Source organism: Plebeiibacterium marinum (genome assembly GCF_026013615.1).
Classification (GTDB): Bacteria; Bacteroidota; Bacteroidia; order Bacteroidales; family Marinilabiliaceae; genus Saccharicrinis; species Saccharicrinis marinus_A.
This window is the reverse complement of record NZ_JAPDPI010000004.1, coordinates 1-57,671: the sequence shown is the minus strand read 5'-3', so window position 1 is coordinate 57,671 and position 57,671 is coordinate 1. Positions and strand designations below refer to the sequence as shown.

Here is a 57,671-nt window from a genome sequence, read left to right as displayed (position 1 = left end):
GCTCAGGTTATCAATAACTTTGCCTGATTGACTGTAACAATATGACGAAAAAAGTAAGACAGATAGTATTAAATTAAGCTTTTTCATAAATTAAGATTTTTTGTTCATAAAGAAATATAATGTCAACAATTGAATGCCAGGTTATTGTATTAATGGTGTTGCATCTAATCCCATAAATCATAAAAATGTTTTACAGGGCCATGACCTTTCCCAATTTTATAGTCTGCACCAGCTAAAATCGCTTTTTGCATATACTTTTTTGCCAAAGAAGCAGCCTCTTCTAAAATCAACCCCTTTGCTAAAAACGAGGCCAGTGCTGAGGATAATGTGCAACCTGTTCCGTGAGTGTTCTTGCTTTTTATCCGGTTTGATTTTAAGTAAGTAAATTCGCCCTTATCAAAATTGTATAGAATGTCGGTCAGCTCGTCTCCAATTGCATGTCCTGCTTTGAGCAACACCGATATGTGATATTGATCACCCAATTCTTTAGCAAGTTTAGGCAGGTCGTTCTGAGAGCTTGCTTTTTTGTTTAATAATAGCTCAACTTCGGGAATATTAGGTGTAATAACCTTGACTGCAGGAATCAGTGTTTCTTTTAACGTTATGATGGCATCCTGCTTTAATAAAGTCTTTCCCGAGGTGGAAACCATAACCGGATCCAGTACAATATTACTGATTTGAAATTGTGTTAATATTTGATGCACCGATACAATTGTTTCACTATTATGGAGCATTCCAATCTTAACGATATCGGTACCAATATCCTCTAATACTGCAGTCATTTGGTTTTTAACAGTTGGGGCAGGAATAGGAAATACTTCCGTAACACCAATTGTATTTTGTGCAGTTATGGCAGTAATTACTGATGTGGCGTAACATCCACACGCCGAAATAGTTTTTATGTCAGCCTGTACGCCTGCTCCACCTCCGGAATCACTGCCTGCTATGGTAAGTACCCTATTGTATGTTTTCAACTTTAAGTGTTTTGTATTCAATGGTTATTTTATTGAATGGTGTGGTGTTTGTATTTTCAAAAAGTGCTTAGCAGCCTCTTCTCATCTTTCACTTTTCACTGTTCTGCATTGCAGCATTCTCTATTATCCGCTCCAGTACCCAGTTTGTTCTGGCAGCCGAAATCCCAGTGCTCACACATTCTGTACCCTTTAAAATTGCTTCGTTAACTTGTTTAATCAAGTTGTATTGTATGTTTTCCGGATTAAGATAAGGGAACTCAATCAAACCGTTGTCGGTAATAAGCTTTATGGGGTGGTGGTTAAATCCACTAAATAATATGCTTCCTTTGGTGCCGGTTATTTCCATAACATCCTGCGTGGCTTCCCTGTGCGTATTAAAACACCACAGGCCGGTTCCAATTACGCCATTTTTAAACTGGAATGAAGCTGTAATGGTATCCTCAACTTCATACCAATTATTATTGTTGGTGGCAAAACCATTGGCCTTAATAACTGGTCCAAAAATAAAATCAAGAAAATCAAACTGGTGTGAAGCCAGGTCGTGGAAAATGCCCCCGCCGGCAATGCTTTTCTGAACCCTCCATGAATTGGCTTTTTCATCGTCGTTAGCCGGGCGGCTTAACCTAATTTGAACAGTTAAAGGACTCCCTATTACGCCTTCGTCCAATAGTTCTTTCACTTTTAAAAAACCAGGGAGCGTTCTTCGGTAGTAAGCAACAAATAGTGGGATCTTTGTCTCTTCCGATACCTTAATCATTTTAAGACAATCAGAATAGTTTGTGGCCATCGGTTTTTCCACATAAACGGGTTTGCCTGCCTTCATGCACATTATGGCGTATTCGGCATGGGTAGAAGGGGGAGTGGCAACATATATGGCATCCACGTTAGGCGATTCAATAAGCTCCTGGGCATTTTTATATACGTGCTCCACATGGTGACGCATTGCATAATCTTTTGCCTTGTTGAAATCCCTTCTGGTTACAGAAGTAAGTATGGCATTTTCAACTTTATTAAATGCGGGGCCGCTTTTACGCTCGGTTACATCGCCGCATCCAATTATTCCCCATTTTATTATTTTGCTCATCCCGTAAGTAATTTTATTTTTCGACAAAAGAATTTTACTTGTATATCAGTATTTTAATAAAAACTGAGCTTTGTAATTTTAATCGAATTCAGGTTATTACTTTAAAAATTTATATTTTTGACCACTCAGCAATCAATAATATCAATAATTTATGAATTGCTGAAATCAAATATATCGAATTTTGTTACTCAATGTAATAACGTGGAACGAAAAACAATTCAGGAAAACTGCCATTACGATATAATTGGTGATATACATGGGTATGCCCGGGTGCTGGAAGAATTGCTAAAGAAACTGGGGTATACTAAGGTATTGGGCGTGTGGAAGCATCAGCAACGAAAAGCAGTGTTTGTAGGAGATTTTGTAGATAGAGGGCCTAATTCCAGGAAGGTGCTGGAAATTGTCCGTTCTATGGTAGAGTGCGGCTCTGCACATGCAATTTTAGGTAATCATGAATTAAATATGGTTATGTACCTTACCAAAGAAGGGGGGAAACCAATCCGGCGCCCGTCTGAGTCCAGTCGTAAATTAATAGAAAAGGTCAGGGGCGAATTTATAGATGATCCTGAAGAGTTAAAAGGATACGTGAAGTGGCTAAGGACCTTGCCGGTTAGTTTGGATTTTGGATTGTTCAGGGTAGTACATGCCTATTGGAACGATGAGTTTATTCAATTGATTGAAGAACACCGAAAAGATGGGAAGTTTAGAAAGAGTGCCTTAAAATTAATGGCAAACCCCTACCATCCATTGTGTGATGCAATTAACCGGATTACCAAAGGAATTGAAATCAGGTTGCCGGATGATTTAATCATTAAGGATTCAAAGAATATTCGGAGGAGCAATTTCCGGATCAGATGGTGGGACTGCCCAAAAGGGAAAACATTTCAAGAGTTAAGCTACGGAAATAAATTTAAACTGCCTGATTATACTGTCCCTGAACAGATTCTTTCGAAGTTTGAAATATATAATAACCACGAACCTCTGGTTTTCTTTGGTCACTATTGCATGGGGAACGGACAAATGACTCCAAAAGACAATATATGTTGTATTGATGCCTGTGTGGCTAACGGAGGTGCGTTGGCTGCCTACAGGTGGAATGGCGAAGAAACCATTTCTCCATCAAACTTTGTGTTTGTAGGGCAAAAGTAAGGGGGATATGATTTTGATTTATTTTAGTTCTTAACTTTTGGCATGGTATTTATATCAAAAGCATAAACTTGTTATATTTGTTTGCAAATTTTTAAAGGGTATCATCTGCCAATATATTTTATGGGAACATTCTTAAAAAAAATAATAATAATTCTCTGTCTTTTTACGGCAGTACATGCTTCAGCACAAATAAATACAGATAAGGTTATTGAGGCCGGAAGGTTTGCCTTGTATCAGCAGGAATACGTATTGGCTATTTCCTTTTTTAATAAAGCAATTGAAAGTAAACCCTATTGGGGTCTCCCATATTACTTCAGGGCAAGGGCAAAATACAGTCTTGATGATGTTAAAGGAGCAGAAAATGACATGAATAAAGCCATAGAAATCATTCCGTTTTATTATGAGTTCTATAGTTTTCGGGGGAATATCAGAGCACAGTTAGGGGATTATGAGGGGTCGCTGGCAGACTATGCTAAAGGGCTAGAGATGGAACCCCAGGATATAAGTATTTTATTTAACAGGGGGCTGGCCCATATGCAAAAAGAAGAATGGGAACAGGGGGTTGATGACTTTTCTTCAGTGTTAAAAATTTCTCCGGGACAATATGGCGCCTATATAAACAGGGCTATCTCAAAATTAAATTTGAAAGATACCATAGGAGCTGTAACAGACATGGATGAGGCCATTTTGGTAAACCCTTTGGTTGCAGAAGCCTATCGTTTTAGTGCAGCAATATACTATGATATTAATGAATTTGATAAGGCTTTAGAAAGGATTGGTGATGCCATAAACATTGATCCGAGGGAGCCGATGTATTATTATTTGCGTGGAGCTATCCGTTATCAGGTTGATGACCTGGAGGGTACCATGAGTGATTTTAATAAAGTTATTGAGCTGCAGCCCAAAAATATAATGGCATATGCCAATAGGGGCTTGCTTAGGGCCGAAGTTGGTGATGTAAACAATGCTATTAGCGACTTTTCGAGAGTGCTGGCTTTAAATCCCAATGATTTACTAACTCTTTTCAACCGTTCCTTATTATTTTTGAGAGTAGGGGAGTATAGGGAAGCTCTTTCGGATCTTAACTTAATAATTAAGCACTATCCAAATTATGCACAGGCATATATGGCAAGGAGTGAAGCTTTTGCAGGATTAAATATGAAAGCAGAGCAAACTAAAGATATGAACATGGCCATGAAGCTGGAGCATGACAAGAGACGAAATGCCACCCAGGATGGTGAAAATCAAAAGTCGGGAAAGAAAAAGCCTAAAGAAACAAGGAGTGAAGATGACCAGGATATTAGTAATCATGATAAGATTGCTGTACTGGATGACTTTACAACAGAGGATAATGAGGTGGATGAAATTACTGATCTAAAAGGAAAAATACAGTTTCGCGATATTGTAATAGACCTTGAAAAAGTATTCAGTTTAACTTTCTTTTCTGAAGATGCTGAAACAAACCGTTCAAGATATTATAAACCTGAACTAACCAGGTTTAACAGCCGGAATGTATTTAACCATACATTGGTATTTTCTAATAATGAGGTAGTTAATGAGGGAGATGATGCTTTTAGGTATTACAGAACTATTGAAGAAGCAACTTTGAAGCTGAATAAATATCCTGATAATAATGATCTAAGGTTCATTAGGGCCATATTATATGGTGTAGTGCTTAATTATAGTAATGCAATTAAGGATTATGATTACTTAATTGAGCACACCCCAAAGAATCATCCGGAACTGATTCTTTATCATATGAATAGAGCAGCTGTTCGTTTTAAGATGGTAGAAGTGATGAAATCATTTGAAGAAGAAGATTTGCCTGAAAAACTGATTACAGGAATGAATACCTCAAAAGCCAAAGCAAATGAAGAAGATAAAGTGGTAAAAAGGATGCTTGATTATGACCTGGTGGAGCGTGACTTGAAACAGGTAATTGAGTTGAATCCTGGATATGAGTTTGCTTATTTTAATTTAGGTGTTCTATATTGTGTTAAAAAAGACTATAAAGGAGCTGTTAATCAGTTTACAAATGCTATAAAACTAAATCCACAGTTTGCAGAAGCATACTTTAACAGGGGATTAACACGTATCTATTTGAAAATGGATAAGGAAGGAACCGGGGATTTAAGCAGAGCTGGTGAATTGGGGCTTTACAAGGCGTATAATATCATTAAACGATACGGAAAGCAAAAAGAAGCAGAGGTAGAAGCAGAGGAGAGTGAAGAATAAATGGAAGAATGGCTTCAACATATTGATACAGATAATGCAGAGTTTCAGGATGCACTGAAACTGGTTCAGTATACCAACAGATCTGTTTTTTTAACAGGAAAGGCAGGTACCGGTAAAAGTACATTTTTAAAATACATCTGTGCCCACACCCATAAAAAATATGTTGTTGTGGCTCCAACTGGTATTGCAGCTATCAATGCCGGAGGCCAAACTTTGCATTCTTTTTTTAAGATTCCTTTTCGCCCTATTTTGCCCGATGATCCGGATTTGAGTACTAAAGATGGTCGTATATATGACTTTCTGAAATATCGGAAAAATCACCAGAAACTAATTAAAGAGTTTGATTTATTAATTATTGATGAGGTGTCGATGTTGCGTGTAGATATCCTTGATTTTATTGATAGGGTTTTACGGGTTTATTCAGGCAACATGCAGGTTCCTTTTGGAGGGAAACAATTGTTAATGGTTGGGGATGTGTTTCAGCTTGAGCCTGTAGTAAAAAGGGAAGAGTGGGGGATCCTTCGGCGTTTTTATCAAACCCCGTTTTTCTTTTCAGCAAGGGTATTCCGGAATTTGCCAATGGTGCAAATTGAACTGAAAAAAGTATACCGTCAAAATAACCCGGAGTTTGTTAACTTATTGGATCGTGTAAGGATTAATGCTGTAAAAGCAGACGATATTAAGGTGGTTAACCAAAGGTTTGATCCTCAGTTTAATGCTCCTATCGATGAACTTTTTATAACCCTTGCCACAAGGAGGGATACTGTAGATTATATTAACGACCATAAACTGGCAGAACTGGAAGGTGAGGAAATACACTTTGAAGGTTCTGTAATGGGCGAATTCCCTGAGTCGGCCTTGCCTACTCCGCGAGACCTGATATTAAAGGAGAATGCTCAGGTAATGTTTATTAAAAACGATGCCGAACGCCGATGGTATAATGGTAGTCTTGGCAGGATAGATGAGATTGATGAGTCAGGTATTCATGTGAGGATGGAGAATGATGAGGTGCATCTTGTTGAAAAGGAAATATGGCGCAATGTAAGGTATAAATACGATGAAAAGAACAATAGGGTTATAGAAGAAGAAATTGGATCATACCAGCAATATCCATTAAAACTGGCCTGGGCTATAACTGTCCATAAAAGTCAGGGCTTAACCTTTGATAAGGTGATGATTGATTTTTCGGGAGGGGCTTTTGCCGGAGGACAGCTATATGTAGCGCTGAGCCGTTGTCGTTCCCTCGAAGGAATTATCATGAAATCAAACATTTCGCCTCGTGATGTCATTGTTAAAAGGGAATGTGTCGATTTTTCCAGAAAGTCGAATAATAAGTTGCAGATTAAGGAAAGCCTGGATTCGGCTCAGGCTGACGATAGCTATATTAACGCTTTAAAGGCGTTTAAAAAGAATGACTTTATTTTGGCAACCGCAGAGCTGGGGAAGGCCATTGCAAAAAGAAACGACCTTACAAAAACTCATGTGCTTAGGTTTATTGCCAGACAGTTAAATGTAATCAATAAGCTTAAAAAGAAGATTAGTGAACTTGAGCGAAAAGATAAAAAACGGAGTAAACTGCTAGAGGAATTTTCGAGAGAGTATTTTTTAATGGCCAATGAATGCCTGCTGAAAGCAAGGGATAAAAATGCAGCTATAGCCAATTTGAATAAGGCCATACAGCTGAGTCCTGATTTTTTTGATGCTATATTTAAAAGGGCAGGATTGAAAGTGGAATCAAATGATTTGGAAGGAGCCGAGAAAGATTACTCCCTTGCGCGAAAATTAAAACCCCGGAAATTTAAAGTGTACTATAACCGCGGACGAACACGCATCTTGTTAAAAAATTACAATGGGGCCTATAATGATTTAAAACAGGCCACCCGTTTAAAAGATGATCATGCTGATTCATATTATTATTTAGCCAAAGTGTGTGAAAGGTTGGGTGAAGATGATGAGGCTGAAATGTACCGTAATATTTCAGGAAATCTGGGTTTTGAAGATGATGAATAGAGCTAGATTTGTTTGAGTCAAAACCAAACAGGTTTTGCTTTAATTATAGAATCATCCCCCAAATGATAACGAAGCTTTATGGGGAAGAAGTTTGTACAATGTACTCTATCCCTGCTCCTGGCCCTAAAGGTATTCCTATTGTCAGCCAAATGACCAGTAGTATTGTCCATGCTAGTAAAAAGCCTATTGAATAAGGCAGCATAGTGGCAATGATTGTCCCAATACCGGCTTTAGTATCATACTTTTGAACAAAGGCAATAATCAGGGCATAAAAACTCATCATAGGCGAAATTACATTGGTTACGCTATCTCCAATCCGGTATACAACTTGCGATAACTCGGGGGAATACCCCATTATCATAAACATGGGAATAAAGATGGGGGCAAGGATTGCCCATTTGGCACTGGCACTGCCCATAAGCATATTAATGGAAGCTGATAGCAAGATAAACAGAATCATCAGGGGGATAAGCCCAATGTTAAGAGTCATAAGTAAGTTGGCGCCTTTAACAGCCATAATGATTCCCAGGTTGCTCCACTTAAAGTAGGACACAAACTGAGCTGCAAAAAATACCAGCACAAGATACGAGGCTAGTGTTTTCATGGATTTGGCCATTCCATTCATCACATCGCTATCGTTAATAAAGGCTTTTGTGGTAAATCCATACACGAATCCCATAGCCCCGGCCGTTATTAAAAGCATGCTTACAACTCCTTTGATCAAAGGAGAGCTTAATAAGCCTCCGTCACTTCCTCTTAAAAAGCCCTGTTCGGGTATTACCCCCCATAATGAGATTGCTGTTATGCCTATTAAAACAAAGGTTGCATATGTCAAGCCTTTTCTTTCGAGTTTATTTAATGGAGATAAGTCTTGTTCTTCAAGTTCCTCCCTGGTAGTGTACTTTCCTAAACGGGGTTCAATTAGTTTATTGGTAATGAAAGTTCCGGCAATGGCAATTATAAGGGTTGAAACAGCCATAAAATAATAGTTGGCTGTTGGGTTAACCGTATAGCTTTTGTCTATGATTTGTGCGGCTTCCTGCGAGAGTCCGGCCAATAACGGGTCTACAGTTCCCAAAAACAGGTTGGCACTAAAGCCGCCCGATACACCAGCAAAAGCAGCTGCCATTCCTGCTATAGGATGCCGGCCTACTGCTATAAAGATTACTCCGGCTAAAGGGATAAGCAATACATATCCTACATCGGAGGCTATATTTGATAGGATGCCTGTAAAAACTATGATAAAAGTGAGTAGTTTGGGATTGGCATTTAAAACCAGTATTTTGATAACAGCACTTATTAATCCGCTTTGTTCGGCAATGCCGATTCCTAACATGGCCACCAAAACAATCCCCAGGGGAGCAAAGCCCGTAAAATTATCTACCATCTCCAGAATAATCCGGTGTAAGCCTTCTCGTGATAGTAAGTTGACTGTTTGTACTATTTCTTTAGTGCCAGGGTGTTCGGCTTCCCAATGTAAAAAGCTTCCAATCGAGGATAATAGCAGGGCAGTTAAAGCAAACAGGGCAAAAAGTGTGGCTGGGTGAGGAAGTGCATTGCCAATACGCTCTGTTGCATTTAGTATGTGCTGAAATAGACCTGTTTTTTCATTGTTTTTCATTGTCAAAAATTATTTTCTCCGAATATGGTAGAAAGGTCATACGGAAATATTTGATTAATGTAATATAATCATAGACCAAAAGCAACCCTTATTAATAATTGCATCAAGTGATTGAGTTATTTTTGTGCAGGGAAAAATAGAACTACAACTGCATAAAAAATGAATGAATTATTGGTGTTTTTTACGGTAACAACCTTGCTGTTGCCTATAGGATATTGGATTCTGAAAAAGTTATTAAAAAAGTCTACTGTCTTTACAATTTCTTGGTATAACCTCTTGTTGATTTATTTGAGTTCTGTTCTGAGTTATTTGTTAGGTGTTTATGGAATTAAGTACATGTTTTGGACTTTGCCTGTTTTTGGCCTTGCAGCCTTATTTACTTATTTGTTTATCTACCGAAAAATTCAGATACCTTTACTTTCAGCATTACAACAATTGAACGATATAGCAGAGGGTGACCTGAATATTAAAAAAGTTCAAGGTTTGAAGGAGGGCCACGGTGAAATTGGTGTTTTGGTAAGCAGTGTTCAGAAACTTGCATTTGTTTTAAAGCAGCTTATTAAAGAAATTAGGCGGGGCTCAAAGAAATTATCAGAATCCAGCCTGTATTTAAATGAAAAAACAAGTGATTTAACAAATGGGAGTTATATGCAGGCCGCTTCTTGTCAGGAGCTGTCGGCCACCATGGAGCAAATTGCTGCAATGGTTAAGGAAAACGCTTCCAATGCAGGACGAAGCAAGGATTTGGCTGGTAGTAACCTGGATAGTATCCAGGAATTGTTTTCCTTATCCGAAAAAATTATGCAGGGGGTGCAAAGTATTACCGAAAATGCCGGCGTTATCAATGATATTGCAGAGCAAACCAATATACTTGCCTTAAATGCAGCTGTAGAAGCTGCCAGGGCTGGTCAGGCAGGAAAGGGATTTAGTATTGTGGCCAAAGAAATCAGAGCGCTTGCAGAAAGAAGTCGGAGTGCTGCTGATCAGATCAATAAGTTTTCAAAAGAGAGTATGGATCTGGTTAAAGATTCATCTGGTTTGTTTTCGGATATGTTGCCTAAGGTTCAAACTTCGTCTGATATGGTTTCTGAGATATTTGCTGCCAGTACGGAACAGGATTCAGGTATTGAACAGGTGAATAAATCAATTCAGGAGCTCAATAAAGTGATACAGAACAATGCCACAGAATCACAGGGTATGGCAGGTAATGTGGTATTGCTTAAAGAATTGTCAGAAAATTTATCTGAATCTTTAAAATTCTTCAACCTTAGCTCAAATGCGAAAATCAATGTGAAAAGTAAAAAGCCATCAAGTAATTCGGTGCAAGTTAAAAAGGAGGAACTTGCAGAATTGGAAGTGGCATAGAGGAGTTTCCATTTGAAGTATGTGATCTTATTCAGTTGAATCAGTTAGCATTGAAAAATAATAAAATAAAATTACTGCCGGATTGTAATATAAAATTATAATTAAGAGATATGATCCATTAAAAAAAAGAAAGGTCGTCATTCCGACGACCTTTCTTTTTTTTAATGGCTTGCTTCTTCACCAGGAAGCTTTTTCATCTTTAGCCTATCACCTGTTTCATCAGCAATCTTTTTGTAAAAGTTTTGGTCGTAGCCCGGAAATTCAGCGTGGGCCGGGTTTCCGTGTTCGTTACGTAAGAATTTTCCACCCTCCTCAGGATGGAGGTTTCCATCTAAATATTTTATCATTAAAAACTCACCAAGTTTTTTCCAGCGAGTAACAGTTAAGCTACTTTGATTTAAAGTGTAATCAGTTAAAAAATCTTTGGCTAGTTTTGGATCTAAATCATATAGGTTTCTGGCAGCCTGCTCAATAGCCTGTTGGTTTATAGCAAATTTATCTTCAAGTTCTTTCTGAACTTTTTTAATGTCTTCAACCATATAATTGTAACGGGCATAAGCCTGGTTCGAAACCCAGTTGAAAACCCAAAATGCTGATGTCCATGAGAATTCCAATAGGTTTCCGTTTCCTACAGCAAATTCTTCCGGAATAGAATTGATTCCGCAATACATGGGTACATAAACAGAAGTTGCAGCATCGTCAACCCCAAACCATAAAACGCCACCAACAGGGTTTGGCAACCAGTTACGCATTTGGGCCACAAAAGAAAAACCGGTTTGTTGTGTGGCAATGGCTCTTTCGTTAAAATAAGTCTCATCATCAACCTTCCATGTTAACGGACGGAATCTGTAGGGTCTTTTAAAAGGTCCTGCGCCTGGATCTTTTGTCATGTCCATTGATGAGCCTTCAAAATGGTCGCGCATGATGTTTTGTATATCCTGGTATGATAATTTTTTGGCGGGTTTAATCCATAAAGGCATTCTTTCTGTAGATTCACCTGTTACGAATCCTTCGTATTTTTCCATTTCCGGGTTCATAATTCTAAAGCCCGACCAAACACGTGCCTCGCAAAAACGAAGAGCGCCGTAATCAAGGGGGGCATAGGCATCGGCAAAACTAAAGTCCTTATTTTTTCCCTTGAAATATCCTTTTTCTTTGGCAAATGAAATTACATCCTTCGAAAACAGGCAGTTTTCTTCATCATTAAGGGGGAATTGTGTTATGCGAGCCTGGTTGGCATGACCAGAAACCATTCCGTCAGGAATTTTTTGGGCTACCCATACAGCACCCTTGTTTCCAACTCCTTTTCCAATCATTTCCATAATCCAAACCTCGTTTGGGTCAGCGATAGAAAATGATTCACCGGAGCTATAATAGCCGTACTCAGCAACCAGGTCAGTCATTATTTTAATGGCTTCACGAGCTGTTCTGGATCTCTGAAGAGCAATGTATATCAGACTGCCATAATCAATAACTCCGGTAGAGTCTTTTAATTCCGACCTTCCTCCATAGGTTGTTTCTCCAATGGACACCTGGTTTTCGTTCATGTTGCCAATAACAGTATACGTTTTGGGGGCTTGTTTGATTTGTCCAAGATATTTACCTGTATCCCATTCATGAATATCTAACATGGCATCGTCAGGCCATTCTTGTCCTGGCCAGTAATATAATTCTCCAAATAAATCATGAGAATCGGCAGCGTACGATATCATGGTAGAGCCGTCAGCAGATGCTTTTTTTGTAATTAAGAAGTTTGTACAGGCATTAGTTGCATTTGGTGCAAAAATGCTCAAAGCAACACTTAAAATAAGGGCAATTTTAATTTTGCTCATATTAATTTAATATTTAGTTGATTGAATAAACAGTGTTTACCGCAAAAATAATCTTTTTTGTAAGATGGCAATATGATAAAAGTCGTTAACCTAACACCAAGCCATACTCGTTTTTGGCTGGATTTTATGATACGAAAGGTCTTTGAGAAGAACTTGATGAGGATTTGGTTAAAATTATAAAGAGAGCTTAAAGCAAGCTCTCTTTATATATAGTGATCTGATTTTTTATTTATTGTATCCTAAAATATGAAACATTTCGTCTACAGACTGTTCCTCCCGGTAAACATAGTCTACAATATTCCCTTTTTCATCCCTGTCTATAATAACATGTTTGGGTGCTGGAATTAAACAGTGTTTTATCCCCCCGTAGCCACTGATTGAATCCTGATAGGCTCCAGTGTGGAAAAATCCAAGGTACAAAGGTTCTTTTTTCTCTTCTTCTGCATCGTATCTTGGGAGCAAAATTTCCTGATTTAAATCTTCGGAGTTGTAATAGTCCGAGTGGTCGCAACTAATACCTCCAATATTCACCCTTCCATATTCATTGTTCCATTTGTTAACCGGAAGCAGAATGAATTTTTCATGGATGGACCATGCATCAGGAATAGTGTTCATCAGGCTATTGTTAATCAAGTACCAGGTTTCGGTGTCGTTTTGTTGTTTTTGTTCTAATACTTCAAATATAATAGCGCCCGCTTCTCCCACAGTATATTTACCAAATTCTGTATAGATGTTAGGATCCGGGATGTCTTCCTTGGTACAAGCATCTTTAATGTTGGTAATGATTTCATTAATCATGTACTCATAATTGTATTCAAATCCTAAGTGGTTCCTGATAGGAAAACCTCCACCTAAGTTTAACGAGTCGAGCGTTTCACTTTCTTTTTTGAGCTCAGTATATAATTTTACTGCTTTTTGGAATTCGGTCCAATAGTATATGGCATCTTTAATTCCGGAGTCAACAAAAAAGTGAAGCATTTTTAGTTCCACTTTATCATTGTCTTTAATGTATTCCTTAAAAAAGTTGATGATTTCATTTGGTGGAATGCCCAGACGTGAAGTATGGTATGCCGATTGTGGCTCTTCGGTAATAGCCATCCGGATGCCTACTTTTATCTTTTCTTTTGTATTGACCTTTATAAGCCTCCTTAGTTCATTCACACTATCCAAAACAACAATGGAGTTTTCAAAACCCATTTCTTGTAGACGTACAATTTTTTCAAGGTATCCGTCTGTTTTATAACCATTATGAATAATGATCCTTGATTTATCAATAAGTTTTTTCTTATATAAATTTAGAATTAAATCAATATCAAAAGATGATGATGTCTCAAGGTTAACATTGTGTTTTAAAGCTTCTTGTATAACGTGGAAAAAGTGGTTGCATTTTGTACAATAACAAAAATGGTATTTGCCATTGTATGCATTATTATTTATAGCTCTGTTAAACAGGTTTCTGGTCTTTTTTATTTGATCACCTATTTTTGGAAGGTAAATAAACCTAAAGGGAGTACCATGCTTTTCAATCAGGTATTTCAAAGAAACACCATGAAAAGTTAAATAGTTATCTCTAAGATCAAATCCTTCCTGTGGGAAGTAATAACTCTGTTCAATCAGATCAAAATATGTATTTTTCATTTACAAAATAATAAACCATTAAGTAATAATGTATGTTGCTAGTTTATAGTTTGTTATGAATAGAAGACGTTCTTCAGCTATAACTTTGCAAAGAAATATTATTTTTTGAATAATATTATACAATTTGCAAAAAAAATCTTTATTTAGGTAATTTAATTTGCCTATTAATTATTCTGACTTAAAATAAAATCTCCTTCAAATATACTAGAGTTCCCACAGTTGTCATCAATGACCAGTTTAAGTTCAATCTTTTCGCTATTGAATTTTGGAGCTTTAGATAGCTGGCAGATTAAAGTATTTGATTTTGCATCATATTCAAATAATGTCCATTTGCCATTCAGGTAACCATTGTATGATTGTATTCCGGAAAAACTGTCACTGATTTTAAAAATTAAGGTTGAGGTTCTTTTGTACACCATTTTGTTGCGGAAATTAACAGGCCCTATTTTAGGCGCAATGGTATCAATAGCAAACTTGTAATTTCCAAAAGATCTTGTTTTTAATACCATTTTATCATTCTCAATGCTTCCTCCTGCATAATGATTTTTACCTGAACCGTTTGTTGATGCCAGGCAAAGCCCTTTGTGAGTAGGCCTTAAAGTGTCTGGAATCGCTATTTTAAGGGTAATGTGTTTGTGTAAAGGGATGCTTTTGTCTCCAATTATATAAATGGACTGCTTGTTTGAACTTGATGTTTCTTTAATTACAATATTATCATTTTCGTATAAAGCTCCTTTCGGAATAAAACATTGTATGTTCTCTGATTCCAGAAAATTATCAGCGTTGAAAAGCGAATTTTTAATTTCATGATCTTCCGGAGCTTGGTTTAAAGAGGAGGAATTGCTTTTAAGAAGCTTAAAGCTAAGTTCTGAAATGTTGTTAGCAGCATCTTTGGCCACAAGAGTAATGTTTTTTACTGTATCCATGGAAATGATGCCGTCGTCAATGATTTGGTTATATATACTTAATTTGTTGTTGGGTTGCCTGAAACACCTTTGAAACCGTTTCCCGTTTTTGCTTTTGTATGAGTAATCGATATGACTGTTGATATATCTTGATTCGTAAAAAGAAAAACGGTCTAAGTCCCAGCCAAATGTTTTTTTGTTATTTACCGTCATATCTAAACTATATACCCCACATTTTTTCCACGAATCAGAAAGGTAATCCAGCATTTCAATACCGATCCCTATTTTGCCCAAGGTATATATTTTAGGGTTACCCTTTAGGTGATATTTTCCATCGTAGAAAACAACTGGGTAATTTCTGGCTTTGTTTTCTCCATTAACCAAACTGTTTGTATCCATTGGATATATTCTGATATTCATAAGTTTGGGGCGAACATTGTCTTTTATTTTTGATTGGAAAAAAGATGGATTTACTGGTTCTTCTGTTTTTGTATCTCTTATTTCATAATGTAAATGAGGACCACCACTGCTTCCTGAGTTTCCTGAAAAACCAATTGTTTCTCCTTTCTTGAAACTTATTTCTTCTTGGGGAAAGTAGTCGATTGAAAAACTTTCAGCTTTGTATTGTTCTTTAGTAATAACCGAATCTATTTTTGGAGCATATTTCTTTAAATGTCCATACACCGTAGTATAACCGTTGGGGTGTTTAACGTAAACCGCATTTCCATAACCAACGGGAGAAACTTTTATCCTTGAAACGATGCCATCCATCATGCATTTTACAGGTAAGCCTGTTTTTCCATTTGTGCTTAAATCTATTCCTGAGTGAAAATGGTTGGTTCTTAATTCAGCAAATGATCCGCTTACGCTCGGCGTAATGTCTAAAGGGAAACTAAAGTCGTTATTGATTAGTTTCTGCCCTTGGATGTTATCTGGTAATAGAATTGTTAAAATACTTATATATAATAATAGTCTCATCTTATTCATATTTTGCTTTCTGCACAAAAGTAAACAAACGCATCTTCTAAATGTTTTTCTGTTAAACAATCTTTTTTTATTATGTAAATGCTTGATATTTATTGTTTACATTGGCTTATTTAAACTGATTGTAAAAAGAAAGTTACAGTTTGTTTTTATTTCTTAAATGCAATATTAACTTTGTAAGGCATTTTTGTTTAATATGGCAGACGAAAATATAGAAATAGTAAATAATTTACAACATAAAATAATGCGGTTGGTTGACCGTTATCAAAGGGTTAAGTCAGAGAATGATATGCTGAAAGCCCAAAACGATCAGCTCACCACGCAATTAGAGGGATCTGCCCGTGAAATGGCAGATTTAAAAGAAAAATACAATACATTAAAATTTTCTAAAACGATTGAGAAAAGTAGTGGAGACGTACACTATGCAAAAATAAGGATCAATCAAATAGTGCGGGAAATTGATAAATGCATTGCTCTTTTAAACAGATAAGATTAGTTGTTAATGGATAATAAGCTTTCAATACGCGTGAATGTGGCCGATAGGTTTTATCCCTTGAGGATAAACAGGGAGGATGAAGAGCGGATCCGAAAAGCAGCTAAAATGATCAATGATAAAGTATTACAATATAAACAACACTATTCTGATAAAGATCATCAGGATTTTTTAGGAATGGCTGCCTTGCAGTTTGTAATTAAACTTCTTGAGTTAGAAGAGAAGCAGGATGATAGTCCGATAGTTGAGATGGCCAGAGAACTGGATCAGCAACTTACGGAGATTCTTGAAAGAGAATAATTTTAATCAATATATGTCAATAATATCCGCATTGTTTATACATTCAGGCATTTAGGTGTTTGATTTGTATGGAACGATAGCGGTTTTGTTTTATTTAATAAGGAGTGAAATGGAGATAACAATTGGAATTGTCGCTCTGGTCGTAGGGATTTTGGGCACATGGATAGTATACGGAAAAATTTTGAAGTCGCATAGCCACAAAATCATTCGGGAAGCAGAGAACGAAGGAGAAGTGATTAAGAAGGAGAAGATTCTACAGGCTAAAGAAAAGTTTTTACAGCTGAAATCGGATCATGAAAAGGAAATTAATGCGCGAAACAACAAAATTTTAAGTGCAGAAAATAAATTAAAACAAAGAGAGGTTGGTTTTTCACAAAAACAAGAAGAGTTAACGCGTAAGCGAAAAGAAACTGATGCTATTCGTGATAACTTAGACAATCAGCTGGATATTGTAGAAAAGAAATCATCTGATTTGGATCGTTTACACAAACAACAGGTCGAACAATTGGAAGCTATTTCTGGTCTTACTGCCGAGGAGGCTAAAAGCCAGTTGGTTGAATCTTTAAAAGCAGAGGCCAAAACTGAGGCTATGTCGTATGTAAACGATATTATGGATGAGGCAAAGATTAATGCCAACAAGGAAGCTAAGAGGGTGGTGTTGCAAACAATTCAACGTGTAGCAACAGAAAATGCCATTGAAAATTCAGTAACCATATTCCATATTGATTCTGATGAAATTAAAGGAAGGATTATTGGTCGTGAAGGTAGGAATATCAGGGCTATTGAAGCTGCTACAGGAGTTGAGATTATTGTAGATGATACACCAGAGGCTATTGTGTTAAGTGCTTTTGATCCTATGCGTAGGGAGATTGCTCGTTTGGCCTTGCACCAACTGGTTACTGATGGACGGATTCACCCTGCAAGAATTGAAGAAGTAGTTAATAAAGTACGTAAGCAAGTTGAAGAAGAAATTATTGAAACTGGTAAGCGTACTGCTATTGATCTTGGAATTCATGGCCTGCACCCGGAATTGATTAAGTTGGTTGGTAAAATGAAATACCGTTCCTCATACGGGCAGAACCTGCTGCAACACTCTCGTGAAACAGCTAATCTGTGTGCTGTTATGGCGAGCGAATTGGGATTGAATCCTAAAAAAGCTAAAAGAGCCGGTCTGTTGCATGATATAGGTAAGGTATCTGATGAAGAGCCGGAATTGCCTCACGCAATACTTGGTATGAAGCTGGCTGAAAAGTATAAAGAGAAGCCGGATATCTGTAATGCAATCGGAGCCCACCATGATGAGATTGAGATGACTACTATGATGGCTCCTGTTGTTCAGGTTTGTGATGCTATTTCTGGTGCCCGTCCGGGTGCTCGTAGGGAAGTTGTAGATGCCTATATCAAACGTTTAAAAGATCTTGAAAATCTGGCATTGTCATATCCTGGAGTATTAAAAACTTATGCAATACAGGCAGGTAGGGAGTTACGTGTAATTGTAGGTAGCGAAAAAGTAACTGATAAGGATGCAGAAACTCTTTCGTACGAAATTGCTAAGAAAATTCAAACAGAAATGACGTATCCGGGTCAGGTGAAAATTACTGTGATCAGGGAGACAAGGGCTATTAATTATGCCAAATAATTAAAATAGTTCATCATATATTATTGCAGGTTAAGCTGAAAGTTCTTTAATTTGAGTTTTTATTGGCATTATACCTTGCAATAAGATATGGAAAATATACTTCAGGATAAAAAAGTTTTAGTTACAGGAGGAGCCGGTTTTATCGGCTCCAACCTTGTAGAGAGGTTGCTAAACCAAAATAATAAAGTGGTTTGTCTCGATAATTTTGCAACCGGAAAACGAAAAAATATAGAACCCTTTTTAGATAATCCTTCCTTTGTTTTGGTTGAAGGAGATATTCGCAACCGTGAGGATTGCGATAAGGCAGTCGCCGGGTGTGAGGTGGTTTTGCATCAGGCTGCTTTGGGTTCAGTTCCCAGGTCGATAAATGACCCTAAAACCTCAAATGATGTAAATATTAGTGGGTTTGTTAATGTTGTGTTAGCAGCCAGGGATGCAGGCATTAAACGTATCGTTTATGCGGCAAGTTCATCTACTTATGGCGACCATGAAGCTCTGCCAAAAGTGGAGGATGTGATAGGTAAACCCTTATCGCCTTATGCTGTTACAAAGTACGTAAACGAGTTATATGCAGATGTGTTTTCAAGATTGTATGATCTTGAGATTATTGGGTTGCGCTATTTTAATGTGTTTGGTATGAGACAGGATCCCGATGGGGCCTATGCTGCAGTAATTCCAAAGTTTGTAAAATCTTTGGTAAACAAGGAAGCGCCTACAATTAATGGTGATGGTTCCTTTTCGAGAGATTTTACCTTTATTGAGAACGTTGTTCAGGCCAATCAGCTTGCAGCAATAGTTGATAACCCTAAAGCTGTTAATACTGTTTACAATGTGGCCTATGGGGAAAGGACTTCTTTAAATGAGTTGATCTCCTATTTAAAAGAGTTTCTTTCAGAATATGATGAATCCATTGGTGATGTAAGTGTAAATTATGGCCCGGAAAGGATCGGCGATGTTCCGCACTCGTTGGCATCTATTGATAAAGCCAAAGCCTTGTTAGGGTATGATCCTGAGTATAGTGTGAAAGAAGGATTAAGGAAAGCTATTGATTGGTATTGGAATAGTCTGTGATGTTGAGTTGTAGGTTTAATGTCTTTGTTAAGGTAAAAAGATAATTATTTTGGTAGTGTCAAATTCTGTGTTGAACGGGAAATAAAATTTAATATATTTGTTTGTTAATTTTTTATAATCTTAAAAAAAACGAAAAATGAAAATCTATTTCCCAAAGATGATTTCTCTTTTTTTTGTTGGTACTTTGCTTCTAACAGCCTGTGGGGGTGGAAGTGGAGATAAAGAGGATGATCCACAAGACACAACAAAGCCAACAATTTCAGTTACGGTTCCGCAAACTGACCATTCCTATGCATTAGGGGGTTCCTTTGCTTATCAGGGAACATTTACGGATGATATAGCCTTGAAAGAGGTTGTGTTTTCTTTAACAAAAATTGATCCCCCCTCAGCTTTGGGGTTTGATGATCCGGCTTGGAGTGACCAAACTCAAACAATTACTTTATCAGGAACTACAGCTAGTGTTAATGAGGCAATTTTTGATGCTATACCGGATGATGTTAATGATGGGGTATACCAATTAACTATTAAGTGTTATGATACCTCAGATAATGTTGCTGAGAAAAGTGTTGTTGTAAATTTTGGTAGAACTGACTATTAAAATACAATGAAAATTATAGGTGAGCCCGTTGTTTATGCAGCGGGCTTTTTTTTGCCTATTATTCAACTATGATATATGATTATAATCATGATGGAAATTCAAATCAAAATAATTTCTTTTGTATATAGATAAATATAGAGAATATGAAGTACGATTTTGATGAGATAATTGCAAGGGAAGGAACGGATGCCTTTAAACTGGAGCTGAGGGAGTTTTTCTTTGGAACAAGTGATGTGTTGCCTTTGTGGGTGGCAGATATGGATTTTAAGGCGCCTCCTGCTGTTATAAAAGCTATCCGGGACAGGGCGGCTCATGAAATATATGGATATACAATAAGGGATGATAAATTTACCGGGGCTATTCAAAATTGGGTTTCAAAACAACATGACTGGAATATTGAACAGTCATGGATTAAGTTTATTCCCGGAGTATTGGCATCGTTGGTAATTGCCATTAATGAGTTTACTGAAGAAGGGGATCAGGTGATTATTCAAACTCCGGTGTACCCACCTTTTCATTCTATTGTAAAGGAGAATAAAAGGGAGTTGGTTAAAAATATCCTGACTGAGAAAGATGGATATTATGCTATTGATTTTGATTTGTTGGAAAAGCAGGCTGCTAATCCTAAGGCAAAGATTTTAATACTATCTAATCCGCATAACCCGGTTGGAAGGGCATGGAATAAGGAAGAATTGAAGAAGATGTGCGAGATTTGCATCAAATACGATCTGTTGGTAGTTTCTGATGAAATACACAGTGACCTTTGTTTGTTTGGTCATAAACATTTGGTTATGGCCGACTTGTTTCCTGAATTAAAGGATAGGATAATAACAGCTATGGCTCCCAGTAAAACCTTTAATATAGCAGGATTATCAACAGCTTATGCAATAATTGAAGATGTAAATTTGAGAAAGCGTTTTGAAAAAAGATTGAGTGCTTATCAGATGTATATGGGAAACTTGTTTGGAGGAGTGGCTTTAACTGCTGCCTACAATGAGGGTTCAGACTGGCTGGATAAGATGAAAACCTATCTTGAAGATAATGCAGTATTTGTGAAGGATTTTATAGAGGAGAATATGCCAGAAGTTGGTTATGTATTGCCAGAGGCAACTTACTTGCTTTGGTTAGATTTCAGGAAATGGGGTGTTCCTCATGACGAGCTGAAGAAGGCCATGATAAAAATTGGTAAGGTTGGATTGAATGACGGGTTGAGTTTTGGTGAAGAGGGCGAGGGGTTTCAACGACTGAATATTGGGTCTCCTAAAGTTATAATCAAAGAGGGTATGGAGCGAATTCTAAAAGTGCGGAAGCATTTTTTGGATAAACAAGGTTAATGTTAGATGCCGGATAGAATTGTTAATCGAATAAAAAGTAAGAGGTCTGATAAATATTGTTTGTCAGGCCTTTTTCTTTTTGTTCCGGGTTTTTGCTTTTATTATGGGGTAAATGAAAACGGAGAGCAGGATGACTATGGTTCCCAAATAAAATCCCCCACTCATATGTTCTGATTCTCCAAAAATGAAGTAGGCAAGGAGTATTCCATAGATGGGTTCCATGTTTACAGATAATATTACGGTATAAGCAGATAGTTCCTTCATTACATCCACGCTCACGGCAAAGGCAAAAGCAGTGCAAACTATCCCCAGAATTATAACATAAAATAAATCCATATAGGATGGGGAAAGTAATTCCCTGTTTAATTGTTGTGAAACGATCAGGTAAAGTGTGATGCCTATAAATCCACCTGTCATTTCGTAGAAACTGATTATTGAAGGTGAAAATTTATTTGTAAAAGATTTATTTAAAATAGTAAAAAGGGTGGCCAGTAGACTTGCGATTAAAGCAACTAAAATTCCATTGATATATGAAAGCTCATAACTAAAAATAAGATATAGGCCAAATACAATAAAAGTGCCTATCAAAAACTCAATCCAGTTAACGCGAAGTCGAAAAAACAATGGTTCCAAAATACTTGCAAATAAAGTTCCTGAAGCCATTATGCCCAGGGTAACAGAGATGTTTGAGATTTTGATGGCGCCAAAAAAGGTGATCCAGTGCAAAGCAACTACCAGTCCTATCCCAATTAGTTTAATTGTATCTGCTTTGGGTATAGATATATTGATCTTTTTCCATTTTAAATATACCAGTAGACCTAAAGCTGCAAATAGCATTCTGTACCATACCATTTGTAGGGCATTCATCTCTATTAGTTTTCCAATAATGGCAGTAAAGCCATAAATAAAAACAATAAAGTGCATTAGTATTAAACTGGATGTGTATGATCGTTGCATGTCTCTTGTTTGTTTTTTCTGCAAAGATATTCTTTTAAAATTTTAAGCAATTGTGATTTTTGTATTACATTTGAACTTTGGAATGAGTAAATGTTTAAGAATATCCAAAAACGACTATTGTTGTAATATGTCATCATTTAGATATAATGATGAGGAATCTTATTTTTTCTTTTTTTTAATTCCCTTTTCACTGTTGTTGGCCTATTTTAATAGGTCTTTTTTTTGCCCGGATCCCAGGTTGTTACAGGGTGTTGGGCAAGGTCTTTGGGTAAGGCACCTTCCATTGGTTCAAAAATCAATTTTTCAAATAATAAATCAAATTCCGGGTATTTTATTTTATGGTTTAAAATACCATGGAACTAATCCATAATAAATGAAAAACAGAAGTTTAGTATCCATTAATGACTTTACAAAAGAAGAAATTCTTCAGATTGTTGATCGAGCTGCAATGTTTGAAGCAAAACCAAATCAGGATTTGCTGAAAGACAAAGTTATTGCAAGCCTGTTTTTTGAGCCCTCTACGCGTACCCGTTTAAGTTTTGAAACTGCAATTCGCCGTTTAGGTGGACGGATTATTGGTTTCTCAGATGCTTCTTCTTCTTCAACCACAAAAGGGGAAACGCTGAAAGATACCATTAAAATGGTCAGCAATTATGCCGATATGATTGTTATGCGCCATCCCCTCGAAGGTAGTGCCAGGTATGCTTCAGAGCAGTCATCAGTACCCATTATAAATGCAGGAGATGGAGCCAATCAGCATCCAACACAAACCTTGCTGGATTTGTATTCAATTAAGAAAACGCAAGGTACCCTTGAAAACCTTAATGTTTTTATGGTAGGCGACTTAAAGTATGGACGTACAGTTCATTCCCTGCTTCAGGCAATGAGTCATTTTAATCCGGTTTTTAATTTTATTTCGCCAGATGAACTTAAAATGCCGGATGAGTATAAATTGTGGCTGGATTCAAAAGGTATTCCTTTTTACGAACATTCGGAGTTTACTGATATTATATCACGAGCAGATATTTTATATATGACCCGTGTGCAACAGGAACGTTTTGCAGATCCACTGGAGTATGAAAAGGTGAAAAATGTTTATGTGTTAAGGAATTCGATGCTTAAAAATACTAAAGATAACTTAAGGATACTTCATCCGCTTCCAAGGGTTAATGAAATTAGTACCGATGTGGATGAAAATCCTAAAGCGTATTATTTTCAGCAGGCAGAAAATGGAGTGTATGCAAGAATGGCAATTATTGCATCAATATTAGGTTTGGCTTAAAAAAAAAGAACAATGGGTAAGAAAAAAGAATTAAGAGTTAGTGCCATTCAAAATGGTACTGTAATCGATCATATTCCAGCAGAAAGACTTTTTAAGGTGATTAGTATACTGAATTTAGATAAGTGCGAAAACCTGATTACTTTTGGTACAAACCTGGGCAGTAATCGTTTTGGAAAAAAAGCCATTGTTAAGGTTGCTGATAAGTTTTTTGAAGAAAAGGATCTGGATAAGATAGCTTTGGTTGCTCCTGAGGCTCGGTTTAATATTATAAGGGATTATGATGTGGTGGAAAAACGAGAGGTGTCAATTCCTGAAGAAATTGTAGGGATTGCAAAGTGCTTTAATCCAAAGTGTATTACTAATAACGAGCATATTACAACCCGGTTTTCTTTATTGGTTTCAGGAGATATTGCGTTAAAATGTCATTATTGTGAAAAGATTACCACCAAGGATCACCTTGAAATTTTGTAGCTAATAAATTGTGTCTATTTTTGTGCAGTTGATTTAATTCGGATTGAATATGGCAAAAGTTGATTGGAAACCGGGTAATATGTTATATCCATTACCTGCAGTTATGGTGACAGTAGGAGATAAACCTGAAAATTATAATATTATTACTATAGCGTGGACTGGGACAATATGTTCAGATCCTCCAATGTTATATGTATCAGTACGAAAGGGGCGTCATTCGTACTCTATATTAAAAGAAACGGGGGAGTTTGTAATAAACCTTACTACTAAGGATTTATCGTATGCTACAGATTGGTGTGGCGTTCGATCCGGTCGACAATATGATAAGTTTAAAGAAATGAATCTGACGCCGGGGAAAGCAAGTGTAGTAAAAGCACCATTAATTGAGGAATCACCTGTGAATATTGAATGTAAAGTAACAGAGGTGGTCGAGTTGGGTACACATGACATGTTTATGGCAGAAGTAGTTAATGTGAAAGCTGATGAGTCTTTTATTGATGAAAAAACAGGAGCCTTTGCATTGCACAAAGCCAAACCCATTTGCTATTCACATGGCAACTACTACGAAGTAGGCAAGAAAATTGGTAAGTTTGGTTACGCGGTAGAAAAAAAGAAGATTAAAGTTAAAAGGAAAGCAAAATAGACTTTGTGTCTGGTTGTTAAGTTAATGTTTGTCAAAATATACCCTCTGGGTTGGTCTGTTGGTTGGATGGGGATATATTTGTTGATTAAATGATTATTATAGAAAAATGAGTATAGAAAAAGAATTAGACAAACGCAGCGGTTCGGTGTGTGAATTGTGCGGGGCTACAGAGGGATTGTCTGCTTATGAAATTCCATCATCACCAGTAAGTGGTGCAGATGCCGCAGTATTTGTATGTAATACATGTAAAAAGCAAATAGAAGATGCCAGTGTTGTTGATGCAAACCATTGGAGGTGTTTAAATGATAGCATGTGGAGTACTGTGCCTGCTGTCCAGGTTTTAGCATGGAGGATGTTAAACCGGTTGAAAGCTGAAGGATGGCCTCAGGATTTGTTAGATATGCTTTATCTTGAAGAGGATGTGCTAGAATGGGCTAAAGCTGCCGGGGATGGTGATGAAGATGAGGATGCCGTGATTCATAAAGATAGTAACGGAGCTGTTTTGCAGACAGGGGATACCGTTGTGTTAATTAAAGATTTAAATGTAAAAGGTGGTGGGTTTACTGCCAAAAGAGGTACTGCCGTAAGAAATATTGGTTTGGTACATGATAATGCTGAGCAGATTGAAGGCAGGGTTAATGGGCAACAGATTGTGATTTTGACACAGTATGTTAAAAAGAATAATTAAACTCTATTTAAATATGAAACCTGGCCATCTTGCCAGGTTTTTTTATGCCTACTAAAATTTTGTATTAGTCTATTATAACTTAAAAGTTATTTATCCGTAGTATCGCAATACTATATTATAATTTCGGGAATTGTAGATGTTGGAAAAAAGAGAGAGAGCAGGTTTAAAGGGGATAATTCAGAAATTGATATTTTTCGGGGAACAAAACAGGCCATTAAAGGATCTATTGCTTGTATATGTTTTCTTCTGCATGATTCTGTTGATAGGTATTTCAACTGTAATTAATTTATTTATTGGCATTCCGTCAAATATTATATTGTTTGATATGATTGTGATGGGGGCATTTATAATATTTTATTTGCTTGCAAATTTTACAAAACAGTATGATGTTATACGTAAGGTTTTTGTTGTTGCAACTTTTGCTGCCTGTACTTATTTATGGTGTGCGACCCAGGGTAGTTCCGGTCCAAGTATTTTTTTATTACAAGCCCTGGCTGTAGTTATTATTTTTATCTCATCAGGAAAAGAGTTGTATGTTTCTTTGGTGGCTTTGTTTATAATGACTATCCTGCTTTATCTTTTGGAATTTTATTATCCTGAATTAATCCAACATTATGAGTCAGACAATCAAAGACTCCTGGATACCTTGTCAATGGCAGTTCTTTTGCTTTTGTTTGAAATACCCCTTTTAATTAATGCGCGAAATGTTTTATTTAAGGAAAGAAATGAAGCGGTTAGCTTTGCAGAGGAAAGCTCATATTTTTTGGCCAAAATGAGTCATGAAATCCGAACCCCCATGAATGCGATAACCGGGTTTGCAGAATTACTTGATGATCCGGATATAAACCCTGTGGATCATCAGTATTTTCTAAAAATCCTCAACCAAAACTCCCGGATGTTATTGAATCTCCTGAATAATATCATCAATGTATCAAAATTAAATTCGGGGCAAACCATGGTTTATTATTCACAATGCAATGCCAATAATATCCTTGTCCATGTGTCAGAAACATTAAAGACTTTAAATACTAAAGAAGAGGTTTCTGTAGTGATGTTGGAAAATACTAGTGAGGATAGTGGACTTTTTCAGGTTGATCAGAACCTGATATATCAAATTTTAATCAATATAGGATATAATGCATTAAAATTTACAACAAAGGGGAGCGTGATGGTGTCGTGGTACAGAAAGGGGGACTCAATTATATTTTCGGTTAAAGATACGGGTAAAGGAATTCCGATAGAGGAGCAGAGGGGATTGTTTGATAAATATAAACAAGTAGGAGGTCAGGCAGAAGTAAACCAGTTGAATGGAGCAGGTCTGGGATTGTTTATATGTAAGAGCCTTACCGATTTGTTAAAGGGTAACATATGGTTTGTTTCAGAAGAAGGTTTGGGTACAGAGTTTTTTGTGGAATTGCCAGTTGATCAGGATACAGAAAAAGCGGATAGTTAGTAATTATCCGCTTTCTATTATATATTTTACTATATGGCGTCTGATATGCTGTTTTTGGTAGTGCTACATTATAATAAGTTTCCGATTTTAATTCCAAAAAATATACTTCTGGGCAAAGATGGGCCATATACGTATGCCGGATCCCGGTTTATGCCTGATTCGAAGTCGTCTTGATATGAGTTGAAAATATTTTTCATTCCCAGGTTAATACCTAGATCAAAACCTTTTTTTAGCTTAAGAATATATTCTGCTTTAGCTCCAAGATCAAAGAATTTATCCGTGTCAATTAGTTCGCCGTTTATGGTATTTCCAAAGTATTGTATTTGCATGCTACCGGTATAAGTTCCGTTTAGTGAAATACTAAAATTTTTGACAGGCTCAGTATTAAAAGTGAAATATCCGTAGTTATTGGGGGTTCTCAAATACTCTTTGGAGCCATGATCCTGCATTTCATCATATTCACTTTTTTGAGACGTAAAACCAAATTGAATATCCCAGTTTGCCGAAGGGAAATATTTGGCATCCATGCTGATTCCGTTTACACAGGCAGCGCCACCATTTACCCGGGTGTAAATTACCTCTCCATTTTCGTTAGGTTCTGAGTTTTCGTTGGCAAAAGCATCTTTTAAGCCGGTATAAAAACCTTCCACCATAATTTCAAAATTGCCGTTGTTAACTTTACCCTGATAATCCAGTGAAAGCATATAGCTGTTACTGGATTCCTGTTTTAATCCTTTCCCGTTTTTGTGAATGACCTTCCTGTTTCCCGCAGTTTCAATATGTAAATCTTCATCAAATATCTGTGGTGCCCGGAATCCTGTCGAGAAACTACTTCTTACTTGTAATTGTTTGATTGGCTTATATAGAAAATTCAACCTTGGGCTAAAAACGGTATTTGACAAGTCAGAATTGCTTTCCCCGGATTCTTTGTTGGTAATGTTGTAGTTGTCAACCCTAAAGCCTGCTGAAATGGTTATTTTTTTCATTTCATAATCATATTGACCAAATATACCGAGTGTATTCATGGTTTGGTCAGAAATGATCACGTCGGGGTGATAGCCTTCAGAATCTGTATAGCCAAGCTTTTTATCTTTCATGTTGCTTCCAATATTTTCAATTCCGGCAATGTAGCTATGTCTGCCTGATCCTCCTTTTGTTTGAATTCCATAGGAGTATGACAGGTCTTTAGTACTTCCATAAGAACTCATGTCGGGTGTTCCCAATGATAGTTGTTCCGGATCGTTCATGGGGAGTTCAAATATAAAGCCGTCTTCATATTGCCTTGCTCCGTAGTAGGTTGACCTGTCTACATGTTGGGCAGAAGCATATATTGATAGCTGGCCATTGTTTTCACCGATAAACCGGGTAAAATTTATTGCTCCTGTATTTATATTGTGGTTGGCCGATTCGGTTATATTGGCTTCGTGTTCTTTTGAGTTCAGCATATCGCCTCCCCGTCTTTCCTCAACAATATGGAAATAATCCAGGCTAATTTTATTTCTGTATCCTATTCGGTGGTACATATTTGTACCAAAGGTTGTATTCTTAATCTTTGAAAGTTCTGTAAAGGTATCCCCGTTGGCATCATAACCTTCCCTGTTTCTGTTGGTGGCATATAGCGCGATGCCTGTGTTTTTATCTTCAGAAACAATTGTAGTGTTAAGATTGATGTTTAAATCTGATTTAGGGTTTTTGTCAAGTCCGATATAACCATTTTGGATGCTTGCTTCAAATATGTTATTGGTTGGTTCTTTTGTAATTAGGTTAATCGTTCCGGCTATTGCATTACTGCCATATAGTGCCGATCCGCCACCCTTAACAACCTCGATTTGCTGAATCATATTTGTAGGTATAATTTCAAGGCCGTATACACCGGCCAGACCGCTAAAAATTTGCCTGCCGTTAATGAGTATTTGTGAGTAGGAGCCATCCATACCATTCATGCGGACAGCATTTGCTCCACAATTCTGGCAGTTGTTCTCGGTTCTTAATCCTGAAGTAAAGTTTAGGCCTTCACAAACCGTAACCGCCTGAACCTGGGTTAATTGTTTTGGAGTCATTGTATTTACTATGGTAGAAGCATCTATCCTGCGTTTTTTTGCTTTGTCTGCAGTTACCACTACTTGTTCCAATCCTAAAACGTCTTCTTCCAGGGTAATATCCAGATTTAATGGATTGTTATACGATAGGTTAACCTTTACTTCCTTAGACATATGTCCTAAGGCCTGAAAAACGAGAATGTGCTCTCCTTCCGGTATGTCCAAAAGGGTGAATTTTCCATTAATATCAGCCGCTGATCCAATTGTGGTTGATTTTAATTGTATAGTGGCAAAAGGTATGGGTTGGTCCCCATTGTTTATTTCTCCCTGAATTGGAGGAACTCCAGGGTTTGCAAAAAGATTAAATACTGAAAATGTTAAGATCGTAAAAATGTATAATAGTTTGTTCATTGTCAAAAAAGTATAAAAGAGGCATCGCGTTTTTCCTTACGGATATTTGTTGCCTGTATGAAATATAGTATTGATTGAAATCCTGATTTAACAGAAATCAGATACATTTTGGGCATGAGGTATTAAAAGGGATAGCCAGGTGCTATCTATTTAGTAATACGCAATGTGCTATAGTGATGTTTTTTTGAGTAAATGGAAATATGAAATATACCAAATGCATTCACAGTGAAACATTGGAATTTAGCACCGGGCATATATACCATTTGTATTTTTAATCTCTAACGGCTTTATTACTATAACTGCTCCAAAAAAGAATATAAAGTATTTACTACACCACAGGAGGAGCCCTAAGGCAGGAATATTGGTAATTCGGAATGTAATTTATGCGGTATGTTGTTGTAATATTCTCTTTATGCAAATAATAGCATAGAGACTTTAAAACAACTCCCTCTGCATTATTAAGGTAAGTTATGGTGGTGGAAAAAACAAAGTTTGCAGATGCACAGCCATCAGTACCATGGTGAGGCTGGTCAGGGCCTGCAGTATTGTGAAAGTGAATAAGGATTTGATTATTACCCAAAAAGTGAGCATGCAATCCCTTGTTTAACGTTAAGGCCAGGCCAACGTTTAAAAAGAGTAGCAGTACTACAAATCCTGTTGATAATATCTGATTAATCCTTTTCATAATATCCACAGCACAAAAATGAATAGTTTTGTGCGTGTATACAATAACTATTATTAGGGATTTTACTTAAAAACCACTTTGAAGTTTCTGTAATAAGTTTTTTTTAAGGATGTTTAACTTTATCCACCCGATTTTTTTGCCTTGTATCCGGCTTTAACTAACAGATCGAGAATTTTGTCCCTGAAATCCCCCTGGATAAGAATCTCATTGTCTTTTACTGTTCCACCAACACCGCATTTAGATTTCAGCTCTTTTCCAAGCGTTTTTAAATCATCCTCTTCACCAACAAAGCCGGTTACCAGCGTTACCGCCTTTCCTTTGCGTTGCTTTTTATCCAGCATAACGCGTAAGTTTTGTTGTTGAGGGGGGAGTGTTTCTTCAATGGGTTCTTCATCATAATTGTATTCAAAATCCTGATTGGTTGAGAATACGATCCCGTCTCTTTGTTTTCTGCTCTTCTTTGCCATCATTTCATGTTTGTTCCACAAAAATATAATTTTGACTGAAAAAAAGAAAGGTTATCTCCATGTGTGTGAAATGAGTTATTATGACTGGAATTTTAATTAGGCTACTAATTAAAGATAAGTTTAGTTGATATTTTCTTAGAATCATTTTCTATGAATTATTTATAGTTTTGAATTTTATAATACTTTTGTAAAGTTTATTTCCGCATGTCATGATTTGAGATTTAATAAAGTGTTTTTTTAATCACATGAGTATGTTGTGGAAGTATGTGAATATAAGTGATAATATAAGAATATCTTATTTTAAGAATGTTTAAGATTGTAGATAAAGAGTTCTTTTCAGAGAACGTTGTAAGGCTCAGTATTGAAGCGCCACGAATAGCTAAAGCAAGAAGGGCCGGACATTTTGTTATTGTTAAAATAGGGGAGAAGGGAGAGCGTTTCCCTTTGACAATAGCTGGTGCAGATAGGGAAAAAGGTACTATTACATTGGTGGTTCAAAAGGTGGGCGTGTCATCCCGTAAGCTGGCCGCATTGGAGGTTGGTGAATATATAACAGATTTGGTTGGCCCCTTAGGACAGGCTACTCATATCGAAAATAAAGGCACGATCCTGGCTTGTGGAGGGGGCGTTGGTGTTGCTCCGCTTTTGCCTATTGTGGAGGCATATAAAAAGGCTGGAAACAGGGTGATTACTGTAATCGCTGCCCGTAGTAAGGACTTGATAATTCTTGAAGATCAGATTAAACAGTTTTCTGATGAGTTAATTGTGATGACAGATGATGGCTCATATGGTAAAAAGGGCCTTGTAACAGAAGGTATGGAAGAAGCTATTGCCAGAGAAAAAATTGATGAGGCAATGATTATTGGTCCCGCTGTTATGATGAAGTTTGCAGCACTTACAACCAAAAAATATAATATACCTACTTTGGCTAGTTTAAACACCATAATGGTTGATGGTACCGGAATGTGTGGGGCGTGTAGGATTACAGTAGGAGGGAAGACAAAGTTTGTGTGTGTAGACGGACCTGAGTTTGATGCACATCAGGTGGATTTTGATGAAATGCTTCTAAGGTTAAATGGATATAAAGACCTTGAAAAGAAAGCCGACTCTGATTACTTAAAGTCTTCAGAAGAAAAAGGAAGATAGATTTACCTGTTATACGAAATTATAATATACGAAATTAATTTCCAACGATGGAAAACAGAGATAGTTACTTAAAGTCAGAGCGTGCGCAGGAGTGGCGTGAGAAATTAAGAAAATCAAAAAATAATAAGGAACGGACACTCCAGGAAAGAGTTAAAATGCCTGAGGCAGATCCGCAATTGAGAATTCAATCTTATGTTGAGGTAAATAGTGGATTGTCAGCAGAACAGGCGCAAAAAGAAGCAAGCCGTTGTATCGATTGTCCAAACCCAACTTGTATTACAGGCTGTCCTGTTGAAATAAACATTCCAAAGTTTATAAAAAGAATTGAAGAGGGTGAATTTCTGGAAGCAGCAAAGGTATTAAAGGAAACAAGTTCATTGCCTGCCGTTTGTGGTCGCGTTTGTCCGCAGGAAAAGCAGTGTGAAGCCAATTGTTTTTATACACAGAAATTGAAGAAAGAACCTGTTGCGATTGGTTATCTGGAGCGTTTTGCTGCTGATTATGAGAGAGAATCGGGAAAGATATCTGTTCCGGAAATTCAGGAAAAAAATGGGATAAAAGTAGCCTGTATAGGTTCCGGGCCTGCCGGTTTGACTTTTGCAGGAGAGATGGCAAAGAAAGGATATGATGTTACCGTATTTGAAGCCTTGCATGAAATAGGTGGCGTTTTAAAATATGGTATCCCTGAGTTTCGTTTGCCCAATGAAATTGTGGACGTGGAGATAGAAGGGCTTAAGAAAATGGGAGTGAAATTTGAAACGAACTTTATTGTTGGAAAAACTGCTCCCATTGAAGATTTGAAAGAGGAAGGTTTTAAAGCCTTTTTTGCAGGTAGTGGTGCAGGATTGCCCCGATTCATGAATATTCCGGGTGAAAATTATATTGGAATATTAAGTTCTAATGAGTATTTAACGCGTATCAACCTGATGCATGCGGCTGATAAAAATACAGATACCCCTGTTGTAAGTGGTAAAAATGTAGTAGTTGTTGGCGGAGGAAATACCGCGATGGATTCGGTTCGTACGGCGAAAAGGCTAGGTGCCGATAGGGCAATTATTGTTTATCGCAGGAGCATGGAAGAGATGCCGGCAAGGGTTGAAGAAATTGAACATGCCAAGGAAGAAGGGGTGGAGTTTATGACGCTCTCTAATCCGATTGAATATTTTGCCAACGAAAAAGGGCAGGTTAATAAGGTGAAGATTCAGAAGATGGAACTTGGAGAACCTGATGCAAGCGGGAGGCGCAGACCGGTTCCTGTTGAGGGTGCAGAGGAAATTATCGATGTAGATACTGTGGTTGTTGCAGTTGGGGTATCCCCAAATCCGATTGTTCCGGACTCTTTGCCGGAATTAGAAGTAACTTCATGGGGGACAATTAAGGTTGAAGAAGATACTTTACAATCATCAATTCCTGAAATGTATGCCGGCGGAGATATTGTAAGGGGAGGTGCCACTGTAATATTAGCAATGGGCGATGGAAGAAAAGCAGCTCAGTCGATGGATGTATATTTGAAAAATAAATAGTTCAGATTGTTGAATTAGGCCAATCATTATATATTTGTAGTATGAAGATATTGGATACAAAATATATGGGGCTTCGCTTGAAGAACCCAATTATTGTAGGTAGTTGTGGATTAACTGCCACCATTGAAGGTTTAAAAAGGATTGCCCAGAGTGGTGCCGCTGCTGTAGTGCTTAAATCAATTTTTGAAGAAGAAATAATTAAGGAGCACGAAGAAACGCTGAAGAATAGAATTGGTTATCAGGATAATAATCTGGAGTTTTTGGATTATTTTGATTATCAGCTAAAGAGCGATACCTTAAAAAATATGGCTGACTTAATTGCAAAAGCCAAAGAGGAGATTGATATCCCAATTATAGGTAGCCTTAATTGTGCATCTTCAGGAGAATGGATTTCTTATGCAAAACATCTTGAAAAAGCAGGAGTGGATGCCCTGGAGCTGAATATGTTCAAATTACCTTTTGATATTGAACAACAGGCTGATGAGCATGAAAAATTATACTTGTCGATTGTTGAAAAAGTAAAAAAGCATATTGCAATTCCCGTATCTGTTAAACTGGCTCCGTATTCATCAAATTTAGCTGCCGTAATAAAAAAGCTTGACGATGCAGGAGTTGATGGGGTAACCATGTTTAACAGGTTTTATAATGTCGATTTTGATATTATGACCGATGAAATCAAAGCGGGAGATCCATATTCTTCCAAAATGGATTATTACAATACCTTAAGGTGGGTTTCTATAATGTCGGGAAAGGTAGGGTGTGATCTATCAGCCAGTACTGGAATTCATAATGCCGAAACAGCCATAAAAATGATTATGGCGGGAGCTACTACAGTTCAGGTTGTATCTATGTTATATAAGGATGGAATTGGTTCTGTTGCCGGTATTTTGAAGAATATAGAGTTCTGGATGGAAAGAAGGGGTTATTTGAGCGTTGATGAATTTCGGGGAAGTGTACATCATGAGCCTGGTGAAAATTCAGAGCGCTTTGAAAGAGTGCAGTTTATGAAGTATTTTTCAGGACATAACCCAGAGGAAATAATATAAAGGTAAGATATAGTATATTTTAAAAGGAGATTGGGATTCTGGTTCTGATCTCCTTTTTTGCTTAGTTGGTGATTCAGTTTGTGTAATAGTTTGAAATTAGATAAAAAATGTATACTTTTGCGCCCGCATTAAATATTTAATTTTATTAATTATGTTGAATCATTATGAAACCGTTTTCATTTTGACTCCCGTTTTGTCTGATGTTCAGATGAAGGAAGCGGTTGAAAAATTCCGCACTGTTATTACAGACAACGGAGGCGAAATTGTAAACGAAGAAAACTGGGGATTGCGTAAGTTAGCGTATCCAATTCAAAAGAAGTCAACAGGTTTTTACAACTTGTTTGATTTTAAAGTAGAACCTGATGTGATTGCCAAGCTAGAGCTTGCTTTTCGTCGTGATGAGCGCGTTATTCGTTTCTTAACATTTAAGATGGATAAATACTCAGAAGCTTATAGTGAGAAAAGAAGAAAAACAATCAAAGAAAAAAAGGAGAAATAGGCCATGGCACAAAATCAAAGTGAAATCAGATATCTAACTCCTCCGTCAGTTGAGATTAAAAAGAAAAAGTACTGTCGTTTTAAGAAAAACAAGATCAAGTATGTTGATTACAAAGATCCTGAATTTCTTAAGAAGTTTTTGAACGAGCAAGGTAAGATTCTTCCTCGTCGTTTAACAGGTACATCTTTAAAGTATCAAAGAAAAGTTGCAACAGCAGTAAAAAGGGCTCGTCACCTTGCATTGTTGCCTTATGTTACTGACTTGATGAAATAAAAAAGGAGGACAAAAAATGGAAGTAATATTAAGAGATGATATTGCAAATCTTGGACACAAAAACGAGATTGTAAAAGTAAAGGCGGGGTACGGTAGAAACTACCTTATTCCACAAGGGCTTGCAATTTTGGCCACTCCTTCAGCTATTAAGGTACATGAGGAGAATATGCGCCAAAGAGCTCATAAAGAAGAAAAAATTAAGAACGATGCGCTTGAGTTAGCACAAAAAATGGAAGGTCTTTCATTAACAATTGGTGCTAAAACCAGTACTACTGGTAAAATCTTTGGTTCTGTAAACACTATTCAAATTGCAGAAGCCTTGGCAAAAGCAGGGTACGAAGTAGAGCGTAAGTATATTTCTATTAAACAAGACCAGGTAAAAGAGGTTGGTAAATACGTTGCTACGCTTAAACTTCATAGAGAAGTTAAAGTTGAAGTTAACTTTGAGGTAGTAGCAGAGTAATTTAGTATAAACTTATACGAGATACATTTTCAAACAAACATAGAAAGCCCACTTGTTTTTCAAGTGGGCTTTTTACGTTGAAATATTTTTTCAGAAGTAGGTTATGGAAACTTCTGGTTGATATTACACCTCTGGAGTATAAAAAAAAGCCTCAGTAAAAACTGAAGCTTAAATTTTATTTGTTTAAATACTTTGAAAGCGTCTCCATAAGTATCTGCAGTCTGATGGGCTTTGCGAGGTAATCGTCGCACCCTGCTTCTAAACACTTTTCTCTTTCGCCAGACATGACATGTGCTGTTTGGGCAATGATGGGTACATTTTTATCAAGCTTCTTAATTTCTTTAGTAGCTGTATAACCGTCCATTATTGGAAGTTGTAAATCCATAAGTACCAGGTCAATATTGTTTTCTTTGTACATATCTATTGCCTCCTGGCCATCTTTAGCCCAAAGTATTTTAGCATTAGTCTTTCGTAATGCTGCATCAAAAAATATCTTGTTTGTGTCAACATCTTCAACAACAAGAATAACTTTATCTCCCCAATTTTGATTCAGAGAACTACTAATGTTTTCACTCATAATGTAAAAGTCAGTGATTCCAATTCGTTTCTATTTTGTGCTAATTTAGCGTTTGTGTCTCTATTTACCAAAAAAAGTAATTTAAAAAAAGCTTTTATTCGATAAGGAATTTCATGTGGAAAAGTCAAACAATAAGTTTAATTTTGGGTTTGGATTTATTCAATCTATCATAAATAGAAAAAACAAAAATAACAGTGACAAAATATATCGTTTTATTATTCCTGATTATAGTATTTATTATTGATATTTCTGCAGTAAACAAGTACCCGGTTAATTATTCAAGAATTGATTCTTTGTATTTGAATATGACCCTTGAAGAAAAGCTCTCTTTAATAGTGGTGTCTTTAAGGGTTGATGATGCTGAGGATGTGAACAATTATCCTTTGGGGATAAATTGTATTAATCTTGATGACCTTTATGAATTTGCCGGTGTTTCAGATCCTATGTTGTCTGATGTAATGATACGCTCTGCTTTTTTAAAAGGTGAAAATAGTGAAGAAATTGCTCTTGTTAGCAAAATATTACATGGAAATCATGGTGAAGGTTTCTTTTTTAGCATGAAATCACCTTATGGGTTGATGTTTCAGGATGAGGTACAGAGGGCCAGTGACTTTTTTCTTGAGCCCACAGGACGATTGGTTGTGCCGTTTGTAACAGATTCAAATAACTATCAATGTTTTGTTGCAAATGCCTATGAAATACCAAAGCAGATCCTGGTGTCTCACCAAATTAAATTCAATGTGCTTTCTGAGTATTCATCGGCGCGGGAGTTTAATTATTTTTCCAGTCTGAAATGGCACGAATTGCAAAAAGTGCTCCAGGAGTATGAAGCTCCACCCTTAGAGTTTATTTTGGGTATGGGGGGATTGTTATATTCAGAAAATTATATTAAGGACATAACCAGGTTGAAACGGATTTTTCAAAAAAAAATGCTGCCGGAAAATATTCTGGAAAAGAGTTGTAAAAAGATCTTGCTATGTAAAGAATTGATAAGGCAAAGTAGTGCAGTTAAGGATTTCAGGAGTGAGAGCGATCTTGTTTCGGTATTTGTTGAAAATGTACAGAAAAAGGGTTGTGTTTTGCTTGAGAATAAGGGAGTCATTCCCATTTCTGGATTTACAGGAAAAAAAATAGCTTCTCTTCATATAGGAACTGATGGAGTCTCAGATTTTCAAAAGGTTATTTCAAAATATGTTTCCTGCGATCATTTTTATCGACAGGACATCCCAGATAAAGATGAGTTGTTGACGTTAAAAAACGAGATTGAAAAATATAATACAGTAATTGTTGGAGTTAACGGGGATTGGTACGATCGGGACGTTAATCATTTTTTGTATACCTTTTTGTACCAGATATCAGAAAGGGCTGAATTGATCCTGGTTCATTTTGGGTCGGGTAATAAATTGGCTCACCTTCCGGATAATCACCCATTTAATGCAATTTTACTGGCTTTTGAGAGTGGAAAGGAGATGCAGGAAATTGCAGGCCAGATTTTGTTTGGTGGAGTTCCAGCCCGGGGAGTGTTATCTAAGAATATTAACGGCCATTTTCCTTTTGGGGTTGGGTGTTTTACCAATAAATCGCGTTTGGGGTATGTGGATGCATATACTAAAACTTATCAGGATACACTTAGGTTGATAGATCAAATTGCCTATAAGGCTATAAGGGAAAGGGCAACGCCGGGCTGTCAGGTTTTGGTTGCAAAAGGTGGTGATGTAATATACAATAAGGCTTTTGGTTACCATACTTATAGTAAGAAGAGAAAAGTGAGTACTTCTGATTTATATGATATTGCATCGGTAACTAAAATAGTGTCATCTGTTCCTTCGGTAATGAAAATGGTTGATGAGGGTAAAATGGAGATGTCTGATTCCTTGTCTAAGTTTTTGCCAAGACTTCAGGATACAAATAAACAAGGCGTTGTTATAGGGGATATGTTGATCCATCAGGCCGGGTTGCAGTCGTGGATCCCTTTTTATCTGAGAACGATAGATAAGGAAAGGTTAAAGGGAGATATTTATAGTAAAAGGTATTCTAGTCAGTATAATATAAAAGTTGACACAAGGCTGTATATGAACAGAGGGGTGCATTACAGGAATGATGTATTCAGGCATTCTAAATCCGGAAAATTTAATGTGGAAGTATCTGATAAATGGTATATGAACTATGAGTACGTAGATTCTATCAAATTGGGTATTGATACTTCTGAAGTGACAGAGGACCCTGAATATAGGTATAGTGATTTAGGGTATTATTATATAAAAGATATCGTTGAAAGTGTCTATCATACTCATCTTGATAAATTTGTTCAGGACAATTTTTATGCTCCATTAGGGGCTGTTAAAACATTGTATAAACCTTTGAGGGTGTATGGCAAAAAAGAAATAGTGCCTACCGAGAATGATAAATCATGGCGTAAAGAATTGCTCCAGGGATTTGTTCATGATCCCGGAGCTGCTATGTTAGGTGGTGTTGGTGGACATGCAGGCGTGTTTTCGTCGGCAGAGGATCTGGTGAAGATATTGCAGATGTATTTGAATGAAGGGGTGTATGGTGGAGAAAGGTATCTGAATGAAGAAACAATCAGGAAATTTACTTCGGTTTTTAAAGAAGGGAATAGGAGAGGGTTAGGATTTGATAAGCCTGTTTTGGAAAAAGATATTTCAGGCCCGTCTTGTAAAGAGGCTTCTCCTGAGTCCTATGGACATTCCGGTTTTACAGGAACATTGGTTTGGGTAGATCCAAAATACGATTTGATATATATATTCTTATCCAATAGAATTCATCCAAATCAATATAATAAGAGGTTGATTACAAGTGATGTGAGAACGAACATTCAGTCTGTTATTTATCATTCGCTTCCTGAGTATTGGGAAGAAAAGAGTAAGTCTGAAAAAGATGAATATCCCGAAATCACGATAAATGACTAATTCCGGGATATGTTTTTGTGGTTATAATTCGTAAAACGTTTTAAAAACTTTGGTAATGTATTGGTGATCCTTGACACCTCCTAATTCCCGTACTGAATGCATGGCCAGCATTGGATTGCCAATGTCTACAGACCTTAGGTCTATTTGGCTTAAGGAAACATTGCCTAATGTAGATCCACCTTCCATGTCAGACCTGTTTACGAATTTTTGATAAGGTACATCTGCTATTTGGCACAAAGTTTCAAATACAGTCCCGGAATCGCCATCTGTAGTGTATTTTTGATTGGCATGTATTTTTATTACAGGGCCTTTATTAATCACAGGGTGGAGTATGGGATCATGTTTCTCAACTGCATTTGGATGAATGGAATGGGCCATATCAGCAGATATCATAAACGAATTATAGATTGTTCTGTAAAAGTCATCTTCGTCATAACCTAAAGAATGGTTAATGCGCTTCAGAATGTTGTATAAAACAGGTGAACCGGCACCTTGTTTTGTTTGGCTCCCAACCTCTTCGTTGTCAAAAATGCATAACATCTGTGTTGAATCAGTGGCGGATGTGTTTATCAGGGCATTTAATCCTGCATGAACCATGGCTAAATCATCAAGTTTGGGTGAGCTGATAAATTCATCATGAACTCCCATGATACATCCCTTTTCATATTCATATAGGGTTAAGTCGAAATCAATAATATTATCAATTGATACCTTCAACTCAGAGGCAAGTAGCTTTTTAAGGAAATTATCTTTAGTAAATTTCTCGTTAATAACTCCCATTAATGGCAACATATCTTTCTGCCTGTTTAAGGCAATGCCGTCATTTACTGATCTGTTTAAATGGATAGCCAGATTGGGGATTATCAGAAGGGGTTTCTTAAAGTGAACTAACCTGTTGTCGGGGTGTAACGGATTATTGGATTTTAGGCTTACCCTGCCGGCAATGGATAAGGGGCGGTCGAGCCACGACATTAATATGGGGCCGCCATAGACTTCAGTGTTCAGTTTTAAAAATTTGTTTTCCACAGTCATCTCGGGTGATGGTTTGATTTTAAAACCCGGAGAGTCGCTATGGGCGCTTATCATTTTTATTCCTGATGCAGGAAAATCATTTTTCCCAACAATGAACGCAAATATTGCAGTTCCGTTTTTGATGCAATAATATTTCCCTCCTTTTTTTAAGTGCCACTTTTCGGTAAGCGATATTTCGGAAAATCCACTGCTTTTAAGTAGGTTAACGGTGTTTTGTACAACCTGGTATGGGGAAGGGCTCTCGTAAATGAAATCAATTAATTCCTGAGCTAATTCTATTTCTGGTTTCATTGTATATCTTTTTCCTGGCAAAGATACAAATAATCCTAAAATCGAATTTAGTTGGATGTTGGGCTTACTGGGGTAAGTTCATTTTCCTTGTTCAGGAATGAAATTTATTGATCGCATCAGAATTTTGAGCGTACTAAGCTGCTCGTTATTTTAACAGCTTTATTGCCTCTTTAACCGTCATGCTTTCCTTGATGTTTCTTGATTTTGCCAGCTGGTTGCATACTGTGAGGATGCCATTTTCAAGTACATCCATTCCGTTAAAAATTTCTGCACTCATACAGTCAGCTGTGCAAGCAAGGATTCCTGCCTGGCTTAACGACTCGAGACTTTTTACACCGGCCTTGTTTTTGCCGATTCCGGCATCATTAAAAAAAACAGCTTTAACGCCATGCTTTTGTGCATAATGCCCGGCACTCATTCCACCATGTGATCCGCAAACAACAATATCTCCCGAATTGTTCTGGTTTAAAAAAGTTATGCTATCGGTTATGGTGATGCTTATACCATCAACTTGTGTTTGTGTTTGTTTTTTTAAATCGGCCTTGCTATCGTTATCTTTTATATCATTGCCGGTAGTACATTCTGAATTCTTATGCGTTTTGGACAGCGAAGGATTCTTAACTGTGTGCATTATTTTACTAATGGTCTCTTTTACAGAATCTCCGATTTGTATTCCGGCAGCTTTTGCCAAAGAGTTCATATGACTAATGATTCCGCTTTCCCAGGTGTCACGTGAAATGCCAATTTCAGCGCTATTGTGATCAACAGCGCAGGCAAGAACGCCTTCTGCTTCATAATATGAGAGGCCTTTGATTCCTGCCTGATTTTTTCCTATGCCAGCGCTGTTAAGAAAAACAACTTGTACATGGCAGTTTTTCACTTGTTGGGCAAGAGCCTTGTTGCCTCCGCAATGGGATCCGCAGACTAAAACAGGACATGTGTTTTCGGGTTGTAAATCACCTAAACTATCCAACAAAACTACACCTTCTGGAATTTCCATATCTTTTAATAATTACTAATCCGCTGCAATTTCAGCCTTTGCAATCTCTGTTCCCTTTTGGTATGCCATTATATTTCCTTCAACAAACTTTTCTGGAACACTTTCTCTAACTATTTGAATCATGTCATCATGCGAATAACCTCTTAACTCAGCATAGAAACCAAGCATAACAACATTCATCATTTTGCTTATATTAAAATCCGGGCTTTTGTGGTCTTCCGGATCTATAATAAATTTCTTGTTTTCAGCCCTTTTTATAATCTCTGTTTTAGATTCAGGCATTGCCTTTTGTAAGCCCGTATTTACGCTTGTGGAGGTTAATTCATAGGTGCTCGAAAGAACGATGCCATCATCTTTTAGGCAATGTAAATACCGGAGAGTTTCTGTTTGTTCAAATGATATAACGTAATCTACGTCTCCTGCTTTAATAAAAGGTGACAATATAGGTTTGTCAGAATATCGAAAATGGCTTTCAACGCCTCCTCCACGCTGCCCCAGGCCAATAACATCTGATATTTTTAACTCATATCCAAGTTTTAAATAAAACTTACTTAAGAGATTACTAAAAAGAAGAATACCTTGTCCTCCTACACCTGCAATAATTATATTTTTTCCTGTATCCTGCATTTTTATTGTTTTATGGCTTCCTTGTGACAAACTGTAGAACATAATCCGCAACCCGTGCAAATATCCTGGTTTATAACTATATCAACTGATCCGTCCTGTGCTTTTTTGCTTTCAATAGCTAAACATCCAACCTTGATACACTTACCGCATTTAACACATAGATCCTGATCAATATAACTTGGGGTGTTTTTAGGTAACTTGAATTTTGTTACACATGGTTTTTTAACAATGACTACAGAATTTGTTTTTGCATTTACCGCATTAAGGATGGATTTTTCCAGGTTGTCATATTCATAAGCATCAACAGTAACAATATCTTTTACACCAATAGCTTCACAGACTTTAGCAATGTCGAGTTTGTTTTCAGGTTTGTAATTAAAACCAAACTCGCTGGAAGCTACATTTTGACCGCCAGTCATTGCCAGGCAGCTATTGTCAACAACAATTACTGTTGATTGGCTGTTATTGAAAATCAGATTTGTCAAACCAGCAAGGCCGGTTGCCCAAAAGCCGCCATCGCCAATCATGGCAACAAAATTTTCCTTATTGTCCTTTGCTACGTTATAGCCATGGGCTAAGGCAATACTTGAACCCATACATTTTTGTAAATCATAGGCTTCCATATGAGGAAAACAGCCAATAAGACCACAGGTAACATCCGCAGCCGCCCTGATTTTATTTTTTCTTAATATTTGAGCTATAAAAAGGTGTGAGCATCCGGCGCAACTAACAGGTAATCTGAAGGGAACATCTTTTATTGGAGTCCTTTTGGGTGCTCCCGGAACAAGTTTTTCTTCAATAATATCCGGAGTGAAACGAGTCATTTCAGGAAATTTAGGCCATAATTCTTTCCCAATTACCGAAATGCCCAAATCCTTTATGTTCTTTTCCAGGATATCATGGCCATCTTCAATTACATAAAGTTCTTCTACGTGTTCCGCTAATTCACGAATTTTCTTTTCCGGAAGTGGCATAATCAATCCCAGTTTCAAAAAAGATGCTTCCGGAAGTACTTCTTTAGCGTAATAGTAGGGAGTACCTGCTGTAATAATACCAATCTTTTTACCGTTCAACTCCAATTGGTTTATATCGTAATCATTGCAATTGTTGGTTAAACGTTTATAATGAGCCGGAAAATCATTAAAGCATTTGGTCAATTTTGGATGTTCAGAGCCTTTGGCTTTCATCATAATGGTGGTCATGATGACTTTACTGAAACTAATTGGATATTTTTCCCGACATTTTGCTTCGTAAGTGCAGTCCTCATCAATAACAACCCGGCTATTTGTTTTACAGGTTACAGACGTAAGTTTAAGTATTACCGGGGTGCTGTATTCTTCGCTAATTTCAAAGGCTTTAACCATAAAGTCCTTAGCTTCCTGACTATCACCTGGCTCTAACATAGGAAGACCAAACATATTTCCGTAATGGCGGCAATCATTATAGTCATCGCCCGCTAAACGGCCTACATCATCAGAAACCACCAATACAAGTCCGCCGTTGATCTGGCTGCCAGCAGCTCCACCCAATGCATCTGCTGCCACATGTAACCCCACTGTTTTCATTAAAGCCAGGCTTCGGTAACCAGCAAATGAAGCCCCAATGGCAACTTCAACAGCCACTTTCTCGTTTGTTGACCATTCACAATAGATATCAGGGTATCTTTGGTGGGTGTAATCCATAACCTCTGTGGAAGGCGTTCCCGGGAATCCGGCAGCAACCTTCACGCCTGCTTCAAAGGCTCCTCTGGCAACAGCTTCGTTACCATTCATCATTTTTGCGGCAAACTTATTTCCTCTCTCCATATTCAAAAAGTGACTTCTCTCATCACTGCTAGGTGATTTTTATCATATATTTTGCGAATCGTGCAAAAATAGATAAATTATACCGCCCTGCAAATCTGACTTCGATTAAATTTTAAAAAAAGTAGGATTTATATCATGTAGTTTTGAAATACTTAGTGCTTCAAAGGTTTTATCCTTGATTGGAATAACTATGTTATAGATATTCATATTCATTGAATAATGCAGCCTGGCCAATTCTGTTATTTTCAGAATCATATACATTCCAAAGAATTACATTTTTAATCTCAAACCTCCTGCCTGTTTTAGATATTCTGATTCCTGTATAATCTTTTGAATACCCTTTTTCAGTAACCTCAGCTATGAACTTTTCTCTTTGACCTCTTTCGTCGCTTTCTGCTGAATATTTTGAAGGCATATTGGTGAATTCGTCCCAGGACATTTCAAACAGGTTAAGTCCGGTTTTATTTGCATAATTAAATATTGGATCATCTGATCCATTATGAGCTAACAGTACATAATCTGCATTGAATGCCTGTTTGGCTTGTTCTTCTGTACTCAGGGAAAAGTCAACTATTTCGATGTTTGCTAACTTTTTTAAACTATTTGTGATTAAAGAAATATAATCTTTTAAGTAATTGTTTTCGCTACTTGGTAAACCTGTTTTTTTCATTATGTGATGTTTGTAATTAATTGACTATTATTGTTTTGTAAATATTGTGCGTTTCCGATGTGGGTTCTTTTGTTGCGCAAATGTAACAAATGATTTAAACAAGGTTTAAAGAATTTTTCTTCTCTCTTAAAATGTGCGGGTGATTTTACTGCATGAATTCGCTGTCTCGTTTTGTATATCCTGCTGTTTAAACAATCTCTTTAGGTGTTGTTTATTCAAAAATTATGACGTTTTAACGATAAAAACAATAGGGTTGATTCAATTGTTCTTTTAAGGTAATAATTCATTTCTTAATTTTGCAAAAAGGATTTAGGTATGGGAGTAGAAAATATCAATAATATAAAGTGTGCTTTTTGTGATGTGCCTTTTAAGGTGTCATTGAGTTTTGAATATTTAATAGAATCAATTAAGCAAATCTCTGGAGAAGCAGGGCATCCCATGCAAAGCATGGCGACTGAAACACTGGATATGTTAGCGGGGCACCCGGAACTTTGTTCAAGAATTGATGACAAAGAAATACTTGAGGAAAATAGTGAACTGGTTCGTAAGTTAATGGCTTTCCTTATAAATCCGCTTAATGATAATGTTCTGATGGCAGCTTTGTTTCCTCCTTTTGGAATGCAGCCTTTTTATTGTACCCAAATGTTCAAGGACGTTGTTCTGGGGGAATCTAAAACTTTGGAAATTGCCTTTGATTTGGCGGAGGATTTGGATAAGATGTTGGTGTCGTTGTTGTATCATGCCTATCTTCTTATTTTAGATAAAGTATATGGTTTAAACTTATATAAGGATAAACCAATAACGCTTAAATTGACTGATGAGAACAGTGGGCTGGTTAAATATTTTACTACTCGTATTGATACCCAATATGTGCGGGTAAATCCATTGCAGAACCATAAAAAATTATCAGACGATGAATTAAAGCAGCTTTTTGATAAAGAGAATGATCTGGATTATTGGAATGAGATGATCCCTCTTGAAAATTTTGAGTTTTCGGGGCTAATGAAGTTCGATTATGTTGACTCAACCTATGATTATGTAATCTCTCAGTTGAAATCAGATTTATTGGATAAAAATGCCATCATAACACTGGATGGATTTGCAAATGTTAAAAACAGGATTAAGTCCTTAATAGAAAATCCTTTTTTAGAGGTTGGTATGATGGCAATTCATGATTTTGAATCCTCTTATAATAGAAATTATATTTGGAAAAGCATTATTCCATACCAGGAGTTGAGTTGCGAGGATTATAGGGATACGTTTTATGAAAAGGCTTTAACGGAGAAAAAAATTGTAATCACCAATGATTTAGCTAAAGTTGATAAAAATAAGGTTGTTGAAGCTTTTTTGAAAAGAAATATAAGGAGTCATGTGGTTATCCCGCTTATTTTGGATTCTGAAGTTGTGGGGATGCTTGAGTTTGCTTGTAGTATGCCGGAAAGCCTTAGTATGATCCAGGTGAAGAGACTCCATGAACTGTTTCCAATTTTTGCATTGGCTCTTCAGCGTTCAAAAGAGGAATGGAATGATAAAGTCAGGGCTATTATACAAACCGAATTTACTGCAATACATCCTACTGTTGAATGGAAGTTTCAGGAGACAGTTTCCAACTTGATTAGCCAGGAATATGAATCATCGGAATCCGCAGGGATAGAGCCTATCGTTTTCCCGGGAGTGGTTCCTATATATGGGGCATCTGATATCAGAGGTTCTTCTGTTGAGCGGAATAAAGGGATACAGGCCGATCTTACAACTCAATTGCACATGGTGAAAGAATTGCTTTGTTGTGAAGAACCTTTGGCAGAAATTCCTCTGGTTAGTAACTTGTGCTACAAAATAAATGAGTTTTTAAGTACTGTGGAAGGTGGGCTTAAGGCGGGGGATGAAGTTAGTATTCTTGATTTTTTAAGAAATGAGATAGAGCCGGTTCTTAATATTATGAGGAATCGTTTTAAAGATATGGTTGAGCCTATTGATAAATATTTTGCTAGCCTTGACCCTGATTTAAAGGTGATTTATAGTAAAAGAAAGGATTTTGAAGATAGCTTAACCCTTATTAATGATCAGGTTAGTGATATTATTGATAAAGAACAGGTGAAGGCTCAGCAAGTATACCCTCACTATTTTGAAAAATACAGGACAGATGGAGTGGAGTATAATGCTTACTTGGGACAGTCGTTGGTTAAGGGTTTGCCATATAGTGATATCTATCTTAAAAATATTCGTTTATGGCAGTTGTTGGTAAAGATAAAAGTGGCCAGGCGGGTAAGGAAACTTCAGCCGGAATTAAAGACTAAACTGGATGTAACTCAGTTAATTTTAGTTCACTCAGCTCCTTTAAGTATTGCTTTTAGGCAGGACGAAAAGAAGTTTGATGTGGATGGGGCCTATAATATCAGGTATGAAATTACTAAAAAAAGAATTGATAAGGCCATGGTAAAGGGAACCAGAGAACGGGTTACCCAGGTTGGGAGAATTGCCATTATTTATTCTTATGCAGAAGAAATTGAAGAATACAGGCGTTATATTGATTTCATGAAATCCCGTAAGCTGATTACGGATAATGTGGAAGATCTTGAGCTGGAAGATTTAACCGGGGCATCGGGATTGCGGGCTTTGCGGATAGAAGTGAACTTTGATGATTTGGAATCAGAACCCTTTGATAAGATCAGGATAGAGGAAGTGATTAAAGGTTAAAAAAAGCGATACCGGTTTTGTCTGGTATCGCTTTTTGTGTTATGTAATACGTGTGTATTTATTTGTTGAAACTAATTTTTTGCCATTTGTATCAGTTTGTTGCTGATAACTATGTTTTTCTTACTGGCAATTTCATGGTTTAGTTGGAATGTAAGTTTGTTATCCAATACCCTAAAATTTATTATTGAGTAATCAGGTGTGTAATCCTGTTCTTCCGTTACCGTCATAATTGCCTTGTTGTTGAGGGCTTCCAGATCTTTTTTTAATTTGGCGGATCTTCCGTTGGGAATAAATAAAACCTGGCATTTTTTAATGTCTTCAATTTCTGTAACTTCCATTACTGTTACCTTGGCCAAACCAATGTTTTTTCCATGAATAACTCTGTTTAGTTCATTCATGATTGTATTGTTTTTACCATATACACCTACGGTAAAGGTTTTTAACGACTCTTGCTCAGGCCATTTTATATACCTCATAAAGCTTGCTATAAAGGAAGCTTCTACTTTCTCTACGGTAGTTTGTGCACTTGCGCTTGTAATAAACAAATACATCAAAGTCAACCCCAAAAACTTTTTAATCATCATTCTGTTTTAATCCATTGTTAATACTATACTCGACCCATAACGGAAAGAATGATAATAGGTTACCTGATTTAAATCATGTTAACATTAATAAGTAGTGAATTGCTTAAATATATTTATGCAATCACTTTGTAATGTGTTGATATAAAAATATATGGGGTGTTTTGGTGTTGTTGTGTATAGTTTTCTAACAATAATTAATTTGATTTATTTAACAATTAGATATAGCCATTTGTGAATTTAGATTAAAAATTTTTAGAGCTAATGGCCCTAGGCACAAAGTGTTTTTATTGTATCGTTAAAGTCTTGCTTAATAATTGGCTTTTGGATGTATGCAGAAGCACCACTGTTTAAACAAGATTGAATTGTATTTATCGAAGTGTCACCAGATAATATTACAACTGGAATTTCTAACCATTCTTCCTGGATATCCCTGAGTATCTCGAACCCATCTTTGTTAGGCATGTATAAATCCAAAAGAATTAAATCTGGTTTTTCTTTTATGATCTTATTCCATCCATCAAGTCCGTCATGAGCTTCAATTATATTGAAGTCATAGCCCGATAGCATTTGTTTAATTGTAACTCTTGCATCAAGGGCATCGTCAACTATAAGTACTTTTTTCATATTCTGTAGGTCGTTTTTGTTGTGTTACGGATAAGTTTCTGTTAGGATCATTTTTGTTGATGAATGTAGTTTAGTAGGATTTGAATGTCAGGTTATAGGTGATAAAGTGTGCTTTTACCGTATTGGGGAGAAGTGTCTGGCAGAAATATGTATTATTTGTTGTGTGCTTGATTTATCTGTTTGAATACTAGTGTGGTGCTTGTGTTTATAAAATGAATGTATAAACTAGTAGGGACTGGTAGGTATTAATTGGAATTTTTTTATTATTATTGCAAGGGATAAATAAAAATTAACTATTTGATTAAATCTTTAACCGTTAGGATTTGTTTGTTGCTAAGTAAGATAAAGGTTAAATTTTAAAATAATTGTTAAGTTATGGCTACAATAAGCTCATTGATTGAAAAAATTAACGGAGGGAATAACCCGTTTTTTAAAGAATTGTATGGAACTGACGAAACCGTGTTGAAAGACCAGGCAGCACGTTACGAAAAGTATATGGGTGAATTTAAAAATATTTACGGAAGCGATGATGTAATGTTGTTAAGCTCACCAGGACGTACAGAAGTTGGAGGAAATCATACGGATCACCAGTTGGGCCGTGTGTTGGCTGGAGCTGTAAACCTTGATAATATTGCCATAGCTGCTTCTAATGGCACAAATGTGGTTCGTATTACTTCAATTGGTTTTGATCCCTTTGAAGTTGATTTAAGTGTTCTTGAGGTTACGGAATTTAAACTTACTCCGGGAAATATTGTAAGAACAATAGCAAAGGAAATTAAAGCCTTAGGATTAGAAATTGGTGGTTTTGATGCTGTTATTCACGGTTGTGTTCCGGAAGGTTCCGGGTTGAGTTCGTCAGCTTCTTTTGAGGTACTTATTGGTGCTATCTTCAGTAACTTGTTTAATGAAGGAAAATTAGATCCGGTAGATAATGCCAAGATTGGGCAGAAAGCAGAGCATGCTTGTAAAAAATTCTGTGGATTGATGGACCAGACAGCTTGTGCGGTTGGTGGTTTTATTACAATCGATTTTGCAGATAAGGCAAATCCGGTTGTGAAAGCGTTGGATTTTGATTTTGCCAAAACAGGTTACTCATTAGTTATTACAAACACAGGTGGTAGTCATGGAGGTTTAGATGAGGAATACAATGCACTTCCGGGCGAAATGAAATCTGTGGCAAAAGAGCTTGGTCAGGAAGTTCTTCGTCCGCTTTCAATGGAAGATGTGGTAAAGGGTATCCCTGCTATTCGTGAAAAAGTTGGTGATCGTGCATTGTTGCGTTCAATTCACTTCCAGGCTGATAACTCTCGTGTTGTTTACCAGGTAGAGGCTTTAGAATCAGGTAAATTTGATCAGTTTTTAGAATTGGTTGTTGAATCAGGGTTCAGCTCTTATATGTACAACCAAAATATTTTTGTTGGTGGAGAAACAAAACATCAGAATGTAGCCTTGGCTCTTGCGCTAAGTGAGCTTGTGCTTAAAGGTAAAGGGGCTTGGCGTGTTCATGGTGGTGGATTTGCCGGAACTATCCAGGCGTTTGTTCCTAATGACTTGTTGGATACTTATATCGATACTTTAGAGTCTGTATACGGAAAGGGTAACTGCCATAAGTTGTTTATTCGTTCAAAAGGAGCTGTTCAGGTTGAACTATAAAAATACTGCATAACAACGGTTGGGTTTAATCTAATTATACCTGACTGTTTGTTTTATGATAGTTATTTGGCAAAAGAAAGCCACAAACTGAAATATGGTAAATGGCTGTGTTTCCATTTAGGAAGCTATATTTGCAATTGATAAATCTTAAAAAAGTTTTAAAATGACAAAAGCTTCAGATATTTTTACGCTTAAGAATGCCAATAATGTAGAGGTTTCTTTTATCGGTAGGGGTGGACAAATTGTAGGCATTAAGGTTCCGGATGCAAAAGGTGAAATAGCAGATGTTGTTGTGGGGTATGAAACTGTAGATGCAGCATTAGCTGGCGATGCATATTTTGGTGCTCTTTGTGGTCGTTATGCAAACCGCATTGTAAATGGACAGTTTGAGTTGGATGGAGAAAAATTTCAGCTTGAAATAAATAATGGTCCTAACCACCTGCATGGAGGTGTTGATGGTTTTAATCTTCGTGTTTGGGAAGTTGAACCGTATGCAGATCCAAAATTTGCACAGGCATATAAACTTTCATTGGTTAGTCCTGATGGAGATCAAAAATACCCGGGCGAACTTACGGTAAGTGTAGTTTACGGATTGACGGATGATAACGAATTTGTTATTGATTATACTGCAGAAACCACAAAAACTACTATCATCAACCTTACCAGTCATGCCTATTTTAATATGAAAGGGGCAGGAACCGGAACGGTTGAAAACCATGAATTGCAATTAAATGCATCAAAATATACACCTATCGATGGTGAGATTGGTACAGTAACAGGGGAAATAGCAGAGGTAAAAGGTACTGCTATGGATTTTGTAGATGGAAAAACCATAGGAGAAGCTTGTAACTCGGATGACGAGCAGGTGAAATTGGTAGATGGTATCGACCATAATTTTGTAATTGACGGGTATGATGGTTCTTTGAAACTGGCTGCCAGGTTAAAGGATCTGGATAGTGGTCGCGAAATGGAAGTTTATACAGACCAGCCAGGCGTTCAGATTTATACAGGAAGTCATTTTGATAGTTCTGAAACTGGTAAATTGGGTGCTCCTATTGAAAAATGGGGTGGTGTTGCCCTGGAAACACAAATTTTCCCGGATGCTCCAAATAAGGACAATTTCCCAAATGCAGTTCTAAAACCAGGAGAAACCTATAAGCATACATGTGTTTATAAGTTTATCTTATAATCAACAATAATAAACAATAATGGAATATGGCCATCCTGTAGTTCAGGATGGTTTTTTGTTTAGAATGGAAACAAGGAAAAATACTTCTTTGATTTCTTAATTATTTTGCTTTTTTTGGCGTTCCAAAACAACTATAAAACTTATTCATATTATAACATATTATAAAACTATAAACTATAAACTAAAAACTACAAAATGAATTCAAGTAAAAAAGGAAATGTTCTTCCAATAGTGATGATGATATTGCTATTTGGAATGATTTCATTCGTAACAAACCTGGCAGCTCCAATGGGAGTTGTGGTTAAATCTCAATTCCAAACATCCAACTTATTGGGGATGTTAGGGAACTTTGCTAATTTTCTTGCATATCTTTTTATGGGTATTCCTGCCGGAAAACTGTTAGAGAAAATTGGATATAAGAAAACTGCATTGATAGGTATTGTTGTAGGTTTTGTTGGTGTGGGTATTCAATATACATCAGGATTGGCCTCAAGCTTCTTTGTTTATTTGCTTGGAGCCTTTGTTGCAGGTTTTTCCATGTGTATTTTAAATGTGGTGGTAAATCCAATGCTAAACACCCTGGGTGGTGGAGGAAAAAAAGGAAACCAGCTTATTCAGGTTGGAGCTACCTTTAATTCGTTTATGGGAACTTCAGTTCCTTTATTGGTAGGAGTGCTTGTTGGGGAAGTAACTAAGAATACTGCTATTAAGGATGTAAATCCTGTAATGTTTATTGCATTGGGTATTTTTGCCTTGGTAGGTCTTGTATTATATTTTGTTGATATTCCGGAACCACATATGAATGTAGCTGGTGAAGCGAAAGAAAAGTCGAGCCATAGTGCCTGGTCTTTCCGTCATTTTATTTTAGGGGCTATTGGTATTGGTGTTTATGTTGGTGTTGAAGTTGGAGTTCCGGGAACCATGTTCTTTTTCTTGACAGATGCCAATGCGGGTGCATTGGATGGCGGTACTGCCGGAACAGTTGTTGCAACCTATTGGTTGTTGATGTTGGTGGGTCGTTTTGTTGGAGCGTCTATTGGAGGTAAAGTTTCGAGTAAAACGATGTTGATAGTTGCTTCTGCAGTTGGTATGGTATTGGCTTTTATGGCAATTATATCACCAATTACATCTACGGTTGCTATTCCTGTGTTCCAAAGATCAACTACAGGTATTGCTTTTGGATTGGCAAATGTACCTATTAATGCCATGTATTTGGTGCTAATTGGATTGTGTACTTCTGTAATGTGGGGTGGTATTTTTAACCTTGCTGTTGAAGGACTGGGACGATTCACAGCTTCTGCTTCTGGTATTTTTATGACCATGGTTGTTGGTGGTGGAATACTTCCTTTAATCCAAAATGGAGTTGCCGATAACTTAGGCTTTATGACATCATATTGGGTTCCATTTCTGGGATTAGCTTATTTATTGTACTACTCATTAATAGGTAGTAAAAATGTAAATACTGATATTCCGGTTGAATAGTATTTAACTCATACAGAATAAATAAAAGCCGTAGTTTGATTAGCTACGGCTTTTTTTATTTACAGAGATATTGTGTCAGTTATTAGATGCTTTACTGACATTAGTTCGTTAAATTTTTATAATGTACTGATTCTAAATACATTGAATAATTTATGGCATAATTATTATCTTATTGATTTTAAGCGAATTGTAAATCAGTCTAATGTCTATTATCTAAAATCTAACGATCTATTGACTGAACTACGTATAAAATAATACTACCGCCTTTGTGTTATTTTTAGATTAAATCATGTATTTCTAATGAATAGAGTTCGTTTTAACCGTTTACATTATTACTTTTGAGGCGCTCAAAAATTTGGGTGCACAAGTTGTTTTTGGTTAAGTGTATCAATTTCCTGAAAAATGAAAAAGAAAGAATTAATTATAGATGGTGCTATTAATTTGTTTGTTAACAAGGGCTTTACGGCTTCTACAAACGAATTGATTAATAGGGTTGGGATAGCAAAAGGTACACTTTATCATTATTTTAAGAGTAAAGATCAGCTTATTGTAGATATCTATAAAGCTTTGATGTTTGAAATTGAAAAAGAATGCGTTACAGAAATGTCAGAAGAGGAAGATCCTCATGCATATACAAAAGATGTTTTTGGAAAGATTGTGAGCTGGTTTATTAAAAACCCCAATAAATTCTACTATATAAATAGTTTTGAAGCAAGTCCTTATATAAAAATTCATGCCCTTTCAGTTAGGGATACCCTTGATGGTCCACAAAAGAATATTATGCAGAAAGTTAATATGGGGGTAATGAAAAACTACAATACAAACCTGATTAAGTTTTTTGATTTTGCCTTTACTCGCTCTATGGCAAATTATTTTTTGTCGCAGGCAAACCCACTTGCTCAGTTTCGTAAGGAGTTTGACGAAGCATTTGATTTGTATTGGCAAGGAGCTGCCAGATAGTTTTTGAGTTTTGCTAATTCTTTGATTAGTAACTGACTAAAAGCTCTTCTTTAAAACTTCCTTTCCGTCTTTAACTTTAGCTCACAAGGTTTATTATTATTAGACTTGGCCTGTATCTCAGGACTTAGCCTTTAAATATTAAATAAAGGCATTACCTCCTCAGCTGAAGTGTAACTATTCCCCCCTATCATAGGTATTTCAATCTCTCATCCAATGAATAAGGTTTTGCTTTAAGTGGAAATCTCATGAATACTACTACCATATACTGACCTAAATAATGAATGGCAGGTATCAAAGAGGCATTCATGACTTATTTTTTTTATACATTGTACACTACTTACTTTTTATTTCTTAATATTGCTTAATAGTTCATTTACTGCTCTTTAGCTTGTTTTCAATTTCGTTATATTACCCAAAATTCATATATTTGACATGTGTTTGTATGTTAGAAAGTATATGAAGCGAAACATACAAAACACCCAGTAAATAAAGGGTTGTACAATATAGTAAAAAAACGAAAAACAGTTTGTATGGGAGCAAAAGTTAGTACGTCGATAGTTTTATATAAAAGCCAAACTAAGAAGAATGGTAAGCATCCTGCTAAACTCAGGGTTACATACAACCGTAAACAAATGTATTACAGCATTGATAATAAAGAGCGTGTTTATGAATTTACGCCAGAGGAATTCAATAAAGTTCTCGCTCCAAAACCAAGAGGTGTATTTAAGGACATCAAGTTAGAGTTTTCATTAATTGAAGATAAAGCCAATAAGATTATTGCCTCAATGGAAACTTTTTCTTTCAGGCAGTTTAAAACAAAATTTGGTATTGCTGGAGGTGACCTTACAAATATTCTATTCTATTTTGAAAGGCGTATTAAGGAATTTGGAGATAATGACCAGTGGTGTAGTTGGGCGCAATTCACTACCGCAATGAGAACCCTAAAAAAGTATTTTGGCAGTAATCAAATCGACTTTAGAGAACTAACTGTAAATGAACTAGAGAAATATGAGCAATGGATGGTGACACAAAATCTTTCAATGTCATCAATCAATACTTATATGGCTTCTACAAGGACAATATTCAAGATTGCTCAACGTGAGGGTGCAATATCAAAGGATTACTACCCTTTTGGTGAAGGTGGTTACAAACTTCCATCAAGTCAAAACGTGAAAAGAGCTTTGAAAATGAATGAAATTGAAAAAATATATAACTACGAATGTAAGGAGTTTTCATATCGTGACGAAGCAAAAGATTTATGGCTGTTTAGTTACCTTTTAAATGGGGCTAATATGAACGATATTATCAGATTAAAGTATAAGAATGTTGATGATGAATTCATAACATTTGTTCGTAGAAAAACCAGAAAAACTAGCAAATCATCTAAGCCAATAAGCGTTGCTCTTACTGATGATTTAAAAAAATTAATAGACAAATGGGGAAATAAAGACCGCTCTCCAGAAAACTATATATTTCGTTTCATAAATGAAGATATGACCGAAAAGCAGATTAGGCGTTGCTTGGATAGACTAATCAAAAGAACTAACGACCACATGAAAAAAATCGCAACTGAGGTCGGAATAGAGAAAACGGTAACTACATATACGGCAAGGCACAGCTTTTCAACGGTATTAAAACGTTCAGGAGTTTCAACTGAATACATCGGGGAAAGTTTAGGTCATAACAATCTAAGAACTACTGAACTTTACCTTGATAGTTTTGAAGATGAAACAAAAAAAGAAGTGGCTAAATACTTAACAGCATTTTCAAAGGGGTAAGAGATTAATTAATCCCCTTTCTTATGCTTGTGTGGTTTTAGTGATGGCGTATTTCCCGGAGTTTCTTTATTATCTCGTTGTCGTCTGTCAGGTTTCCCTGTTGATTTTGCTGTTCGTTTTGGACCAGGTTTAATTCCCATGATTTTTGGCTTTTGTTAGAATTATATTTTACTCACAAGTTCATAATAATTAGTCAAATATCAAAATTGTCATAAACTTTCGGGAGGTTTGTAAAATCTAATTCTCAAATATTATTTTCCCAATCCGCTTCAACCATCCTTCAAGGAATAAATGATTTTTGCCCTTCTTGGCAATTTTGTGGTAATAGCGGATTCGAGCTTTTTTGATTTCCCAAAAAAGTTCCTTTGGTTGGCAATTGGCAATTGCGGTAAGTGTCAGTTTTCCAATAATACCGTCCATTTTTAAGTCGGCATCAAAGAATTGGTTTAATACACGTTGAACGCCTCTGGCTCCCCATACTCCGCTATTAACACACCAATCAAAAATGATTTCTTGTAGTGAGCCATTGGAGATTTCATCAATTTTAAACCTTTTGTAAAAGGTCTGCTCATAAAAATCCTTTACAAGCTGTGTCAATTGAGGAACATCAATCTTAAAGTTCCAAGGTATTTCACCATAGGTTTCTTTGTAGGCATCAATGTATTGCCAACCTTCCCAATCGGGATGCAAATTCCGGGCAACACCCATGTAGGTTTCTCCACCTCGGTCGCCTTCTACGTTGGCATAATAGCCTTCATGCTTGATTACGCCATCAAACAACTCATCGAATGTTTTCATTTTTTACGTCTGTTTTTAAGTTTGACATCGTTTACTCCTGACATTGCACCACCGAAAAGAAAATCAATAATGGTGCTTAGTTTGGTGGATATTCCACCGTTGATACTGCTTACAAATGCTATTTGCCAATCATCAAGCTGAATGGTATCGAAGATGAAGTAGTTCAGCATCACGAAAGTCAATGCACACCAAGCAAGTAAAAAGAAGATTGCAAAAGCTTTTTGAAGCCAACTGTCTTTCTGATACATCTCCCTGGCTGAACTCCTATCGGCAACTGCCATCTTAAAGAGTTCCATTTTCCCCTGGAGCTTTTCTTCCTGCGTGGTGAATATTTCATCAATGAGCTTCGTTCCCTCTTTTAAGGTTTCCGCAGCTCCGGCATTGATTACCTTTCCAAATAACTTTCTCATCGTTCTACAAATTTTAAAATGGTATCGAGCTTCTCGTTAAGCTGCTTAATGGTTTGGTGAAATAGTTCCTTACTCACATATATTTCCTTGGAGCTGTCCCTTAAATCGGATATGCGTTTATGCAGTACCGTAAACTTGTTTTCGCATGAAGCAAGTTCCTTTGTCAAGTGCTGAATATCCTTTTCCAATAAATCGGTTTTGGCATCCACCGTTTCTTTTGTGGCATTCTTTGATATGGCATTGCGGATGATGAAGGAAACCACACCAACGATAAGCGAGCTGAAAGCACCGATTACAAGCCAATAGAATTTAATTGTCATTTCTTCCATGCTAAAAGATTTTAATGGTTTCTGTGCTGCCCTCCGGAAAGCGGTTTTTCTCCATCGTTGCACTTTTGTTTTCGATGTGCATGATGGCATCCACAATATGCTCCCACTTCGTTCCACCTTTGGAGCTTCCGTCTCGGTTTGCCTGATTGATGATTACAAATGAGGTGTTCGGGAACTGTTTCTTCAGCTCTTTAAATTCCTCGTGTGAAATATCGGTCGTTTGAGTACTGTCGATAAAAACTACATCGTAATCCCTAAACAGCTTCGGGTTGTAGTCCTCGATAATCCCAATCGGACTGTTAATACCAAGTCTTACCACTTTCTCCTGCATTGTTCCTTTTGCACCTTCTTCATTGGCTACATACAGGACTTTATATCCGTGTTGCTTTACCAATTCATCGGCAAACATCAAGGCTACGGTACTTTTCCCATGAAAGCGTGAGCCATAAATCATTATATAGAATGGGATATACAGCTTGCCTAATAGTTTACCGAACTTTCCTCGGATTGAGATGGTCTTAAAATTCATCTTGGCAAGGTCGTTTGCCAAAACAACATGGTCGGATGCGATTACTGCGGTTCTTGTTGTGCCGGGATTGAATGCCCTGTTTTGAGAGCCACTACTTTTGGGCATGGAAGTAGTGGCATTTACTTTCCCAATCCGGCAATGCCTTGTAGCCCTTTTAACTGAACATTGGTAACAAGCAGTTTATCACTCTCCAGATAATCGTGTAAATGCTTTTGGACGTTTTTAACCTGTTCAAATTCCTTGTCAGATTTGTCAACCTTACCGTTTTTCAATGAATTGGTAACTGTGGTAAGTAAGCGTTGGGCTTTTGCTTTTGTAATATTGCCATACAGGTTGATAAACCTTTTAATCAATGCAACTGCCGGAGTAACACCATAGTCATCCACTATCTTTTTCAGCTTCGTGTACAATGAATCCGGAACTTCAAA

At 36.8% G+C, this 57,671-nt stretch carries 53 protein-coding genes (1 of these 53 running past the window's edge); 28 read left to right on the top strand and 25 right to left on the bottom strand.

From position 1 onward, the window contains the following. The 3 genes from OM074_RS03340 to OM074_RS03330 form a co-directional block, all read right to left on the bottom strand. On the bottom strand, nt 1-87 hold the 5' end (the start) of the coding sequence (locus OM074_RS03340) for an alpha/beta hydrolase (protein WP_301197863.1). It extends 771 nt beyond the left edge of the window; the window shows 87 of its 858 coding nt (coding positions 1-87); the start codon lies at nt 85-87; the stop codon falls past the left edge of the window. Between the two features lie 77 nt (nt 88-164). Beyond that, nucleotides 165-974 carry a bifunctional hydroxymethylpyrimidine kinase/phosphomethylpyrimidine kinase gene (gene thiD, locus OM074_RS03335; RefSeq protein ID WP_301197862.1) on the bottom strand — a complete coding sequence of 270 codons (810 nt, stop codon included), beginning with the start codon at nt 972-974 and terminating at the stop codon, nt 165-167. Nucleotides 975-1,062: 88 nt separating this feature from the next. Continuing rightward, a complete protein-coding gene (locus tag OM074_RS03330) occupies nt 1,063-2,058 on the bottom strand; it encodes a Gfo/Idh/MocA family protein (protein ID WP_301197861.1) in 996 nt (331 codons plus the stop codon). Nucleotides 2,059-2,259: 201 nt separating this feature from the next. Between OM074_RS03330 and OM074_RS03325 the strand changes: the two genes are divergently transcribed. The 3 genes from OM074_RS03325 (at nt 2,260) to OM074_RS03315 (ending at nt 7,452) form a co-directional block, all read left to right on the top strand. Continuing rightward, the gene (locus OM074_RS03325) at nt 2,260-3,207 is read left to right on the top strand and encodes a metallophosphoesterase (RefSeq protein ID WP_301197860.1); all 948 of its coding nucleotides are present in this window, start codon (nt 2,260-2,262) and stop codon (nt 3,205-3,207) included. A gap of 120 nt (nt 3,208-3,327) precedes the next feature. Next, nucleotides 3,328-5,442, top strand: a complete 2,115-nt coding sequence (locus OM074_RS03320; protein ID WP_301197859.1) for a tetratricopeptide repeat protein — start codon at nt 3,328-3,330, stop codon at nt 5,440-5,442. Continuing rightward, nucleotides 5,443-7,452, top strand: coding sequence for an AAA family ATPase (locus OM074_RS03315; RefSeq protein ID WP_301197858.1), 2,010 nt, complete (start codon nt 5,443-5,445; stop codon nt 7,450-7,452). 76 nt (nt 7,453-7,528) lie between these two features. Here OM074_RS03315 and OM074_RS03310 read toward each other — a convergent pair whose 3' ends face one another. Beyond that, a complete protein-coding gene (locus OM074_RS03310; RefSeq protein ID WP_301197857.1) occupies nt 7,529-9,073 on the bottom strand; it encodes an AbgT family transporter in 1,545 nt (514 codons plus the stop codon). Nucleotides 9,074-9,232: 159 nt separating this feature from the next. Between OM074_RS03310 and OM074_RS03305 the strand changes: the two genes are divergently transcribed. Then, nucleotides 9,233-10,438 (top strand): methyl-accepting chemotaxis protein, encoded by a 1,206-nt coding sequence (locus tag OM074_RS03305; protein WP_301197856.1) that lies wholly within the window; start codon nt 9,233-9,235, stop codon nt 10,436-10,438. Between the two features lie 161 nt (nt 10,439-10,599). On the opposite strand, the gene OM074_RS03300 is transcribed toward OM074_RS03305, so the two are convergent. The 3 genes from OM074_RS03300 to OM074_RS03290 form a co-directional block, all read right to left on the bottom strand. After that, entirely contained in the window at nt 10,600-12,270 is a 1,671-nt protein-coding gene (locus OM074_RS03300; protein ID WP_301197855.1) for a dipeptidase, read from the bottom strand. A 225-nt stretch (nt 12,271-12,495) separates the two neighbouring features. After that, nucleotides 12,496-13,908, bottom strand: coding sequence for a type III PLP-dependent enzyme domain-containing protein (locus tag OM074_RS03295; protein ID WP_301197854.1), 1,413 nt, complete (start codon nt 13,906-13,908; stop codon nt 12,496-12,498). Nucleotides 13,909-14,072: 164 nt separating this feature from the next. Continuing rightward, on the bottom strand, nt 14,073-15,791 hold the full coding sequence (locus tag OM074_RS03290; RefSeq protein ID WP_301197853.1) for a M23 family metallopeptidase: 1,719 nt from the start codon (nt 15,789-15,791) through the stop codon (nt 14,073-14,075). A gap of 202 nt (nt 15,792-15,993) precedes the next feature. Between OM074_RS03290 and OM074_RS03285 the strand changes: the two genes are divergently transcribed. The 6 genes from OM074_RS03285 (at nt 15,994) to OM074_RS03260 (ending at nt 21,232) form a co-directional block, all read left to right on the top strand. Then, on the top strand, nt 15,994-16,287 hold the full coding sequence (locus OM074_RS03285) for a coiled-coil domain-containing protein (RefSeq protein ID WP_301197852.1): 294 nt from the start codon (nt 15,994-15,996) through the stop codon (nt 16,285-16,287). A gap of 12 nt (nt 16,288-16,299) precedes the next feature. Next, nucleotides 16,300-16,590, top strand: a complete 291-nt coding sequence (locus OM074_RS03280; RefSeq protein ID WP_301197851.1) for a cell division protein ZapA — start codon at nt 16,300-16,302, stop codon at nt 16,588-16,590. A 109-nt stretch (nt 16,591-16,699) separates the two neighbouring features. Next, complete coding sequence (gene rny / locus OM074_RS03275) at nt 16,700-18,229, top strand: ribonuclease Y (protein WP_301197850.1); 1,530 nt, start codon at nt 16,700-16,702, stop codon at nt 18,227-18,229. Nucleotides 18,230-18,316: 87 nt separating this feature from the next. Continuing rightward, the gene (locus tag OM074_RS03270) at nt 18,317-19,300 is read left to right on the top strand and encodes an SDR family oxidoreductase (protein ID WP_301197849.1); all 984 of its coding nucleotides are present in this window, start codon (nt 18,317-18,319) and stop codon (nt 19,298-19,300) included. A 136-nt stretch (nt 19,301-19,436) separates the two neighbouring features. Next, entirely contained in the window at nt 19,437-19,898 is a 462-nt protein-coding gene (locus tag OM074_RS03265) for a DUF4625 domain-containing protein (RefSeq protein ID WP_301197848.1), read from the top strand. 143 nt (nt 19,899-20,041) lie between these two features. Next, nucleotides 20,042-21,232 carry a MalY/PatB family protein gene (locus OM074_RS03260; protein WP_301197847.1) on the top strand — a complete coding sequence of 397 codons (1,191 nt, stop codon included), beginning with the start codon at nt 20,042-20,044 and terminating at the stop codon, nt 21,230-21,232. A gap of 63 nt (nt 21,233-21,295) precedes the next feature. Here the strand turns inward: OM074_RS03260 and OM074_RS03255 are convergent, their stop codons facing one another. Next, entirely contained in the window at nt 21,296-22,189 is an 894-nt protein-coding gene (locus tag OM074_RS03255) for a DMT family transporter (RefSeq protein ID WP_301197846.1), read from the bottom strand. Between the two features lie 373 nt (nt 22,190-22,562). Between OM074_RS03255 and pyrB the strand changes: the two genes are divergently transcribed. From pyrB to OM074_RS03230, 5 genes are all read left to right on the top strand, one after another. Next, entirely contained in the window at nt 22,563-23,471 is a 909-nt protein-coding gene (gene pyrB / locus OM074_RS03250) for an aspartate carbamoyltransferase (protein ID WP_301197845.1), read from the top strand. A 12-nt stretch (nt 23,472-23,483) separates the two neighbouring features. After that, on the top strand, nt 23,484-23,942 hold the full coding sequence (gene pyrI / locus OM074_RS03245; RefSeq protein WP_301197844.1) for an aspartate carbamoyltransferase regulatory subunit: 459 nt from the start codon (nt 23,484-23,486) through the stop codon (nt 23,940-23,942). A gap of 49 nt (nt 23,943-23,991) precedes the next feature. Continuing rightward, entirely contained in the window at nt 23,992-24,585 is a 594-nt protein-coding gene (locus OM074_RS03240) for a flavin reductase family protein (RefSeq protein ID WP_301197843.1), read from the top strand. 106 nt (nt 24,586-24,691) lie between these two features. Then, entirely contained in the window at nt 24,692-25,273 is a 582-nt protein-coding gene (locus OM074_RS03235; RefSeq protein WP_301197842.1) for a PhnA domain-containing protein, read from the top strand. Between the two features lie 136 nt (nt 25,274-25,409). Further along, the gene (locus tag OM074_RS03230; RefSeq protein WP_301197841.1) at nt 25,410-26,726 is read left to right on the top strand and encodes a sensor histidine kinase; all 1,317 of its coding nucleotides are present in this window, start codon (nt 25,410-25,412) and stop codon (nt 26,724-26,726) included. A gap of 68 nt (nt 26,727-26,794) precedes the next feature. Here OM074_RS03230 and OM074_RS03225 read toward each other — a convergent pair whose 3' ends face one another. From OM074_RS03225 to OM074_RS03215, 3 genes are all read right to left on the bottom strand, one after another. Beyond that, nucleotides 26,795-29,176: a TonB-dependent receptor gene (locus OM074_RS03225; RefSeq protein ID WP_301197840.1), complete on the bottom strand. Its 2,382-nt coding sequence runs from the start codon at nt 29,174-29,176 to the stop codon at nt 26,795-26,797. A gap of 328 nt (nt 29,177-29,504) precedes the next feature. Next, on the bottom strand, nt 29,505-29,861 hold the full coding sequence (locus OM074_RS03220) for a hypothetical protein (protein ID WP_301197839.1): 357 nt from the start codon (nt 29,859-29,861) through the stop codon (nt 29,505-29,507). Between the two features lie 119 nt (nt 29,862-29,980). Beyond that, nucleotides 29,981-30,349, bottom strand: a complete 369-nt coding sequence (locus tag OM074_RS03215; RefSeq protein ID WP_301197838.1) for a translation initiation factor — start codon at nt 30,347-30,349, stop codon at nt 29,981-29,983. A gap of 285 nt (nt 30,350-30,634) precedes the next feature. Here OM074_RS03215 and OM074_RS03210 point away from each other — a divergent pair, with 285 nt between their 5' ends. The 6 genes from OM074_RS03210 (at nt 30,635) to rplI (ending at nt 35,278) form a co-directional block, all read left to right on the top strand. After that, entirely contained in the window at nt 30,635-31,474 is an 840-nt protein-coding gene (locus tag OM074_RS03210) for a sulfide/dihydroorotate dehydrogenase-like FAD/NAD-binding protein (RefSeq protein WP_301197837.1), read from the top strand. A 47-nt stretch (nt 31,475-31,521) separates the two neighbouring features. Beyond that, nucleotides 31,522-32,997, top strand: coding sequence for an NADPH-dependent glutamate synthase (gene gltA / locus OM074_RS03205; RefSeq protein WP_301197836.1), 1,476 nt, complete (start codon nt 31,522-31,524; stop codon nt 32,995-32,997). Nucleotides 32,998-33,038: 41 nt separating this feature from the next. Next, nucleotides 33,039-34,043 carry a dihydroorotate dehydrogenase-like protein gene (locus OM074_RS03200; RefSeq protein ID WP_301197835.1) on the top strand — a complete coding sequence of 335 codons (1,005 nt, stop codon included), beginning with the start codon at nt 33,039-33,041 and terminating at the stop codon, nt 34,041-34,043. Between the two features lie 151 nt (nt 34,044-34,194). Beyond that, the gene (gene rpsF / locus OM074_RS03195; protein ID WP_301197834.1) at nt 34,195-34,542 is read left to right on the top strand and encodes a 30S ribosomal protein S6; all 348 of its coding nucleotides are present in this window, start codon (nt 34,195-34,197) and stop codon (nt 34,540-34,542) included. Between the two features lie 3 nt (nt 34,543-34,545). After that, nucleotides 34,546-34,815, top strand: coding sequence for a 30S ribosomal protein S18 (gene rpsR / locus OM074_RS03190; RefSeq protein ID WP_301197833.1), 270 nt, complete (start codon nt 34,546-34,548; stop codon nt 34,813-34,815). Between the two features lie 16 nt (nt 34,816-34,831). Further along, on the top strand, nt 34,832-35,278 hold the full coding sequence (gene rplI, locus OM074_RS03185) for a 50S ribosomal protein L9 (RefSeq protein ID WP_301197832.1): 447 nt from the start codon (nt 34,832-34,834) through the stop codon (nt 35,276-35,278). A gap of 175 nt (nt 35,279-35,453) precedes the next feature. On the opposite strand, the gene OM074_RS03180 is transcribed toward rplI, so the two are convergent. Next, complete coding sequence (locus OM074_RS03180; protein ID WP_301197831.1) at nt 35,454-35,855, bottom strand: response regulator; 402 nt, start codon at nt 35,853-35,855, stop codon at nt 35,454-35,456. A gap of 194 nt (nt 35,856-36,049) precedes the next feature. Here OM074_RS03180 and OM074_RS03175 point away from each other — a divergent pair, with 194 nt between their 5' ends. Beyond that, the gene (locus OM074_RS03175; protein WP_301197830.1) at nt 36,050-38,785 is read left to right on the top strand and encodes a serine hydrolase domain-containing protein; all 2,736 of its coding nucleotides are present in this window, start codon (nt 36,050-36,052) and stop codon (nt 38,783-38,785) included. Nucleotides 38,786-38,806: 21 nt separating this feature from the next. Here the strand turns inward: OM074_RS03175 and OM074_RS03170 are convergent, their stop codons facing one another. The 5 genes from OM074_RS03170 to OM074_RS03150 form a co-directional block, all read right to left on the bottom strand. Continuing rightward, nucleotides 38,807-40,108, bottom strand: coding sequence for a M18 family aminopeptidase (locus tag OM074_RS03170; RefSeq protein ID WP_301197829.1), 1,302 nt, complete (start codon nt 40,106-40,108; stop codon nt 38,807-38,809). 145 nt (nt 40,109-40,253) lie between these two features. Then, the gene (locus OM074_RS03165) at nt 40,254-41,108 is read right to left on the bottom strand and encodes a hypothetical protein (RefSeq protein WP_301197828.1); all 855 of its coding nucleotides are present in this window, start codon (nt 41,106-41,108) and stop codon (nt 40,254-40,256) included. Between the two features lie 15 nt (nt 41,109-41,123). Continuing rightward, on the bottom strand, nt 41,124-41,735 hold the full coding sequence (locus tag OM074_RS03160; protein WP_301197827.1) for a 2-oxoacid:acceptor oxidoreductase family protein: 612 nt from the start codon (nt 41,733-41,735) through the stop codon (nt 41,124-41,126). Between the two features lie 2 nt (nt 41,736-41,737). Next, complete coding sequence (locus OM074_RS03155) at nt 41,738-43,540, bottom strand: thiamine pyrophosphate-dependent enzyme (protein WP_301197826.1); 1,803 nt, start codon at nt 43,538-43,540, stop codon at nt 41,738-41,740. 193 nt (nt 43,541-43,733) lie between these two features. Next, entirely contained in the window at nt 43,734-44,210 is a 477-nt protein-coding gene (locus tag OM074_RS03150) for an MEKHLA domain-containing protein (RefSeq protein ID WP_301197825.1), read from the bottom strand. A gap of 315 nt (nt 44,211-44,525) precedes the next feature. On the opposite strand from OM074_RS03150, the gene OM074_RS03145 reads away from it, so the two are divergent. Next, a complete protein-coding gene (locus OM074_RS03145; protein WP_301197824.1) occupies nt 44,526-46,907 on the top strand; it encodes a GAF domain-containing protein in 2,382 nt (793 codons plus the stop codon). A 71-nt stretch (nt 46,908-46,978) separates the two neighbouring features. On the opposite strand, the gene OM074_RS03140 is transcribed toward OM074_RS03145, so the two are convergent. Then, nucleotides 46,979-47,491 (bottom strand): YfiR family protein, encoded by a 513-nt coding sequence (locus tag OM074_RS03140; protein ID WP_301197823.1) that lies wholly within the window; start codon nt 47,489-47,491, stop codon nt 46,979-46,981. 267 nt (nt 47,492-47,758) lie between these two features. Then, nucleotides 47,759-48,115: a response regulator gene (locus OM074_RS03135; protein ID WP_301197822.1), complete on the bottom strand. Its 357-nt coding sequence runs from the start codon at nt 48,113-48,115 to the stop codon at nt 47,759-47,761. Nucleotides 48,116-48,490: 375 nt separating this feature from the next. Between OM074_RS03135 and OM074_RS03130 the strand changes: the two genes are divergently transcribed. The 5 genes from OM074_RS03130 to OM074_RS03110 all read left to right on the top strand — a co-directional run bounded on the left by OM074_RS03130 (nt 48,491) and on the right by OM074_RS03110 (nt 55,177). Beyond that, nucleotides 48,491-49,768, top strand: coding sequence for a galactokinase (locus OM074_RS03130; protein ID WP_301197821.1), 1,278 nt, complete (start codon nt 48,491-48,493; stop codon nt 49,766-49,768). A gap of 163 nt (nt 49,769-49,931) precedes the next feature. Then, the gene (locus OM074_RS03125; protein WP_301197820.1) at nt 49,932-50,957 is read left to right on the top strand and encodes an aldose epimerase family protein; all 1,026 of its coding nucleotides are present in this window, start codon (nt 49,932-49,934) and stop codon (nt 50,955-50,957) included. 195 nt (nt 50,958-51,152) lie between these two features. Then, nucleotides 51,153-52,439 carry an MFS transporter gene (locus tag OM074_RS03120; RefSeq protein ID WP_301197819.1) on the top strand — a complete coding sequence of 429 codons (1,287 nt, stop codon included), beginning with the start codon at nt 51,153-51,155 and terminating at the stop codon, nt 52,437-52,439. A gap of 402 nt (nt 52,440-52,841) precedes the next feature. Further along, the gene (locus tag OM074_RS03115; protein ID WP_301197818.1) at nt 52,842-53,399 is read left to right on the top strand and encodes a TetR/AcrR family transcriptional regulator; all 558 of its coding nucleotides are present in this window, start codon (nt 52,842-52,844) and stop codon (nt 53,397-53,399) included. A 530-nt stretch (nt 53,400-53,929) separates the two neighbouring features. Then, a complete protein-coding gene (locus tag OM074_RS03110) occupies nt 53,930-55,177 on the top strand; it encodes a tyrosine-type recombinase/integrase (RefSeq protein WP_301197817.1) in 1,248 nt (415 codons plus the stop codon). 8 nt (nt 55,178-55,185) lie between these two features. Here the strand turns inward: OM074_RS03110 and OM074_RS03105 are convergent, their stop codons facing one another. From OM074_RS03105 to OM074_RS03080, 6 genes are all read right to left on the bottom strand, one after another. After that, nucleotides 55,186-55,317: a hypothetical protein gene (locus OM074_RS03105; protein ID WP_262328674.1), complete on the bottom strand. Its 132-nt coding sequence runs from the start codon at nt 55,315-55,317 to the stop codon at nt 55,186-55,188. Between the two features lie 97 nt (nt 55,318-55,414). Next, nucleotides 55,415-55,975 (bottom strand): glycoside hydrolase family 108 protein, encoded by a 561-nt coding sequence (locus OM074_RS03100; RefSeq protein WP_301197816.1) that lies wholly within the window; start codon nt 55,973-55,975, stop codon nt 55,415-55,417. Further along, on the bottom strand, nt 55,972-56,385 hold the full coding sequence (locus OM074_RS03095; protein ID WP_301197815.1) for a hypothetical protein: 414 nt from the start codon (nt 56,383-56,385) through the stop codon (nt 55,972-55,974). The genes OM074_RS03100 and OM074_RS03095 overlap by 4 nt, the downstream gene beginning before the upstream one ends. Further along, nucleotides 56,382-56,714, bottom strand: a complete 333-nt coding sequence (locus tag OM074_RS03090) for a hypothetical protein (RefSeq protein ID WP_262328551.1) — start codon at nt 56,712-56,714, stop codon at nt 56,382-56,384. The genes OM074_RS03095 and OM074_RS03090 overlap by 4 nt, the downstream gene beginning before the upstream one ends. 1 nt (nt 56,715) lies before the next feature. After that, nucleotides 56,716-57,348, bottom strand: coding sequence for a P-loop NTPase family protein (locus OM074_RS03085; RefSeq protein ID WP_301197814.1), 633 nt, complete (start codon nt 57,346-57,348; stop codon nt 56,716-56,718). Nucleotides 57,349-57,362: 14 nt separating this feature from the next. Next, nucleotides 57,363-57,671, bottom strand: a 309-nt coding sequence (locus tag OM074_RS03080; protein ID WP_301197813.1) for a hypothetical protein, incomplete at its 5' end; no start/stop codon positions are given.

What these genes read in the sequence shown, in the direction of transcription:
- OM074_RS03125 (WP_301197820.1), top strand. Translation starts at nt 49,932, where the DNA reads ATGACAAAAGCTTCAGATATTTTTACGCTTAAGAATGCCAATAATGTA.
- OM074_RS03310 (WP_301197857.1), bottom strand. Translation starts at nt 9,073, where the DNA reads ATGAAAAACAATGAAAAAACAGGTCTATTTCAGCACATACTAAATGCA.
- OM074_RS03120 (WP_301197819.1), top strand. Translation starts at nt 51,153, where the DNA reads ATGAATTCAAGTAAAAAAGGAAATGTTCTTCCAATAGTGATGATGATA.
- OM074_RS03270 (WP_301197849.1), top strand. Translation starts at nt 18,317, where the DNA reads ATGGAAAATATACTTCAGGATAAAAAAGTTTTAGTTACAGGAGGAGCC.
- OM074_RS03170 (WP_301197829.1), bottom strand. Translation starts at nt 40,108, where the DNA reads ATGAAACCAGAAATAGAATTAGCTCAGGAATTAATTGATTTCATTTAC.
- rplI (WP_301197832.1), top strand. Translation starts at nt 34,832, where the DNA reads ATGGAAGTAATATTAAGAGATGATATTGCAAATCTTGGACACAAAAAC.
- OM074_RS03280 (WP_301197851.1), top strand. Translation starts at nt 16,300, where the DNA reads ATGGATAATAAGCTTTCAATACGCGTGAATGTGGCCGATAGGTTTTAT.
- OM074_RS03240 (WP_301197843.1), top strand. Translation starts at nt 23,992, where the DNA reads ATGGCAAAAGTTGATTGGAAACCGGGTAATATGTTATATCCATTACCT.
- OM074_RS03235 (WP_301197842.1), top strand. Translation starts at nt 24,692, where the DNA reads ATGAGTATAGAAAAAGAATTAGACAAACGCAGCGGTTCGGTGTGTGAA.
- OM074_RS03300 (WP_301197855.1), bottom strand. Translation starts at nt 12,270, where the DNA reads ATGAGCAAAATTAAAATTGCCCTTATTTTAAGTGTTGCTTTGAGCATT.
- OM074_RS03160 (WP_301197827.1), bottom strand. Translation starts at nt 41,735, where the DNA reads ATGCAGGATACAGGAAAAAATATAATTATTGCAGGTGTAGGAGGACAA.
- OM074_RS03100 (WP_301197816.1), bottom strand. Translation starts at nt 55,975, where the DNA reads ATGAAAACATTCGATGAGTTGTTTGATGGCGTAATCAAGCATGAAGGC.
- OM074_RS03180 (WP_301197831.1), bottom strand. Translation starts at nt 35,855, where the DNA reads ATGAGTGAAAACATTAGTAGTTCTCTGAATCAAAATTGGGGAGATAAA.
- pyrI (WP_301197844.1), top strand. Translation starts at nt 23,484, where the DNA reads ATGGGTAAGAAAAAAGAATTAAGAGTTAGTGCCATTCAAAATGGTACT.
- OM074_RS03110 (WP_301197817.1), top strand. Translation starts at nt 53,930, where the DNA reads ATGGGAGCAAAAGTTAGTACGTCGATAGTTTTATATAAAAGCCAAACT.
- rpsR (WP_301197833.1), top strand. Translation starts at nt 34,546, where the DNA reads ATGGCACAAAATCAAAGTGAAATCAGATATCTAACTCCTCCGTCAGTT.
- OM074_RS03085 (WP_301197814.1), bottom strand. Translation starts at nt 57,348, where the DNA reads ATGCCCAAAAGTAGTGGCTCTCAAAACAGGGCATTCAATCCCGGCACA.
- rpsF (WP_301197834.1), top strand. Translation starts at nt 34,195, where the DNA reads ATGTTGAATCATTATGAAACCGTTTTCATTTTGACTCCCGTTTTGTCT.
- OM074_RS03315 (WP_301197858.1), top strand. Translation starts at nt 5,443, where the DNA reads ATGGAAGAATGGCTTCAACATATTGATACAGATAATGCAGAGTTTCAG.
- OM074_RS03210 (WP_301197837.1), top strand. Translation starts at nt 30,635, where the DNA reads ATGTTTAAGATTGTAGATAAAGAGTTCTTTTCAGAGAACGTTGTAAGG.
- OM074_RS03225 (WP_301197840.1), bottom strand. Translation starts at nt 29,176, where the DNA reads ATGAACAAACTATTATACATTTTTACGATCTTAACATTTTCAGTATTT.
- OM074_RS03295 (WP_301197854.1), bottom strand. Translation starts at nt 13,908, where the DNA reads ATGAAAAATACATATTTTGATCTGATTGAACAGAGTTATTACTTCCCA.
- OM074_RS03130 (WP_301197821.1), top strand. Translation starts at nt 48,491, where the DNA reads ATGGCTACAATAAGCTCATTGATTGAAAAAATTAACGGAGGGAATAAC.
- rny (WP_301197850.1), top strand. Translation starts at nt 16,700, where the DNA reads ATGGAGATAACAATTGGAATTGTCGCTCTGGTCGTAGGGATTTTGGGC.
- OM074_RS03220 (WP_301197839.1), bottom strand. Translation starts at nt 29,861, where the DNA reads ATGAAAAGGATTAATCAGATATTATCAACAGGATTTGTAGTACTGCTA.
- OM074_RS03135 (WP_301197822.1), bottom strand. Translation starts at nt 48,115, where the DNA reads ATGAAAAAAGTACTTATAGTTGACGATGCCCTTGATGCAAGAGTTACA.
- OM074_RS03115 (WP_301197818.1), top strand. Translation starts at nt 52,842, where the DNA reads ATGAAAAAGAAAGAATTAATTATAGATGGTGCTATTAATTTGTTTGTT.
- OM074_RS03260 (WP_301197847.1), top strand. Translation starts at nt 20,042, where the DNA reads ATGAAGTACGATTTTGATGAGATAATTGCAAGGGAAGGAACGGATGCC.
- OM074_RS03290 (WP_301197853.1), bottom strand. Translation starts at nt 15,791, where the DNA reads ATGAGACTATTATTATATATAAGTATTTTAACAATTCTATTACCAGAT.
- OM074_RS03165 (WP_301197828.1), bottom strand. Translation starts at nt 41,108, where the DNA reads ATGGAAATTCCAGAAGGTGTAGTTTTGTTGGATAGTTTAGGTGATTTA.
- OM074_RS03105 (WP_262328674.1), bottom strand. Translation starts at nt 55,317, where the DNA reads ATGGGAATTAAACCTGGTCCAAAACGAACAGCAAAATCAACAGGGAAA.
- OM074_RS03200 (WP_301197835.1), top strand. Translation starts at nt 33,039, where the DNA reads ATGAAGATATTGGATACAAAATATATGGGGCTTCGCTTGAAGAACCCA.
- gltA (WP_301197836.1), top strand. Translation starts at nt 31,522, where the DNA reads ATGGAAAACAGAGATAGTTACTTAAAGTCAGAGCGTGCGCAGGAGTGG.
- OM074_RS03095 (WP_301197815.1), bottom strand. Translation starts at nt 56,385, where the DNA reads ATGAGAAAGTTATTTGGAAAGGTAATCAATGCCGGAGCTGCGGAAACC.
- OM074_RS03255 (WP_301197846.1), bottom strand. Translation starts at nt 22,189, where the DNA reads ATGCAACGATCATACACATCCAGTTTAATACTAATGCACTTTATTGTT.
- OM074_RS03305 (WP_301197856.1), top strand. Translation starts at nt 9,233, where the DNA reads ATGAATGAATTATTGGTGTTTTTTACGGTAACAACCTTGCTGTTGCCT.
- OM074_RS03230 (WP_301197841.1), top strand. Translation starts at nt 25,410, where the DNA reads ATGTTGGAAAAAAGAGAGAGAGCAGGTTTAAAGGGGATAATTCAGAAA.
- pyrB (WP_301197845.1), top strand. Translation starts at nt 22,563, where the DNA reads ATGAAAAACAGAAGTTTAGTATCCATTAATGACTTTACAAAAGAAGAA.
- OM074_RS03320 (WP_301197859.1), top strand. Translation starts at nt 3,328, where the DNA reads ATGGGAACATTCTTAAAAAAAATAATAATAATTCTCTGTCTTTTTACG.
- OM074_RS03330 (WP_301197861.1), bottom strand. Translation starts at nt 2,058, where the DNA reads ATGAGCAAAATAATAAAATGGGGAATAATTGGATGCGGCGATGTAACC.
- OM074_RS03145 (WP_301197824.1), top strand. Translation starts at nt 44,526, where the DNA reads ATGGGAGTAGAAAATATCAATAATATAAAGTGTGCTTTTTGTGATGTG.
- OM074_RS03150 (WP_301197825.1), bottom strand. Translation starts at nt 44,210, where the DNA reads ATGAAAAAAACAGGTTTACCAAGTAGCGAAAACAATTACTTAAAAGAT.
- OM074_RS03285 (WP_301197852.1), top strand. Translation starts at nt 15,994, where the DNA reads ATGGCAGACGAAAATATAGAAATAGTAAATAATTTACAACATAAAATA.
- OM074_RS03090 (WP_262328551.1), bottom strand. Translation starts at nt 56,714, where the DNA reads ATGGAAGAAATGACAATTAAATTCTATTGGCTTGTAATCGGTGCTTTC.
- OM074_RS03140 (WP_301197823.1), bottom strand. Translation starts at nt 47,491, where the DNA reads ATGATGATTAAAAAGTTTTTGGGGTTGACTTTGATGTATTTGTTTATT.
- OM074_RS03265 (WP_301197848.1), top strand. Translation starts at nt 19,437, where the DNA reads ATGAAAATCTATTTCCCAAAGATGATTTCTCTTTTTTTTGTTGGTACT.
- OM074_RS03155 (WP_301197826.1), bottom strand. Translation starts at nt 43,540, where the DNA reads ATGGAGAGAGGAAATAAGTTTGCCGCAAAAATGATGAATGGTAACGAA.